We start from the raw sequence: 55,883 nt of genomic DNA, 5'->3' as shown, positions 1-55,883 counted from the left end.
TCCTTCCGCTGGCGGCGGATGTGGGCGTCGTAGTGGCCTTCGGCAAGAAACAGGGCCATCGCCCTTTGATCCTGTGCCGGAGGATGGCGGTACATCAGCCGCCGGAGCACCCGCATTTCCTCGATAATGGCTGAACTTGCCGCGACAAACCCCAGGCGAAGCCCCGGGAACAGCGGCTTCGACAGACTGCCGATATGGATCACCCGGTCCGACCGGTCGAAGCTCTTCAAGGCTGGCCGCTGTGCGCCGACGAAATTCAGCTCATGCTCATAGTCATCTTCAATGATGATGAAGTCATGTGTGTCCGCTGCTGCCAGCAGCGCCAGGCGCCGCTCCATGGACATGGTCACATTGGTCGGCGACTGGTGGCCGGGGGTGACATAGACCACCTCCGCTCCGGACAGGGCACCGGTGACCCGCATGCCGTTCGTGTCCACCCCGTGGGCCTTCAGGCTGGCGCCAAGGGACAGGAAGATGTTGCGGGCATCCACATAGCCCGGATCCTCGATGTCGACCCGTGACCCCGGCGAACAGAAGAGGCTCGCGGCAAGATAGACCGCATTCTGGGCGCCAATGGTCACGAGAATATTCTCGGGCGCGGCCCGGAAGCCGCGCTGCGGCAGGACCCGGCGGATGATCTGGTCGATCAGCATCGGATCGTCCCGGTCCACCAGATCGCTGATCCATGTGGGAGCATGCTGGGCGGTGCCTGCCAGGCGCACGCAATCGCGCCAGCGGGTAACCGAGGTCTTGTCCGCAAGGGTCTGGCCATAGACGAAGGGAAACTCGAAGCGGCGCCAGTCGTTCGGTTTGGTGATGTGGCTCTGGCCGGTGAACCGGTAGCGGAGCTTTGCCTCCAGATCGAGAGGGCGTGCTTCCGTCGGCAGGCTGTCCTTGAGCTTGGCATCCTGGCGGATGGTCAGCTGTTCGCGCAGGGCCCGCTCGTTGATGAAATAGCCCCTGCGGTTGACGGGCATCAGATAGCCGTCGGCAGCAAGGCGTTCATAGACCAGAGAAATCGTGTTTCGCGAGACCTTGAATCTGGCTGCGAAGACGCGGGTGGCGGGCAGCGGCTCATGCAGAGGCCAGACGCCAGCCAGGATCGCCTCGATCAAGCGTTCCTGAATCTGATGCTGCAGGCGGCGGTTGGGGTCGAACGGCTTTTCAAAAAAACTGGCAAGCATGATGTTCCCGGTGACCGGCTGTTGGGCGCTTTCAGGCCCTTGCAATCATCATCTGCCTATTTTTTAGAATTGCAAACCCAAAAGGCAATTCTGGCTCCATAGATTTCAAGCCCTGGCTCTAAGGTCGGTTTTTGCGCCGCAATAGTCTCGAATGAAAGCGGGAACCGGACCCGAGGAGCACATCAGCATCCACCATAAACGCGGCCGGTTCCGTTCCAGATTGCGAACAGCTTGGGGTCTCCAGGCGGAACAGGGGAATGTCATGACAGGTACACTCAAGGGCTTCGTGCCCAGCAGGCGTCAATTCTTGAAGACCTCCGCAGCTGCGGGTGCAGGCCTTGCCATGCCCGCAATCGTCAGCTCGAGCGTTCTGGCGTCTTCCGGTGAAATCAACATCATGATGTGGTCGGACTATCTGCCGGAAAGCTTCGTCAACGGCTTCACGGAAAAGACCGGCATCAAGATCAATTTCACCGGCATCGGCTCCAATGACGAGATCATCAACAAGCTCAAGGCCACCAATGGCGAGGGCTTCGATATCGTCTCGCCGACGGTGAACCGGAACCTTCTGTGGAAGGATCTGGGCCTGCTGCAGCCTTTCGACATGTCCAAGGTTCCGCTCGACAAGGTCAATCCGTCCATGGCTCTGGGGGAGACCCATTGGAATTTCGACGGCAAGGGCACCTTCTGGCTGCCGCATATCTGGGGCACGGAAGGCATCGCCTGGCGCACGGATGCCTTCACACCGGCAGGTGAGTTCCCGAGCTATTACGATGTCTGGGACGAAGCCAATGCGGGCAAGACCATGGGCCGCGCCCATTCCATGCTGCTCGGTCTCGGCCTCGGCCTTGAACGCCGGGGCGAAATGGAGGCCGGATCCATCTGGGCTGCCTATGAAACCCCGGAAAAGATGGACGAAGTCTGGTCCAAGCTGATCGAGGTCGCCCTCAAGAAGAAGCCGAACATCAAGCTTCTTTGGAACGACGCAGATACCCAGAAGAACGGTCTGCTCAATGAAGGTGTCGTGGTCGGCCAGACCTGGGACGGCCCGCCGCTGGCGCTCAAGACTGCCGGTGAACCGGTCATGTACCGGGCACCTGTGGAAGGGGCGATGGCCTGGGTGGACGGTATGGCCATGCCGACCGGCGCCAAGAACATCGACCAGATCTATGCCTTCATCGATGCAGCCTATGATGCCAAGCTTGCGGGCGAGGCCATCAAGACCCACGGCTACAACTCTCCGGTCATTGGGGCTGCCGAATTCGGCGGCGAGGTCTATGCGAAGAACTTCGCCGATGCCTATCCGGGGGAAGCTCTGGCCAATCTCAACGCCTGGCCTGCGGAAGCTCCCTGGTATTCCGAAAAGCGGACGGAATACGCCAACAAGTTCATGTCGGCCTGACGGCTGGACCTGATCTGACTGGAAACTCCCGGCCGGGCAGTCCGCTGCCCGGCCAAGGGAAACATGTGTCCGCAGTGCAGGATCGCGATCCCATTGACCGGGTGCAGGATTGCCTGCCGGCCGGAAACGGGTCGATGCAACGACCTTTCCTGCGGCCCGCGCCAAGGCCAGATGACGAGAGCTTCATGACCACAAAAGACATCGTGTTGGATCATGTATCCATCCGTTTCGGTTCCTATACGGCCGTCGACAATGCGCATCTGACCATTCGGGGTGGTGAGTTCTTTTCCTTTCTGGGGCCATCGGGCTGCGGCAAGACCACGCTTCTGCGCTGCGTTTCGGGGTTTTCCGAGCCGACCGAGGGCAGGGTGCTGATTGGCGGTTCGGACATGAAGGGCGTCGGGCCGAACAAGCGGCCGACGGCGCTGATCTTCCAGAACCTGGCGCTGTTTCCGCTGATGTCGGTTGCCGACAACATCGCCTTTCCGCTCGAGGTCCGGGGCATCTCCAAGAAGCAGCGGCGCAAACGCGCTGATGAGTTGCTCGACATGATCGCCCTGCCGGGTGTGGGCGACAAGAAGGTGCATGAATTGTCCGGCGGTCAGCGTCAGCGCGTGGCCATCGCCCGGGCGCTCGCGGTTGAGCCGGACATTCTGCTGCTCGATGAGCCGCTGTCGGCACTCGACCTGAAACTGCGTCATCACATGCGCACGGAGCTCAGGGCCATCCAGCAGCGCGTGGGACTGACCTTCATCTACATCACCCATGACCAGGGCGAGGCCCTGACCATGTCCGACCGGGTGGCGGTCATGAATTCTGGCGTCATTGAACAGATCGGTGATCCGGAGAGCATTTATAACCGCCCGAAGACGTCCTTTGTGGCCTCCTTCGTGGGCGAGACCAATGCCATAGAGGGCAAGGTGGTGCTGCAGGCCGGAGAGATCGTCACACTGGAGACACCGGTCGGACACTTGCAGGGAAAGGCGGCGGGGGGACGGCGCTACAAGAACGGCGATCCTTGCTATCTCTTCATCCGGCCGGAGCAGCTTGAGGTGAAAAGCGGCCTCGAAGCGCCAAATACGATTGCCGCTTCCGTGGTCAAGGAAGAGTTCGAGGGCAGCGCCAGGATCCTCTTCCTCAAAGCGAATGGCATCGACATGCGTATCACACGGGTCAACCGTGGCGCGAGTGATGCCCTGGCGAATGGCCAGGCACTGGTCTGCGCGTTTGATCCGGACCACGCGACTGTTCTGCCCCACGGCCCGCTGGCGGGAGCGTGACCCATGACGGCTCTGCGTTCCCTCTTTCAGCCGATGGCCGCAAAACATGGGCTCGGTGCGGCCTGTTTCATCGGTGTTGCCGTCTTTATCTGGGTGGTGTTCCTGATCGTTCTGCCGCAGATCTCAATGCTGGACTATTCGTTCCGGCTCAACCTGCCCAAGCCTGACATCGGTGGTCCGCTGGATGTCTACACGCTCGACAACTACGCCTATTTCTTTTCCGGCAATGACGGCCAGCTCAACACGCTGGATATCGGCATCCTGGTCAAGACCCTGGTCGCGGCTGTCTTCGTCACGCTGATCGATATCCTGATCTGCTATCCAATCGCCTATATCCTGGCGCATTCGGCGACCGGCGTTGCCGCAAGGCTGATGGTCATCGGCCTGATCGTGCCCTTCTGGGTCAACGAGATTCTGCGTGCCTTTGCCTTCCGCGTGCTGTTCGGAGCCACCGGCCTGATCAACTCGATTGGCATGGGCGCCGGGTTCTGGGATCAGCCGATCGACTTCATCCGGGCCGATGTGGCGCTCTATTCCGGCCTGACCTACGCCTATATCCTCCTGATGGTGTTTCCGATCTTCAACGCCGTCGAGGCGCTTGACCGGAACCAGATCGAGGCGGCCCGCGACATGGGCGCGAGCTGGTGGAGGGTGCATTGGCGGGTGGTGCTGCCCATCGCCAAGCCGGGCATTGCCTCCGGTGCGACAATGGTCTTCATGCTGACCGCAGGCGCGCTGGCTGCCCCGCAGATCCTCGGCGGTCCCTCCAATCTCTGGTTCACCCAGCTCATCTACCAGTGGTTCAATGAATCGGCCAATTGGCAGCGCGGGTCTGCCTATGCGGTGATCCTGCTCCTCGTCTGTATCGGCTTTGTCATGATGCTGATGCGGGTCTTCAAGGTATCCATCGGGGAGATCGGACGATGAACAAGGGCACTGGCGGCGGCGCCATCGCAGCGGGATATTCCCTGCTGTTCTTCGCCTTCCTCTTTGGTCCGCTGATCATCATGGTGATCACGGCCTTCAATTCCTCGTCCTTCCCGCGCATCACGCCCTGGGAGTGTTTCACCACTGAGTGGTTCGATGAACTCTTCGGCAATGAGCGGCTGATGGCTGGCCTCGTCAACAGCGTCATCATTGGCGTTGGCGTTGTGGCCATTTCGGTTCCGGTCGGATTGGCGGGTGCCCTGGCCTTGTCGGAAGTCGGCCCAAAGGTTCGTGCCGCGCTCTATACGGTCCTGATCACGCCGATCCTCATTCCGGGCGTCGTGCTCGGCATCTCAACCATCGTCTTCTGGGGCGGGCTTGGCCGCTCTGTCGGGGCGGACTACGGCTCGATCTTCTTTGATGGCATGTTCCTGACGCTGGCAGGTCAGGTCACCTTCATTGCCGCCTATGCTATGCTGGTGTTTCTGGCACGGCTGCAGCGCTTCGACCCGACCTTGACGGAAGCTGCTCTGGACCTTGGGGCAACGCCCGGTCAGGCCTTCCGTAAGATCCTTCTGCCGTTCCTGTCTCCCGCGATCGGATCAGCAGCCTTCCTGACGCTGCTGGCGTCCTTCGAGAACTACAACACGACAGTGTTCACGATCCTGTCCGGCAACACCTTCACCACCACTCTTGCCTCGAAGGTGCGCCACGGCACGGATCCCTCGTTGTCCGCGCTCGCCGTGATCATCATTGCGGTCACGCTGATCGGCGCGATGGTGCATGAAGCTCATACCCGCCGGGCGGAAGTCATGCGGACAGGGCAGGCGGCCCGGTCAAAGGTCTATGGCAATCCGGTGCTGAGCGTCCTGGCCCATCCGGTCATGGTGCTGGTGCTTCTGGTGGCAATGGGCGGGGGGCTTGCCTACAAGGCCAGCCAGCATGACGCCCGGGCCTGCAAGCAGCAGATCCTCGACGACAAGCGGGCGCTTCAGGAAAAGCTTCTGGAAGAACAGCGCGAGCGCATCAGGGCCCAGAAGGCGGCAACACCTGCTCCTGCCGCGCCATCCTCCGGCCCGGCGCCCTCCAGCTTTGGCGGTGCCTTCAATCCGGGAAGCCTTGCGCCCGGGTCTGCGCCAGCCCCTGCTGCACCTGCAACGCCCAAGACCCCCTCCGGCTTCGGCGGTGCCTTTGCGCCCGGCAGCTTGAAGCCGAACTGAGCCACGACCCATCACCTGGCGGGCTCAAGGCCTGCCAGGATGCTGTTCGATTGGATTTCAAGGATCTTGTGTCTAGTGGATCTCGACCGAACGGGGCGTATAGGTGCCGTCGGTGCTTTCCTCGAAGATCTCGAGGAGCTGGGGATGGCGGATCGGTTCGCCGGTCAGATCCGGAACGAGATTTTGCTCGCTCACATAGGCGACATATTCGGTTTCTTCGTTCTCGGCGAGAAGGTGATAGAAGGGCTGGTCGCGCAACGGCCGAACCTCTTCCGGAATGGCAGCCCACCATTCCTCGGTGTTGCTGAAGGTCGGATCCACGTCAAAGATCACCCCGCGGAACGGGTAGACCCGGTGCCGCACGACCTGACCAATTCTGAACTTCGCCGTACGCATTCGACTTACCTGTTCTGCCAGCCCGTCAGGCCATCGGTCTTGGCGGGCAGCACGCCCTTTCAGGGCACGTGAGGCAGTTCCTTCCTTTACCGACAAACTATTATACTGAATCCTTAAAGACCGTAAACCTGTGCAAGTTCCGGATCTTTGGAGGCGACGAGACGGGCGAGGTCGACAATCACCTTGGCCTGTTTCCAGGTGGCATCATCCTGCATCTTGCCGTCGATCATCACCGCGCCGGTGCCATCCGGCATGGCTTCAAGGATCTTCAGGGCAAAGGCCACTTCAGCCGGATCCGGGCTGAAGACCTTCTTGGCCAGTTCGATCTGGCTCGGATGCAGCGACCAGGCGCCCAGGCAGCCCATCAGGAAGGCATTGCGGAACTGGCTTTCGCAAGCGGCCGGATCGGAGAAGTCGCCGAAGGGGCCATAGAAGGGCTTCAAGCCGTAGGAGAGGCAGGCGTCGACCATCTTGGCAACTGTGTAGTGCCAGAGATCCTGCTGGTAGGCGGTGCGCGGTGCGGCTTCGCCCGCAGCATCCGCGAGGACGGAATAGTCCGGGTGACCACCGCCGACACGGGTCGTCTTCATGCCGCGGGAAGCGGCAAGGTCCGCCGGGCCAAGGCTCATGCCATGCATGCGGGGGCTGGCCGCAGCGATGGCCTCGACATTCTTCACCCCTTCTGCGGTTTCCAGAATGGCATGGATCAGGATCGGCTTGGTGATGCCGGAGCGGGCCTCAAGCTGGGCCAGCAGCTGGTCTAGGTAATGAATGTCCCAGGGGCCTTCGACCTTGGGCAGCATGATGACGTCGAGCTTGTTGCCGACGGCAGGCACAATCTCCATCAGATCATCGAGGAACCACGGGCTGTTCAGGCAATTGACGCGTGTCCAGAGCCCGGTCTTGCCGAAGTCGTTTTCCTCGGCCATGCGGATGAACCCACGCCGCGCATCGATCTTGGCGTCTGCCGGAATGGCGTCTTCCAGATTGCCGAGGATCACGTCGACCTTGGAAATCAGGTCCGGCACCTTTGCCCGCAGCTTTTCCAGATGCGGTGGCACGAAATGGATCATGCGCTCAAGGGCGACCGGCAGCTCGCGATACGGGGAGGGCGCGCCAATGGCGAGGGGCTGGTAAAAGGCACGGGGCGTCTTCATGGCACGGTCCTTCCTCTGGGAACTGGATCTTTCCCACTCTATAGCCGGATTGTTGCGGTGCAACTATCCGCCGAAAGGAGAAGCCTAAGGACCCGAAAAAATGACCGGCAGCGCAGCAAGGACGCCTTTCAGCTTCCCGCCCATTTGCGGTGGATCCACATCCACTGCTCTGGATATTCGCGAATCCAGCCTTCGAAAACCCGGTGAATTTCCTCAGTCGCTGCCTGAATGTCAGCCTGCCGGTCATCGGTCTGGGGCACGGTGATGCCGCGGCCCTCGATCTGGAAATTCACGCCGTCCTTGCGGATGACGCGGCCTGCGACGATCGGCACACCGCAGGAACGGGCAAGGCTGGCGGGAACCGGCGTCGCATATGCTTCGCGTCCAAAGAAGGGGACGCGGATGCCGCGCACTTCTCTCAGGTCGCTCATGATGGCCACGATGCCGCCGCCGCGCACGATGCTGACCAGCTTGCGGGCGGTCTGGTGCCCCTTGGAATAAAGCCCCGCCTTGTAGAGGTCCTTGCGCATGTCGCGCAGCAGCTCGTCGGCGTAAGGGTTCTTCAGCGCCTGATAGACCCCGGCGAGGGAAATCCCCGCCCGTGTCGGCGGCTGGACGCAAAGCTCCCAGTTTCCCGAATGCATGGAGACGAAAACGATCGGCTGCTCCCCGGCAATGACTTTTGCCGTCAGCTCATCGGCGACGAGCTCGAAGCGCTCGTCCTGTTTCAAGAGCTCCGGAATGTGGAAGGTTTCGGCGGCCACCCTTCCCAGATTGTCCCACATGCCAAGGACGATCCGCTCCCGTTCTTCCGCGCTCGTGTCCGGCAGGGCCAGCTCCAGATGCCTCAGGGCCCGCTTGTGACGCGGGTTGAGCGGCGCAAGCTTGCGCCACAGGAAACCCATCAGGCAAGAGGCAGTATCGACCGGGATCAGCCGGAACAGCCAGACGGCCGTCCGCAAGCCAATGGCTTCAACGTGATAACGAAAGTTCAAGAGACGTTTTGTCAGCTTCATAAGACAGTCAGTACCGAACGGACCGAAGCAGACCTTGTGAGTGCCCGGTGAACAGGGCTCAATCTCGTAAGACCTGCCGTTGACCCTCGAGGGTGAAACGGTTAGGCGTGATTATCCAAGCTGTCCGTCGTATGCAAGCCGCCCGTTGCGCCGGGAAAGCTTGTCTACTGCCGGTTCCCCGCGCTTCTGGCGCAAGACCCATCTGGAATTCTTCATGCAGGACGTCATCGCGCTGGCCTTTCCCTTCTTTGGGCTGATCTTCCTGGGCTTTGCCGCGGGCAAATTCCGGAAACTGCCGGAAGCGGGGCTGGCATGGATGAATTTCTTCATCGTTTATATCGCGCTTCCGGCGCTTTTTTTCAGGCTTCTGTCTGAAACTCCGATCGAGCAGCTGACGGATCTGTCCTTCGTGACGGCGACGACCTTCACGACCTACACGGTGTTTGCCATCGCCTTCTGCATCGGTGTGCTGGCGACCAGCGGCAATATTCCGGAATCAACCGTTCTTGGGATTGCGGGCGCCTATTCCAACATCGGCTATATGGGCCCGGGCCTGACGCTTGCCGTGCTGGGACCTGCTGCGACCGTGCCGACCGCGCTGATCCTGTGCTTCGACAACACGCTGCTCTTCATTCTTGCACCGTTGATGATGGCCGTTGGTGGCACCGACAAGGAGCCGATCACCAAGACGCTGCAGCGTATCGTCTGGCGCGTCTTCTCGCATCCCTTCATCCTGGCGACGATTGCAGGTGTCGGGGCGGCTGCCATCGGCTTCCGTCCGCCCACCGCCATTGACACCATGCTGAAATATCTCAGCGGCGCGGCCGCGCCTTGCGCGCTCTTTGCCATGGGGGTCAGCGTTGCCCTGCGCCCGGCCAACCGGATCCCGCTGGAGCTGCCCGCCGTTCTGGTGGTCAAGCTGCTGGTCCATCCGCTGCTGGTGTTCCTGCTTCTGTCCTGGATTGGCGGCTTTGACCCGATCTGGGTTGGAACGGCCATTCTCATGGCCTGCCTGCCTCCTGCGACCAATGTCTTCGTCATCGCCCAGCAATATAACGTCTATGTTCAGCGGGCCTCGAGCTTCGTGCTGATCGGCACGATTGCGTCGGTGGTCACTGTGACCGGCTTCATCTGGGCACTGACCCACAATCTGTTCCACCTCAATCTCTAGAAATATCCGGGAGGCTTTCTTGCAGCAGAGCGAAATCCAGCCGCTTGAGGGCCTGACCGTCCTGGACTTCACCACGCTTTTGCCCGGTCCTCTGGCGACCTTGATGCTGGCCGAAGCCGGTGCAAGGGTGATCAAGCTGGAGCGGCCTGGCGGCGAGGACATGCGCAGCTTTCCGCCCTTTGTTAAGGGAAAGCCGGTTCTCTTCGAGCAGCTCAACCGCGGCAAGGAGTGTCTGGAGCTGGATCTGAAGGACGAGGCTGCGCGCGGGCGCGTACTCGAACTCCTTCAGACCGCAGATATTCTTGTCGAACAATTCCGCCCCGGTGTCATGGACCGGCTCGGGCTTGGCTATGACACCCTCTCTGCCCGCTTTCCAGGGCTGATTTATTGCTCGATCACCGGCTTCGGACAGGAAGGCCCGAGAGCCTCCAGCGCCGGGCATGACCTCAACTACATGGCCTTGAGCGGTCTTCTGGCCCAATCCTGCGGCTCGGCCAAGCATCCGGTTCTGCCGCCCGCTCAGATTGCCGATATTGGCGGCGGCTCCTTTCCGGCGTTGACGAACATTCTTCTGGCCATCCTGAAGCGGACCAAGACCGGCAAGGGCTGCCACATCGACATTTCCATGACCGACAGCATGTTCACCTTCGGCATCTTCGCCCATGCATTTCATGCAGCGGGAAAGCCGGTGCCGGACTGGGGGCAGGGGCTGTTGTGCGGCGGCAGTCCGAGATACAGGCTCTATCCGGCGGGGGATGGCCGCCTGATCGCGGTTGCGGCGCTGGAAGAAAAGTTCTGGCAGGGGCTCTGTGATCTTCTGGAAATCGAGCCGGGTCTTCGCAATGACCGCGCCGATCCGGAGGCCAGTGCCGCCGCCATCGCAAGGGCTCTTGCCGCAAAACCGTCTTCAGACTGGAAGGACCTGTTGTCGGCCGCCGATTGCTGCGCCTGTGTCGTGGCAACTATGGAGGAGGCCCGGCAGGATCCTGCCATTGCCGCCAGAGACCTGTTTTCCCATCAATTGGACGTCGGCGGGGAGGCGATCGAGGCCTTGCCGCTGCCACTCGCTTCCCATTTCCGCAAGCAGCCGTGATCTTCAGCGCTGGCGCAAGCCTGGGTCAGGCTGCACCTTTCCTGAACGGCAGGGAAAGCTTCGGCTTCGGGAACTTGCCCGGTGCGATGCCTTCACGCATCAGCAGCCGGCGCAGCGGGCCGACGCGGCTTGCCAGATAAAGCCCGGCGCTGCGCATGGCCTGAACCGGCAGGAGATCGGTCAGAAGCGAGCGGTTGAGCGCGTCAACGGCGGTCGTCCGGCTGACGATATCCGTGCGCCGGTCGGCCTCATAGCGCGCCAAAAGGTCTTCCGACCCCGGATCGAGATCCTGTGCGCGGGCTTCCGCCAGCAGCTTGCCCAGGCTTTGAACGTCGCGAAGGCCGAGGTTCAAGCCTTGCGCGCCAATCGGCGGGAAGACATGGGCGGTTTCACCGATCAGGGCAAGACGCTGACCGGACACGCTTTTCGCGGTAAGTCCCGAGAGCGGGAAGCTTTGAACATCGCCGTCCACTGTCATCTTGCCGAGGATCGAATGGGCCCGCCGTTCCAGTTCGCGTTCCAGTTCAGGGCGAGGCATCGATCTGAGTCGCTCTGCTCCTTCCGGTGTCTCAACGCAGACCAGCGACGAATTGCGCCCCTGCAAGGGGACAAGGGTGAAAGGGCCGGTCGTCTGGTGGAATTCGGTTGATGTGTCTTGATGGGACTGGGTGTGGGCAAGGTTCATGACCACGGCCACCTGCGGATAGTCCCAGCGGTTCACGCCGATACCGGCAGCTTCCCGGGCGAGGGACTTGCGGCCATCGGCGGCAACACAAAGCCTTGCAGAAATCTGCTGGCCATCGGTTGTTGTGATCTGCGCGAACGTGTCGCCAAACACGAAGCCGGAAGCGGTGGCCTCGATGAAGGTGACATTCGGCTCTGCCCTTGCCGCCTCTTCCAGCACCCGGTTCAGGTCCCGGTTGCGCAGATTGTAGCCGAAGGCATCGAGGTCCAGTTCCGCGCTGTCGAAGGTGACTTCCGGCGCACGGATCAGGCGGCCGGTGGCATCCACCATGCGCATTCGGATCAGGGGAGCCGACAGGGGCAGCAGCTTTTCCCAGACGCCGATGCCGGACAGGAAGTCGGTGGAGGCCTGCAGAAGCGCCGTTGTGCGCCCATCAGTGAAATTCACGCCCGGCGCAACGAGTGCGGTCCGGTATCCGGCTTGTGCTGCGGTCAGGGCAGCGGTCAGTCCGGAAGGACCAGCACCGATCACCAGAATGTCGAAAGTCTGCTCAGCCGTTGCTGCTGACGTTCCGGTTCCGGTCATGGGGCACTCCGTCCTGTTTCCTGGCCGCGAGGGTGCGCGGCAAATCGCTTTCAAGAATGGGCAGTCCGGCAGGAATTGCAAGATTGCCCTGCCAGACCATGCGCCGCTCTTGCGCGGTTCAATGCCGCAGGTCAAGGTCATTTGTTCTGATGCAGATCAATGCGCCCAAGCTTATCATGGCCCCCTTATCAGGATCTTCGACAGAGGGGCGTTGTCAGCCATGGTGCTGCCCCCTTTGAGGCTCAGGGTCGCGGCGGATCAGCAATCGATGCTCAAGGACATGAATGTGGCAGAGGTTCAGCCGAAACAGACATTGGCGGATGCCCTGGAGACCAGTCCGCGCGGCTGGCCTCTGGTTCTCGTCTGTCTTGGGGGGCTGACGGTCACAGGCTGGCTCTATCTTGGGGCGATGATTGCCGACATGGTTCCGGCCATGGATATGAGCGAAGCCGGGCCGGGAATGGGCTTGCTCAACTATTTCAACAATCTGGCAGGACTTCCTGACGAAGTGCGTGCCGCGATTGCAGCGTTGTGTCTTCCCGAATCTGCCTCGACCTTCGGCATGCCCTCCGCCCGCTGGACCCTTGCTGACGGTCTCAAGGTCTTCACCATGTGGTTCATGATGGCCCTTGCGATGATGATCCCGACGGCCATCCCGATGCTCCGAGCCTTCATGCGGGAACAGGCTCCTCTCGTCGGTTCCGGACATCTGACCGGACAGACCCTTCTGGCGGCCGGTGGCTATCTCTTTGTCTGGACCGGTTATGCGGTGGCGGCGACGCTGGTGCAGTGGCTGCTGACCTTGCTCGGCGCCCTCGGTCCGATGATGGCCCCCGTGTCCCTGGCCCTGTCTGCCAGCGTTCTGGTCGCGGCCGGGATCTATCAGTTCACGCCTGCCAAGCAGTCCTGTCTGGTGCGCTGCTGGCACCCCCGCTTTGCCTTCTCCCGCAATGGAGCGTTTCGCGAGGGGATTACCCAGGGACTGTCGTGTCTTGGCTGCTGCTGGGCCGTCATGGCGGTGATGTTCGCCGTCGGTGTCATGAATGTGCTTTGGGTCGCCTTGCTCGGCGTCCTGATGGCCGTTGAAAAGAGCCTGCCGAGCCGCTGGATCTACCGCATCGCCGGTGCCGTGTTTCTGGTCTGGGGCACGGGGCTTGGCGCCTTGATCCTGATGGCGCAGGGCTGATCACACTTTGCCGCAGAGACCCGCCGCCAGTCATATGGCAGTATCGGGGCATCGTTCAGGCAGGTTTCCTTCGTTATTTTTCCGAAGTTTGCGCTGTCAAAACGTCATTTGCCGGGCAGGAATCGAAAAAGCCTGTTCAATCCGTCGTGAAATTGAAATAATAGCCTCCCAAGGCTTCCGTTCCGCCCCTTGCCGCCGGAACGTGTTGAAGCCCGATTTTCATCAGAACCCGATCTTCATCAGAACAAGAGACCAGCGCGCAGTGACCGATTTCCCATCTGACAAGGAAGCACCGGAGCCGGCGCTATTTCTCATCCATGTGCTGACAGCCTCGGGTGCTCCGATTGCCCTGGTCGCTCTTCTGGCCGGTGCTCGCGGCAATTGGGCCGAGATGTTTGCCTGGCTGGGTCTGGCTCTCGTGGTGGATGGGATTGATGGGCCGCTGGCCCGCCGGTTCAACATTGCCGAGCGCCTGCCGCGCTGGTCCGGCGCTTCGCTCGATTTTGTCATCGACTATGCGACTTACGTGTTCCTGCCGGCCTTCGCGCTCTCGGCCAGTTCCATGTTGTCCTCGCCGTGGAACTGGATCTGCGGCGGTCTGATCGTCTTCACCGGTGCGCTTTATTTTGCTGACAACGGCATGAAGACGCCGGAAGGGGCCTTCAAGGGCTTTCCGGCGGTGTGGAACATGGTGATCTTCGGACTGATGGCCCTGTCGCCGTCAGAGAGCTTCACGATTGTTTTCATTCTCTTCTGCTGCCTTCTGACCTTCGCGCCGATGAAGTTCATCCACCCGGTGCGCGTCAAGCGCTGGCGGGTGCTGACCCTGTCTGTCACCGCGATCTGGTTCGTCTCCGCGGGCTTTGCCGTTGTTGATGACATGGCGCCGACCGGCTGGGATGCCTGGGTTCTGACAGCTTCCAGCCTCTATCTCTTCGGCGTTTCCTTCGTTCATCAGCTGATCGACCGTCTTCGCTGAACTGCGATTACGGGATTTGAGGCGGACAATTGGCGGTCCGCGCTCCTTTGTGAGCGCGGGTTATTGCCGTTCCTTGCCCAGCGCCCATATGCTTGCTTCAGTGCATTGGTTCACCGAGGGGCGACATGGTTGAATTGCTGGCAAATCCGCAGGTCTGGGCAAGTCTCCTGACCTTGACGGTGATGGAAATCGTTCTTGGCATCGACAACATCGTTTTCATTTCCGTCATCGTCTCGCGGTTGCCTGCCCAAATGGCCGACCGGGCGCGCAAGATCGGCCTGGCGCTGGCGCTGATCTTCCGGATCATCCTTCTTGCCGCCCTCAGCTGGCTCGTCGGCCTGACGGCGCCGGTGTTTTCCGCCTTCAGCCACGACTTTTCCTGGCGCGACCTGATTCTGATCGGCGGAGGGCTGTTTCTTCTCTTCAAGGCGACCCACGAAATCCACAAGGGGATCGAGGGTGAGGAAGAGGAGCAGGAGGCCAATCCGGCTGCCGCCGCTGCCAAGGGATTTGCCGGTGTGATCGCCCAGATCATTGTGATCGATCTGGTTTTCTCGATCGATTCCATCATCACCGCCATCGGCATGGCCCAGCATATCGAGATCATGGTGGCGGCCGTCATTCTGGCAATGATGGTGATGTATGCCGCCTCCGGGCCGGTCTCCGGTTTCATCAAGCGCCACCCGACCACAAAGATGCTGGCTCTGTCCTTCCTGCTCCTGATCGGGGTGTCCCTGATTGCCGACGGATTGGGCTTCCATATCCCCAGAGGCTATATTTATTTTGCCATGGCCTTTTCTGCGGGCGTGGAACTGGTCAATGTGCTGGCCAAGTCGCGCAGGAAATCCGCGCGGCATTGATGCCGAAGACAAAAAGCCCTTAGGGGCGGGGAGTTGAAGACATGGTTCATGCCATCCGCGTACATCAGACCGGTGGACCCGAAGTTCTGACCTATGAGGAAATCAGCGTCGGTGAACCGGGGCCGGGCGAAGCCCGTGTGCGCCATACGGCAATCGGCCTGAACTATATCGACACCTATTTCCGCTCCGGTCTTTATCCGGCCCCCAACGGCATGCCCTTCATTCCCGGAAATGAAGGCGCCGGTGTTGTCGTAAGCGTTGGTGAGGGCGTGACCTCCGTGAAGCCGGGGGATCGTGTCGCTTATGCCGGTCCGCTCGGCTCTTACGCGCAGGAGCGCCTGATGCCGGCGGACCGTTTGGTGGTTCTGCCGGAAGGGATCGACGACCGCACGGCGGCCGGCATGATGCTGAAGGGCATGACCGCGCAATATCTCCTGCGCCAGACCTACAACGTCACCAAGGAAACGGTGCTGCTGTTCCACGCTGCCGCGGGTGGGGTCGGTCTGATTGCCGGTCAGTGGGCTGCACACCTCGGTGCGACCGTGATCGGCACGGCAGGGTCGGCGGAAAAGGTCGAGTTGGCCAAGGCCAATGGCTACACCCACGTGATCAACTACCGGGAAGAGAATTTCGTCGAACGGGTCAAGGACATCACAGGCGGCAAGGGCTGCGACGTGGTCTATGACAGCGTCGGCAAGGACACCTATCCCGGATCGCTCGACTGCCTGAAGCCGCGCGGGCTGTGGGCAAGCTTCGGTCAGTCCTCCGGCCCGATCGCCGATTTCAATCTCGGGCTTCTGGCCGCCAAGGGCTCGCTTTATGCCACCCGTCCGACCTTGTTCTCCTATATCGCCAGCCGGGCGGATCTGGAGAAGACCGCAGGCGATCTGATCGACGTGGTGTCCAGGGGCATCGTCAAGATCGAGGTGAACCAGCAATATCCGCTCGCCAAGGCGGTGGATGCGCACCGGGATCTGGAGGGCCGCAAGACCACTGGCACTACCGTGCTCATTCCGTGAGCCGGCCGTGAGCAGCGGCGAGACGCCGGAACAGAGCCAGCGCGCCAGTGCCCGACAGCAGGACAAGGCGCGGAATCTCTATGCTCCGGCCATGCGGTATTTTTCCATGGTGGCGGAAAGCGGCTCGATCAGGGCCGCTTCCCGCGAGCTGAATGTTGCCGCGTCGGCGGTCAACCGTCAGATCCTGTGGCTGGAAGAATCGCTCGGGCTGCAATTGTTCGAACGGGTCGGCCGCAGGCTGCGCCTATCACAGGCGGGGGAAACCCTGCTTGCCCATGTGAAGCGGACCTATTCGGATTTCGATGCCACCGTTGCCCAACTGGACGCTCTCAAGGGGCTGCGGCGCGGAACCGTGTCGATTGCCAGCGTTGAAAGCTTTTCCGAGACGCTTCTTCCGGATCTGGTGACGACGTTCCGCAACCGCTATCCCGGCATTCATGTCAGCGTGACGGTGACAAGCTCGCAGGAGGCTGCCCTGCTGGTGGAGGCTGCGGAAGCCGATGTGGGGTTTACCTTCGATCCGCCGGTCACCTCGTCGCTGACCGTTGCCTTTCATCAGGACTACCAAATCGGGGCCCTGATGGCGCCCGGGCATCCGCTGGCGGCTGAGGAGATGTTGAGCCTCTCCGAGTGCCTGCAATATCCGGTCGTGCTGCCTGCGCGGGGGCTTTCGATCCGCAGTCGCCTGGAAAGCGTCATGTCCCGCCTGTCGAGCACGCCGCGCACCTATGTGGAAGCCAACTCTTTGCGCTTTCTTCGGGCTCTCGCCAAAGGCGAGAATGTCATCGGCTTTCAGACACTGATCGGCATCGAGGAAGATCTGAAGGCCGGGCATCTGGTGTTCCGGCCTTTGAAGGATAGGCCCTTGCAGGAGGACCGCCTGTCCATTGTGACGAGTTCCCTCAGGGCTCTTGCTCTGGCTCCCGGTATGTTCTTCAATCATGCTGTGATGCTCTTGAATGATCATCATCGGAATGTTGTTGCCAAAAAGGCAACATGACAACCTGAAATGAGTGCTATTGATTTGCGCGCATTTCGGGCAAGCTCATGAAAAGTGCAGTTGGGGCTGGACGGTTGACGCGAAACGGGTTCAAGACAATCAAGGGTGGACGAGCCGGGTGGATTATTGGTCCGGCCGCTGATTCTTCACGTCATGGGAGACGGATGTCATGGGCCGTTTGACAACGCATGTTCTGGATACGGCGCTTGGGCGTCCGGCAGAGGGGCTTGCCATCGAACTCTGGGCGCTGGAAGGTGAGCCGCGGCTTGTCTCCCGCCATGTGACCAATGCGGATGGCCGTATTGATGGACCGATTCTGGCCGGCGATGCCTTTGTCTGCGGAACCTATGAATTGCGGTTTTCGGCCGGGGATTACCTGCGCCGGACCGGGCAGGCCCTGCCGGATCCGCTGTTTCTGGATCTCATTCCGATCCGTTTCGGCATGGCCGAACAGGAGGGCCACTATCACGTGCCCTTGTTGCTGTCGCCTTTTGGCTACTCCACATACAGGGGCAGCTGAGCGATGCGCGATACGATCCGGTTCCTCAAGAATGGTGAAGTGATCGAGCTGGCAAATGTCGGCCCGACAGACACGCTGCTCGACTATCTGCGTCTCGACCGACGCGAAACCGGCACCAAGGAAGGCTGCGGGGAAGGCGACTGCGGTGCCTGCACCGTTGCCATCGGTCGTCTGGTCGAAGGCCGTCTGAGCTATTCCCCGGTCAACAGCTGCATTCAGCTGCTTGCCATGATCGACGGCACGGAGCTGGTGACCGTCGAGGACCTTACTTCGGACGGCAAGCTGCATCCGGTGCAAAGGGCCATGGCAGAGCTCAATGGCTCTCAGTGCGGCTTTTGCACCCCCGGCTTCGTCATGAGCCTTTTCACGCTGTATCATGCGGAAGGCATGTCCCGCAGCCGCAAGGCGGTGACCGAATGGATCGCGGGCAATCTCTGCCGCTGCACCGGCTATCGCCCGATCATCGATGCGGCTCTCGAGAGCTGTTTTGACGCGGCCGACGATGCCTTTGCCTGGCGCGCGACAGAAACCCGCGACAAGCTGCGGCAACTGGCCGACAGCCGCGACATCTTCATTGGCGACAGCAGCCGGTTTCTGGCATCGCCCGCCAGCCTCGATGGTCTGGCCGCGCTTTATCAGCAGCATCCGGACGCCACCCTGGTGGCGGGGGCTACCGATGTGGGTCTGTGGATCACCAAGCACCTGAGAGACCTGCCGAAGGTCATCTGGCTCGGGCGGATCGAGGGCATGAACCGGATCGAGGACACTCCGGCCGGTCTCCTGATCGGTGCGACCGTGACCTACCAGAGTGCGGAAGGGGCCATCCAGCGCCTGTCGCCTGATCTGGGCGAATTGTGGAGCCGGATCGGATCGAAGCAGGTTCGCGCTTCCGGCACGATTGGCGGCAATATCGCCAATGGCTCTCCGATCGGCGACACGCCACCGGCCCTGATTGCCCTTGGAACCACGCTGGAGCTGCAGGACACGGTCAATTCCCGGGCACTGGCGCTGGAGGATTACTTCCTCGACTATGGCAAGCAGGATCGCCGTCCGGGTGAGTTCGTCACCGGCCTGTTCGTGCCGCGTCCCGACGCAAATCAGATCTTCCGCTGCTACAAGATTTCCAAGCGCTTTGATCAAGACATTTCCTCGGTGATGGGGGCGTTCCTGTTCACGGTCATCGGTGGCACCATCACCGAGGCGCGCATTGCCTATGGCGGCATGGCGGCAACCCCGCGCCGGGCCAAGGGGGCGGAAACCGCCCTGATCAATGCGCAACTTGAAGATCCCTCCACCTGGGGTGCCGCGATGAAGGCGCTGATGAGCGACTACACGCCTCTGTCCGACATGCGCGCCAGCGCGTCCTACCGGATGGAGACGGCGCGGGCACTGCTTGCGAAGGCCCTGATGGAGGCCAGTGGCTCCGATCCGTCCGGCCTGCGTCTGCGTCCGGCCTTTTCTGCGCCGGAGGAACCGGGCGCGCCTGACACGCTGGAGGCTGCAGAATGACCGCATCCGGCAATCCTTCCAGCGATGAGCTGCGTCTGGCGCCCGTCCAGACCCATCATGTGCGCAAGCCGCTCAACCATGACAGTGCGGTCAAGCATGTCAGTGGCACTGCTGCTTATATCGACGACATTCCGGAGCCCATTGGTACCCTGCATCTTGCTCCCGGCTGGGCGCGGGACGTGGTGCGCGGCCGCATCCGTTCCCTGGATCTGGAGCCGGTTCGAAAGGCTCCCGGTGTTGTGGCTGTTCTGACGGCCAATGACATTCCCGGCATCAACGACTGTTCTGCCGCCCTTGGGGACGACCCGGTCCTGGCGGAAACGGACATTCTCTTTTATGGCCAGGTGATCTTCCTGGTGATTGCCGAGACGCGGGATCAGGCCCGCCGCGCAGCGCGCCTTGCGCAGCTTGTCACCGACCCGCTGACGCCGATCATCACGGCGGAAGATGCGGTGGCGGCAGACATTACGGTTCTGCCGGACTACCAGTTCCGCCGTGGCTCTCCCGAGACCGGCATGACGGCTGCAGAGCACAAGCTTGCCGGTGTCTTTCACATTGGCGGGCAGGAGCATTTCTACCTGGAAGGCCAGATCGCCATGGCCATTCCGCAGGAAGATGGCGGGGTTTTCGTTCATTCCTCGACCCAGCATCCGACCGAGGTGCAGCACACGGTGGCCAAGGTTCTGGGCGTCCCGGATGCTGCAGTGACGACGGAAATCCGGCGCATGGGCGGCGGCTTCGGCGGCAAGGAAAGCCAGGCGAACCAGTGGGCGGCGCTTGCGGCTCTGGCCGCGACCAGAACCGGCCGGACCTGCAAGCTGCGGCTCGACCGGGACGACGACATGATCATGACCGGCAAGCGGCATGACTTCCGGGTCGAATGGCAGGCAGGCTATGACGGCGAAGGCCGGATCCGGGCCGTCGACATGCATTTCCTTGCCCGCTGCGGCTATTCCGCCGACTTGTCGCTCGGCGTCAACGACCGGACCATGTTCCACGCGGATTCCAGCTATTTCTATCCGGATGCGCTGATCCGCTCCCGCCGGCTGAGAACCGATACCTGCTCCAACACCGCTTTCCGCGGCTTTGGCGGGCCTCAGGGCATGCTGTCAGCGGAACGGATGATTGATGCGATCGCCATTCATCTCGGCAAGGATCCCCTGGAGATCCGCAAGCTTAATTTCTATGACGAGAGCCGCAACCTCACGCCCTATGGCATGCCGGTGGAGGAGCACGAGGTCCTGCATGACCTGACCGCTCAGCTGGAGGCCAGCTCGCACTATTGGGAGCGCCGCAAACAGGTCAAGGAATTCAACGCCGTAAGTCCGGTGCTTAAGAAGGGCCTTGCGCTGACGCCGGTCAAGTTCGGCATTTCCTTCACCCTAAAGCATCTCAACCAGGCAGGCGCTCTCGTCCATCTTTACACCGACGGATCGGTTCATTTGAACCATGGCGGCACGGAGATGGGGCAGGGCCTTTACCAGAAGGTTGCGCAGGTCGTGGCCGATGAGTTCGGCGTGACCCTCGACAAGGTGCGGATTACCGCCACCAATACGTCCAAGGTGCCGAACACCGGACCGACCGCGGCGTCTTCGGGCACGGATCTCAATGCCATGGCTGCGCGCAACGCTGCCCATGCAATCAAGGCGCGGCTCGTTGAGTATTTGAGCGAAGCCTACGGTTGTCCGACTGACCTGATCGGTTTTCACAACAACCAGGTCCGGATTGCGGATCGTGTTATCCCGCTGAAGCAGGCCGCCAAGGAAGCGCATCTGGCGCGTATTCAGCTCTCCCATGCCGGGTTCTATGCAACGCCCAAGATCACCTGGGACAGGGACAGCGCGACCGGACGGCCCTTCTATTATTTCGCCTATGGTGCCTCCTGCGCCGAAGTCACCGTCGATATCATGACCGGCGAGATGACAATCGACCGGGTGGATCTGCTGCATGATGTCGGCCATTCGATCAATCCGGCCATCGACATTGGCCAGATCGAGGGTGGCTTCGTTCAGGGCATGGGCTGGCTGACCACGGAAGAGCTGGTCTGGGATGACGCGGGACGTCTGCGCACTCATGCGCCTTCCACCTACAAGATCCCGGCTGCTGCGGATATTCCTGCCGATTTCCGGGTCAATCTCTACGAATCCAAGGGCAACCCGCAGGAGACCATCTACCGGTCCAAGGCCGTCGGAGAGCCCCCGGTCATGCTGGCCAACTCGGTCTTTTGCGCCATCACGGATGCCATCGCCAGCCTCAATCCGGGTGTCGTGCCGGATCTGAATGCCCCGGCCACGCCAGAAGCCATCATGAAGGCGGTTCAGGCGATCCGCGCCGGAAAGGGCGGGGCAGAATGAAGGTCTGGGCGCATATTGCAAAGCTTCTGGAAAGCGATGGTGCTTGCGCCCTGATCACCGTTGCGCGGGCCGATGGCTCGACACCGCGCGAGGCAGGGGCCCGCATGGTCGTGCGTGCAGATGGCGGCTTTTTCGGCACCATCGGTGGCGGCATGCTGGAGTTCCAATCGATTGCCTGGGCAAGGGAAGCCCTTGCCGCAAGCATTCCCGGCCTGACCCTGCGCCGGTTTTCGCTTGGGCCAGATCTCGGCCAATGCTGCGGTGGCAGAGCCGATCTCGGCGTTGAGGTCTTTTGCCGTGAGCAGCTGGCAGAAGCACGCGGATTTGCCGCGCTGGAGGCATCTGGTCTGGCGTTTCATACGCGTGCGCTCCCTGAGGACGGCAAGCCTCTTCGCCGCAAGCTTGTGGAATTGGCAGAAAGCCCGTTTGCCTTGAGCGGAAACGGTGAGTTGACCGAGACCTTTGGCGAGGCAGCCCGGCCTCTGGTCCTGTTCGGCGCTGGACATGTGGGTCGGGCGCTGGTGCTCTCTCTTGCCCAGCTTCCCTTCGCAGTGACCTGGGCTGACAGCCGCGCGGATGCCTTTCCTCTGGCGGTACCCGGCAATGTCACCAAGCAACTGTCCAGCGATCCGGCGGAGGTTCTGAGAGCTGCCCCGGACGGTGCTTTCGTTCTGGTGATGACCCATTCCCATGCCCTTGATGAGGACATTGTCGCAGCGGCCCTCGGGGCCCAGCGCTTTGCCTATGTCGGCGTGATCGGCAGCCTGACCAAACGGGCGCGGTTTGAAAAACGCCTTGCTGCCCGCGGGCTTTCCAAGTCCTTGATTTCAGATCTTGTATGTCCGATTGGTGCAGACGGGCCGAAATCCAAGCTGCCAGCCGCCATTGCCGCGGGGGTGACGGTGGAACTTTTGATAAGGCATGAACAAAATCAGGTAAGTACGGGGACTGTCGAAGGGGTTGCACAAGCATTGGCTCTTGGTCAATAACGCGGCAACATGAGCGCTGGAGCAGGGCGCAGCCATGGGGCTGCATGCATGCTCCGACACTTCAGTAACGATCAGCTTTGGGTATCCGTAGGGGGCTGCCCAAGCTCCGCTGATCCGGGGGGCGGATGAGAGTGGGTGAACAGGACAAGAGCAGCAAGGCCGCGCTTTCCGGCAGTCCGTTTGGACGCGAGGAGGGCGAGAGCCTTCTTGAAGCGCGGGGGCTGACCAAACGCTTTGGCGACATTCTTGCCAATGATCAGGTGAACCTGCGCATCAACAAGGGTGAAATCCACGCGCTGCTCGGTGAAAACGGGGCAGGCAAGTCCACGCTCGTCAAGATGTTCTATGGCTCGCTCGATCCCGATGGCGGGGAAATCCTCTGGCGGGGCAAGCCAGTGCGCATCTCCAGCCCTGGTGAGGCGCGGGCGCTGGGGATCGGCATGGTCTTCCAGCATTTCTCGCTGTTCGAGGCGCTGACCGTCGTCGAGAACATTGCCCTTGCCCTGCCCAATCCGGGCAATATGAAACTTCTGGCTCAGCGGATCAGTGATGTTTCCGCCGATTATGGCCTGCCGCTCAATCCCCAGGACGTCGTGGCCGATCTGCCGGTCGGGATCCGCCAGCGCATCGAGATTGTCCGCTGCCTGCTGCAGGAGCCGGACCTGATCATCATGGATGAGCCGACATCGGTTCTGACGCCGCAGGAAGCCGACCGCCTGTTCCTGACCCTGCAGCGGCTGGCCTCCGAAGGCTGCGCCGTTCTCTATATTTCCCACCGCCTGGAAGAGGTTAAGCGGATCTGCCACCACGCCACGATCCTGCGCCACGGCAAGGTGGTCAGCGAGTGTGATCCTTCTGTTGAAACCCCGTCCTCGCTTGCGCGGATGATGGTCGGGTCCGAGGTGATGGTGGTCTCCCAAGGGGCGCTTTCCCTGAAGCGCGGGGATGTGCGCCTGCGGCTCAAGAACCTGTCCTCGCCTGCGCTTACGCCTTTTGCGACAGCTTTGGCGAACATCGGCCTTGAGGTGCATGCGGGCGAAGTCGTCGCCATCGCAGGCGTTGCAGGCAATGGCCAGAGCGAACTGTTCGACGTGATTTCCGGCGAGGTTCCGGTCAATCCGGACATGCTGGAGATCGATGGCCAGGCAGCCGGCAAGCGCGACATCAACTGGCGCCGCAAGCAGAATGCCGCCTTCGTGCCCGAAGAGCGTCTTGGCCATGGGGCCGTGCCGGGAATGAAGCTGACGGGCAACATCGTTCTGACCCGTCATGCCACCAGGGACGGCCTGATTTCCAAGGGCTTTCTCAGCCGCACACGCTCCAGCACCCTGGAGAAGAAGGTCAAGACCAACTACGACGTGCGCATGTCTCATGACGATCCGGAAGCCCGGTCCCTGTCCGGTGGCAACCTGCAGAAATTTGTCGTCGGGCGCGAGCTTGACCGCAATCCGGGCATTCTGGTGGTGAACCAGCCGACCTGGGGCGTGGATGCGGGGGCCTCGGCCCTGATCCGTCAGGCCTTGATCGATCTGGCAAGGTCCGGATCGGCGGTTCTGGTCATCAGCCAGGACCTGGATGAAATCTTTGAAATTGCGGACCGGATTGCGGTCATTTCCCGAGGGCAGCTGTCTGCGCCGGAAAATGCCCAGACCATGACCCGCGAAAAGGTGGGCCTGCTGATGGCAGGCGGCGCCGAAGCCAAGGCGGAGGCGCTGTGATGCGGATTGAACTGATCAAGCGCAAGGAGCACAGCCAGTTGATGGCCATGCTCTCGCCCATTCTGGCGGTTGGTCTGACCCTCGTGGCAGCTGCAATCCTGTTTGTTCTGTCGGGCACGGATCCCTTGCTCGGCCTGTTCAAGTTCTTCATTGAGCCCTTGCTGGATGTGTGGTCGCTTCAGGAAGTGGTCGTCAAGGCAACGCCCCTGGTGCTGATCGCCTGCGGGCTGAGTGTTTGCTACCTCTCCAACAACTGGAACATCGGAGCCGAGGGCCAGTTCGTTGCCGGAGCCCTGTGCGGGTCTGCGCTGCCGATCCTCTATCCCGAGTTCGAGACGGCGGCGACGCTGCCCCTGATGCTGCTGTTCGGTGTGATCGGCGGGGCGCTCTGGGCCTTGATCCCGGCGATCCTGAAGACCCGGTTCAACACCAACGAGATCCTGACCAGCCTGATGCTGGTCTATGTGGCAAACCTGCTGCTGGACTATCTTGTCCGTGGCCCCTGGCGTGATCCGGATGGCTACAATTTTCCGGAATCGCGCATGTTCTCGGATGCGGCCACCTTGCCGGGCATTGGTGACGGTCGCATGAGCATTGCCGCTCCGATCACGCTTGCCGTGGTTGTCATCCTGGCGCTGGTTCTGAGCCGGACGATCAAAGGCTTCGAGATCCGCGTCATGGGCGAAAGCCCGAGGGCAGGGGCCTTCGCCGGGTTCTCCCGCAAGGGGCTGACGCTGTTTTCCTTCGCGCTGGCCGGAGGTCTTGCCGGTCTTGCCGGGACGATGGAAGTGTCCGGGTCTCTCAACCAGTTGCTGCCGACCATTTCCCCCGGTTACGGCTTCACGGCCATCATTGTTGCGTTCCTGGGCCGCCTCAATCCGATTGCCATTCTGGTCGCAGGTTTCGTCCTGGCTCTGTCCTATATCGGCGGCGAAGCGGTTCAGGCGTCCATGGGCGTCTCCGACAAGATCGCGAACGTCATTCAAGGGCTTCTGCTATTCTTCGTGCTCGGCTGCGACACTTTCATAAATTACAGACTGCGGGTGGTCACGTCCCGTTCGTCCGGCGAAAAGGCGGGAGCGTGAGCCATGTTTGAGGCTGTTCTTCTTACCGTCATCACCGCTGCCACTCCGCTTCTGATTGCGGCTGTCGGCGAACTTGTCGTCGAGCGCTCCGGGGTGCTCAATCTTGGCGTCGAGGGCATGATGATCATCGGCGCGGTCGTGGGCTTTGCCGTCGCCAATCAGACCGGTTCCGGAACACTTGGCGTTCTGGCGGCCATTCTGGCGGGCATGGCCATGTCCGCGCTCTTTGCCTTCCTGGTGCTCCGGCTCGTGACCAATCAGGTTGCCTCGGGGCTCGCGCTCACCATCCTGGGGCTTGGCCTGTCCGGAATGATCGGTGAGAGCTTCATCGGCATTCCGGGCCTGCGCTTGCCGGAACTCTACATTCCGGGCCTGAGCGACCTGCCGTTCATCGGGCCGGTGTTCTTCTCCCATGACGCAGTGGTCTATATTGGCTTCGCGCTGGTGGGCTTGGTCAGCTATGTGCTGTTCCGCACCCGCACCGGACTGATCCTGCGCGCTGTCGGCGACAACCACGTCTCGGCCCATGCGCTCGGCTATTCCGTGCTGAAGGTCCGCTTCCTTGCCATTCTCTTTGGCGGCGGCTGTGCGGGGCTTGCCGGCGCCTACATGTCACTGGCCTACACCCCGCAGTGGGTGGAAAATATGGTGTCCGGCCGCGGCTGGATCGCGCTGGCTCTGGTGGTCTTCGCCTCCTGGCTGCCCATGCGCATCATCGCCGGGGCCTATCTCTTCGGCGCGGTGACGGTTCTGACCTTCCATGCCCAGGCGCAGGGGATCGGCATTCCGTCGCAGTTCCTTTCCTGCCTGCCCTATCTTGCCACGATCGCGGTTCTTGTCGTCATATCGGCAAACCGCAGACTGACACTCGTGAATACGCCGGCCTGCCTCGGCAAGCCGTTCGTTCCGGACCGGTAAGCGCCCGCTTCCGGTCAATCAGAGCCAGAGCCCCCGCGATCGGGTTCCGGCTCCCTCCGCCGATCGCATGACACACGCTAATCCTGAGGGGGATTACACATGAAGAAGTTCCTGAAAGCGACAGTTGCAGCTGTTGCCTTTGCCGCCGCTTCCAGCGCAGCCTCTGCGGCTGACCTGAAGGCCTGTTTCATCTACATCGGCCCGGTCGGTGACTTCGGCTGGACCTACCAGCACGAGCAGGGCCGCAAGGCTGTCGTCGAGCATTTCGGTGAGAAGGTTGAAACCGCCTATCTGGAAAGCGTGCCGGAAGGCCCGGATTCCGAGCGCGCCATCGAGCGTTTTGCCCGTGAAGGCTGCGGCATCGTCTTCACCACGTCCTTCGGCTACATGAACCCGACCCTGAAGGTCGCGAAGAAGTATCCGGATGTGAAGTTCGAACATGCGACCGGCTACAAGACCGCCGATAATGTTGCGACCTATAACTCCAAGTTCCACGAAGGCCGTTACATCATTGGCCAGATCGCGGCCAAGCAGTCCAAGACCGGCACGGCAGGCTATATTGCCTCCTTCCCGATCCCGGAAGTCGTCTCCGGCATCAATGCCTTCCTTCTGGGCGCGCAGTCCGTCAACCCGGACTTCAAGCTGAAGATCGTTTGGGTGAACTCCTGGTTCGACCCGGGCAAGGAAGCTGATGCGGCCAAGGCCCTGATCGACCAGGGTGCAGACATCATCACCCAGCACACGGACTCTACCGCTCCCCTGCAGGTGGCAGCTGAGCGCGGCGTGCATGGTTTCGGTCAGGCTTCCGACATGATCGCCTTTGCTCCGCAGGCCCAGTACACCGCGATCGTCGACGATTGGGCGCCCTATTACATCGAGCGCATCCAGGAAGTGCTCGACGGCACCTGGAAGAGCACCCAGACCTGGGGCGGCCTGAAGGAAGGCCATGTTGTCATGGCGCCTTACACAAACCTGCCGGATGACGTTGTCGCCATGGCCAAGGAAACCCAGGCCAAGATCGAAGGCGGCTGGGAGCCCTTTACCGGTCCGCTCACCAAGCAGGATGGCACCGAGGCTGCTGCTGATGGCGTGCGTCTCGACGATGGCGCGATCCTCGGCATGAACTGGTACGTCAAGGGCGTCGACGACAAGCTGCCGCAGTAATCCTTGACCTGACATGAACAGGGGAATGCCCGCCCGCGGGCATTCCCGACCAGCGGCAGATGACCCGGCTCCACCCCGGAGACCGTGAGAGGCCTGCTGCCAAACTGACATGCCGGACGGGCAGGGACCCGGACGGTTTCCGGCCACGCACATCATGGACGCGCCCCGATGACCTTTGCCTTTGCAATGGACTGGATGAACCTTCTTTTCCGCTGGGCCCACCTGATCGTCGGTATCGGCTGGATCGGAACCTCTTTCTATTTCATCGCTCTCGACCTCTCCCTGCGCAAAAGGCCGGGGATGAAGGACGGGGTTGCCGGAACTGCCTGGGAAGTGCATGGCGGCGGCTTCTACCATGTCGAGAAATATCTGGTTGCGCCAAAGGAGCTGCCGGAAGACCTCATCTGGTACAAGTGGGAAGCCTATCTCACCTGGATGACCGGTTTCGCGCTTCTGGTCGTGCAATATTACGCCAATGCTTCGGCCTATCTGATCGACCCGTCGGTGCTGGAACTGACACCGGGCGAAGCCGTCCTCATTTCCATGCTCTCCCTTGGCGGAGGGTGGCTGGTCTATGACCGGCTGTGCAAGTCGCCGGTCGGCCGCAACACGCCGCTTCTGGCGGTCTGTCTCTTTGTCCTGATCGTCGGGGCCGCCTATCTCTTCACCCATGTGTTTTCCGGACGCGGCGCCCTGATCCATGTGGGGGCCTTTGTCGGCACGATCATGGCGGTGAATGTCTTCGGCATCATCATTCCGAACCAGAAGAAGATCGCCGCCAGTCTCATGGCGGGTGAGGCGCCAGACCCTCGGCTTGGCGCCATCGGCAAGCAGCGTTCCGTTCACAACAACTACCTGACACTGCCGGTTCTTCTGATGATGGTCTCCAACCATTATCCGATGCTGACCGGCCATCCTCAGTCTTGGCTGCTGGTGGCGCTGATCCTGGTCATCGGCGGCATGGTCCGGCATTTCCTGAACCGTCATGATGCGGGGGATGCCTTCGGCAAGTTCTGGTGGGCCTTGCCGCTGGCCGCCATCGGCTTGATCACGGCCATGATCATGACCGCGCCCAGGGACTTTAGTGGCGCAGGTCAGGTGTCCGATGCCACCGCAAAGGCGCTGATCACCACCCATTGCGCCATGTGCCATGCGGCAACGCCAACCCATGAGGGCTTTGAGGAGGCGCCCAAGGGCATTCATCTGGAGAGCGTTGCGGATCTGCGCCGCTATGCGGATCAGGTCATGGCCCAGGCCGTCCAGTCCGATGCCATGCCGCTCGGCAATGAAACCGGGATGAGCGATGAAGACCGGGCAACGCTCGGGGCCTGGATTTCCCAGCAGAAGAAGTGAACCGAACCGGCCAGAGGCGAGGCGGAGAACCAGACGTCCATGATCAGTCTTGATGACATCAACAAGATGGATGAGAGCACCTTTGCCGCCACATTCGGACATGTCGCCGAGCACAGTCCCTGGGTGGCGCGGGAGGCTCACAGCCTTGGCCCCTTTGCGGACCGGCAGGCGCTGATCAAGGCCTTCGAGGCCGGCATGCGCGGGGCGCCCCACGATGCTCAGCTTGCCCTGGTCCGGGCGCATCCGGATCTTGCGGGCAAGGCAGCACTTGCAGGCAAGCTGGAAGAAGCCTCCAGGACGGAACAGGCGGGTGCCGGTCTGGACAGGTTGACGGCGGAAGAACTGGCGCGCTTCACCCAGCTGAATGGCGCCTATCTGGAGCGGTTTGGCTTTCCTTTCATCTTCGCGGTGAAAGGAGCGGACAAGCACATGATTCTCTCCGCTTTCGAGGAGCGCCTTCAAAATTCGGTTGAAGCGGAGTTCGAGATTGCCCTCGTTCAGATTTCCAGAATATTCCGTTTTCGCCTCGAGGACATGGTTCCGTAAGGAGATGGAGCCTGCATGTATATGGGAATGTGAGGATTTTTATTTTCTTCACTTACCCTACGTTATCGTGAATTAAATCAGGGTCGGAAATTCACAGCGGCTATATGACTTTTGAATAATATGATAATTTAACGCTGGAAGGTTGATATTGATCAACATACAATTCTGCCAAATAGACTAGCGTTCCATTGATCAGAATGCGGTCGTGAAATCCATTTTTGCGAATGGCGTTTTTTAAGATTAGGTGGGCTCCGAATGCGGTTAACCGAAAGAACAGACATCGCGGTTCGGATACTTATTTTCCTGTCCTTGCTGAAAGGGCAGAAAGTATCGATCGACCAACTGTCTGAACAATATATCGGTCACCGTGCGCAGATTGTTGCTGCCGTTCAACAGCTCCGCAAAGCCGGCATGATCGGGTCAACGCCGGGCCGTAATGGCGGCATCTGGATCGAAAAGGATCCCTCCGAAATTTCCGTGGCCGAAATCGTCCGCATGTTCGAGACCGACTTCGCCATGACGACCTGCATGAACCACAATGACGATTGTGCCCTGATCGGCAGTTGCCGCTTGCCGAGGCTTCTCAACGAAGCGCTTCAGCGTTTCTTCGAGCCCCTTGAGGCCGCAACCATCGCCGATCTCATCGTCCCGAACGCCATGCGCATCATCCATGAGAACCGCGAAGGCGCTGAAAGACTGGAAGCTTTCAACCACGGCCAGAGCTGACTTTTTTGTCCTGAATTTTCAGGAGCGGCAGAGCTGATTGCTGACACCGTGCATGGCCACTTCGCTGCCAGTTTTTGGATTTGCGGCAAGATCAGATCACAAATTTCAACTTACCTGATGGATATCAGACCCTGGCATCCGGAATCGCGGACTGTTGAGAATTAGATCTTTGTGAGCGCCCAGCGGGTTGCCCGTCGCAAGCCGTCGATTGCCAGCAGCAGGCTGATCTGTACTCCGCTGAAGAAAATGGCCGTAAGAGGGATCATGCCCGCCGCAGAATCGCGGGTCATCTTGCGGCTATAGTAAAGGTAGGTTGCCTCCTGAGCCGGGGTCCGGCCGGTCATGGCTTCGAACATGTCGAAGCGCAGAGTGAAGATCTTGTAAGAGAACCGGACGCAGAACACGATCAGGATGTAGGAAATCAGAAACGCCAGGCTGTAGCGAAGCAATCCGAACTGGCAGCGCCTGCTATAGAACAGCACTGCAATTGCTCCCGCGAACCCCACGCCCAATGCTGCCAGAAAATACAGGCTCGCGATCTTCTGTTCCATGTCATGCCTTTAAAATAAAATTAGTATGGCTCACTCTGAAATGGGGGCGGTTCACCTCGGGAGTTTCAGTGCTGAAGCCTTGAATTTTAGAGTGCGAATTTTTATGCGGCGCTTAGGGTGAAATTGTGATTTGTGTAGATATAAATGAAAGATCAATTTTTCGTAGAGGGAATATACATGTCTATATTGGTAATTGTTGCGATTTTTCTAATTTTGTTGATCTACTATTCTTTTAAATTCGACAAATACTCAGGTAAAGTTGATTCAATAAGTGATGCTGTAAGTTCATTTCAAAAATATACTAATTGGTCACTTGGTTATTTGTTTGTTTTTGTTAAGGCTTCCCTGATTATTTCCTTGTGTCTGTCAATATATATGATTTACCTGCATATGGCTGGGGTCAGTTAAACGGTTGCGGCGCCTTAGGGGTAAACCAAGTCGGAAACAATGGAAATTGGTCCTTCTATGCCTCTCTGGGCAGGAAGGATTGCAAAGGCCGTGTCTTGCAGGGGAATTGAGTGGCGGATGGGGTGTCCGCCATAGAGTAAAATCCAGCCGTCACATTCATTGAAATTACTTGCTTTTTTGTTTTCGTGTGACCCAAAGTGTGACCCAAAGTGTGACCCAAAAAAGAGGGGCATTTCGGGCTTATGGTTGCGAAGTTTGCTGCAAAGCGCGCAGGGTGGTGGATCTATCGGCGGCGGGTGCCTGCCGAGTATGCTGACCTGGACCCGCGCCCATTTGTGAAGCTTTCGACAAAGGTGCGCGTGGGGGATGATCCTGCGTGTCTTGTTGCCGGTCCGATTGTTGACCGGCTCAACCGTGAGGCGGAGGCCTATTGGGCGGGATTGGCATCCGGCCGGGTGGATGCGGCGGCCGAGCGCTATCATGAAGCGGTGCGGCGCGCGCGGGCGCGTGGCTTTGCCTATCAGTCGGTTCGAGAGCTTGCTGATCCTTCCTCTGCCTGGCTGGGGGACGTGCTGACGCGTGTTGAAGCCGTTAGCCAGAGAAGTTCAACTGTTGCAGTGGCCGATGCGGACGCTTTTCTGGGCGGTCTGGAACCTCCGAAACTGCGTATCTCAGATCTTTTCGAGGAGTTCGAGAAGTCTCAGAAAGTATATTTGAGAGATCTTGCCGAGGATCAAAAGCGCAAGTGGCGGAACCCGAAACTGCGGGCGCTTGAGAACCTTTTGAAGGTGATCGATGACAAGCCGCTGCTGAACCTGACCCGTGAGGACGCAATCGAGTTTCGCGCCTGGTGGCAGGACCGCATTGTGTCGGAAGACATGAACGCGGATACGGCGAACAAGGATTTCGGTCACATCAACAAGATGCTGAAAACCCTGATCCTGGAGCGCCAACTGCTGATGGATACGCCTTTCCGGGAATTGCGTTTCCCGAAGGGAGCGCCACCTGACCGGCAGGCCTATGACCCGGCATATGTGCAGGACAGGCTTTTGCCGGGGCTCAGCGGGTTGAATGCAGAGGCGAGGGCGGTTGTCTGCGTGATTGCCGAGACGGGTGCGCGGCTATCCGAAGTGTGTAATGCCAGGTTCATCCTGGACCATGATGTGCCGCACCTGTCCATCCTGGCGGATGAGCGCAAGACCAAGACGTGGCAGTCTGTGCGCGAGATTCCTCTGGTCGGTGTTGGGCTGGCAGCGGCCAGGGCCTTTCCAAACGGATTTCCGCGCTACCGGCACAAGGCGGATGGCCTGTCCGGCCTGGTCAATCACTATCTTTCAGACAATGGATTGCGTCCCAGCTCGCAGCATACGCTTTACAGCCTGCGCCATACGTTCGAGGACCGGTTAACGGCGGCAGAGGCGCCGGACAAGATTGCGGCAGCCTTGATGGGGCACAAGTATCACCGGCCGCGCTATGGTACTGGTCCGACGCTTGAGCAGAAGCAGAAATGGCTTCAGGCCGTGGCCTATCAGGTGGATATGGTTTTCTGAGGCGGTGCAAGCTGGGGATTGGCTTGTGGGTTGTTCAGGGCGGCCAGACGCCGGACGCGGGACATGGTGTCCTGCTTGTCCTGCAGGGCGGCCAGCTCGTTTTCCAGCCGTTCGAATAGCGGGAGGAATTTCTCGCCCTCAGGCGTGCGCTCAATCAGCCAGGCAAGCTTGATCAGCGCGGCTGCAACGCGCTCGATCGTAATGGGCTTGCTGGACTGACGGCGGGACACTGGCTTTCCCCTCAGCCGCGCGTGACAGATGCAACGCCAATGGCGCTGAGACGGGCTTCTAGCTCGGTGCGGGCCTTGTCCGGGCCCCAGGCTTTCAGCACCTTCGGGAACGGCCCGGTGCGGACGATGAAGTCCTGCCGCTCGATGGCGCCTGCGGGCACCAGGTCGCGCATTTCCGTTGCCAGCAGTTTGCCGCCCAGCCAGGCAAGCTCGGCCTGTTCCTTGTTGAAGGCTTTCTGGTCTGCGGGTGGCTGGATGCCGGCTGCTTCAAAGATCGGGGCGGACAGTTCGTCCCGTGCCAGCTGGAACGTGTCGCGGAAGAGCTTGGCGCTGCCGGACATGTGGCCGAGATAGCTGACGGCCGGGCGGCTCAGCTCGCCCAGGTAGGCCTTCCAGAAATCATTCAGGAGGGCGAGGGGCTTCATCTTGGCTGAGGCGAAGTCATAGGCGTGGCAGCAATGCTGCGCCAGGCTGTAGGAAACAAAGCCCGTGGCACCATTGAAGCGCGGGATGCGCACAAGGGCGGCCACCAGATCCGGCCAATGGATGTCGGCTGCGGACAGGTTCATGAGATCCAGGCAGCGGCCGGAGGCTGTCAGATACATGATAGCGGGCTGGGCACGTTCCAGGGGGATCTGTGGTCTGATCATCCTCAGCGTCCTTGTTTGATGGCCGTTACAGCCGAGAGGGCTTCTGTGAAAACCGCGCTCGCGCGGGTTCTGAATTGACTGACCAGGCCAAGAATTTCGGCCCGGTCATGGGGTGTCAGGGCGACCAGCTGGTCGATGCGCCCGGCGATCTCATCCATTTCAGCCAGAAGGCTCCGCACTTCTGCGGTCATCCGGTCGGCGCGGTGGGCTGCTGGTGGCAGGGTGCGCTGAGCGTCTTGCTGCTCGATGGGCGAAGCCGGGCGCATCAAGCCGCCTCAGGCCGGGCCGTGCATGCCAAGCGCCTGAAGATAGAGGTCCAGGATCGCCTCTTCCTCTTCGCGCTCGTGCGGCTGCTTTTTGCGAAGGGAAACGACCTTGCGCAGGATTGTGGTGTCAAAGCCGTTGCCCTTGGCCTCGGCGTAGACATCCTTGATGTCGTCGCCGATGACCTTCTTTTCCTCTTCCAAGCGCTCGATGCGTTCGACAAAAGCCCGCAGCTGATCGCCTGCAACGGCTTCAGGCGAAATGGTAGTTTCAGTCATTTCGGGTCTCCGGAGTGTGATGGGGGAATGGGGAAGACCAATCAGTTCTGTTTCGGCCTGCGTTTCATGAGCTGCCCAAATCGCTTGTTTTGGTTTTGCGAAATGCGCCTCGCCAGCGCCCGCTCTATCGGCCGGATGAAGTCGTCCAGGTCGAAGGGCCTCTCGAACCTGCCCGCGAAAACCACTCCAAGGTTCGCCCCAAGCGCTGACAGGCTTGAAAGATTCAGAGCTTCTGGATCGATTGTTTTCGTGCTGCGGTCCAGCTCTTTTGCCTTAAGTCGCTCTAGCGAGGCCTCCAATATGGCCACGCGCTCGCAGAGGCCTGCGACGGTCTTGAAGAGCAGGGCAAATTCCGCGTCCCGTTTCTTGCTCATGGCTTCACCCCTTTCAAAAACCCTGCCGCCCTGCCGGAGGGAGGAGAGGTCACGGCAGGGCGGGCGCCGCGCGCCTTGCGGGGCGCTGCGGGGATCTGGAAGGGGTTTTCAGATGCAGACTGCTTTTGGCCCCACATCGCAGCCAGAACGGCGCAGATGATCAAGGTTGCCGATGGTGCGAATATCGCGAGGGCAAAGAGGAGCAGTGATTGGGATGTCATTGGCTTTCCTCGCTTTTCTCGAGCGGCATCAGACAATCAGGCGATACAATTAAAGATTAATAGTGTAGCTAATATTCTGCGTCAAATAAAAATTAGTGTTACTAATATTGAGAGGCGGCGCACTCTCCTCGGTAGTTGCGCAATCTTTGGTGGTTTACTTAGGATTGGTGCGGAACATGCCCATTGGAAAAGGAGGTGTTCCAGGGTGCCTGTGCGTGTGAAGCGGCTATCGATAGCCGTTGTGCGGCATATGGTCGTCGACGAGTAAAACTTACTCGCGAGGCCCTACCGATCAAAGAGATCGCATGCAGGACCCTTGGCGTGTCAATTATGTAGACCGTTTACTTGTGATTTGTTTTTAAGGCAGTTTCTTCCGGAAACGCAGCCCTTAGCATTTGTTCGATGCGCTTTAGTTCGTCGAGGCTTCTTTCTCTAAAGAAGCGGGCCATCCAGTCATCCGCAGCGGCGTGGTCTGGCGTGTGCATTATCAAGTCTGCCGGTGAGCAGAAGAGGGCCTTGGCGATCGCTTCAAGAGTTGGCTGTGTGTAGTTTATTTGGCCGCGCTCTAACTGAGAAATGCTGCCCTGCGTCACCCCAGCTGCTTCCGCGAGCTGCTCCATTGTCATTCCGCGATGCTTTCGCCATTCGCGAATGAAATGCCTTGGCTTATTGGGTTTTGGATTCGGGTGAACTTTCGCCATGCTTATATTTTCGCACCAAGCTGTCTTGGGGCCAGACAGTGGTGCTAATATTTTGGCTTGCGTGTTAATATCAGTATGGCTAATATTTTGAACCATGATTGATATCCAGACAGCCTTTCGCGGCAAGCGCGGTTTGATCAAGACGATAGCGGATGAGCTAGGCATAACCCATGGGGCTGTGTCCCAGTGGAAGATTGTTCCTGCGCTTCGTGTCCTTGATGTGGAGAGGATTACGGGTCTCCGGCGTTCAGAGCTGAGGCCGGACCTTTATCCTCCTGAACGATGCGAGATGTCATACTCGCAGGACTTGGACGGTCAGTCATCCCGCAACCTCGGCCAAAAATCCGGGGCTATCGTTGATCATCCAGAGGGCGCTTCCCATGACTGAGCGTGTTTCCACCCCCGAAGAGCGCCGGGCGCTGAAGCTTTCCACCCAGCGGTTGATCCGTCAGTGCGGCGGGCAGGAGTTCTCTGCCAGCCTGACGCGAGTATCTCACCAGACCCTTTCAGACTGCGGTAACACGACAGGCGAAAAGCACGTCAACACCTTCCTGGCGCTGGATGTCGCCCTGGACTTGATCCTGGATCGCACCCAGCACGGCGAGGTTCCGGCTTTGCTGCGGGATCTATGCCGCCTTGCGGGCGGTGTGTTTGTGCCCTTGCCGGATCCGGATGCGCGGGGTGCATTCGCCAGGGAGACAGCAGCGGCGGTGAAGGAAAGCGGGGAGGCGGTTTCCGCGCTCGTTCAGGCACTTGCTGATGATGGCGAGGTGACCCCGGATGAGATCCGTGCCGGTCACATGATCCCCCAACTGCGCGAAACCGTCGAAGCTTTCACCTGTCTTTTGGCTCATTGCGAGGACGCCTTGAAAGCCGACGCGGAAAAGACTGGCGTTGCGGCGATTTCAGGAAGGGGGAGGCAATGAGTGCTGCGCTCTATTTACCTGCCTCACCCGCCCTGACCGATGGCGTGTTTGACCTCTACCGGACCCGTCCCGGGCTTGTGGCTTCCGGGTACCGCATGGCCCCTGCTGCTGAGGGTGGCGGAGTGGTCTGGGTGCTAATGCCGGTGCGCCCCTTGCGGGGGAAGGCCCTGGAGCCGCTGCGCAAGGTTGCTGAAAAAGGTTTCAATGATCTGCCGTTGATGATCGGCATGGGGCGCCATCATTTCAAAAAGCTCTTCGGCTCTTGCTGCCTCTTCCTCGCTCAGGTGATGGGTCGAGATCCGGCGCAGGTCAATGAGTTTCGAAAGCGCCTGGGCCTTGACTTGGTTGAGGTAGGCGGTGGGCCCCTCGGGCGCATTTACAACGTTGGCGGTGAGCTGATCGGCGAGGATGGACAAAAGTATGTCCAGTGGGCCGGGCGCGTTTGTCATGGGGATCCATCCGCCTGTGTTCTCGTTGTCACTGGTCTTGACTTCTCCTTTTCTGAAAATGGCCTGGCCGGGGAGGGCGGCGAATGAGCGCCTTTGCCGCCACTGCCTCTTCAGGTTTCTCCGTTTCTTCAGGCGATTGGCATGCCGGTCAGTTCGACAGCCAGATTGTTGATCAGCTCGACTTCGCGCTCATCTCTCTTGCCGTCCGCATCCATGACGGCGATGGCGCCGATCAGGAGGTTTGTGACCTCTGCAGGGCCGCGGGAATAGATATCGTCCAGGGCGGCGGCGATGGCCGCGCGGTCCGGCTCCAGCCTTCGGATGAATGCGGAGATCATCTTGGCTTCCTGTCTCGTCGGTTCCAGGAGCGCTGCTTCGAGGGTGTGTGCGCAGCTGTTCAGGATTTCGGTTGTTTCGCTCCGGCGACGGTTGTCGTCGCTCGCAGACAAGGCGGCCAGAAGAACGGCGTGCGGCTGGATGACCTGGCGCATCTTGTTCCACCGCTTGCGGTGGTCCGGCGTCCGGTCATCGGGTGCCGACTTGAAAAATCTTTCCGCACCAAACAGTTCGACCAGGAAGCTGTTCACGTCGCTGAAAACTTCGCCGTCATAGTCAATACAGCTGACGATCCGATCCGCCCGGAAATTCCTCATCGCCTTGCGTTCATGGCATTTCGCGTAGAGGGCGGGGCTGCCATCTGCGGCGGACCTGATGGAAATTACCGTTATGCGGCGCGTGGATGCCTGCCCTGCTGCGTCCTTATATTCGATGATGAAGCTTTGACCTTCGGCGGGGCCGAGGGCTGGGCCGATGTAGCTGTCCTCTTCGTCTTTTTCCGGCAGCAGGATGGCGATCGGGCTGGCCTGTGGCGGCCTGCCTTCGGATATGGCGGCCATTTCATCGATCAGCGCATTCAGCGCGGCAGTTGCTGCAATTCCCATGAGTTTATCAGCCTCCCAAGTGCAGCGGATATTTCTGCACGCCTCACTGCGTTTCGGCAACCCTTAGTGGAAGGATTGCGGCATGAACTGCATGACCCCGTTCCCTGACTTCGTTGCGGCTTGTGCTGCGCATCTGGCGGCGCTGCAAGTTGCGCATCCGGATGGACCGCCTGCGGATGTGCGGGAGGTGGATGTCCCTTCCGGGGTGTTGACCCCGCAGGAACTGCAGTTGTTGCAGGTCTGCGTCTATGGCCGTGCCTTTGCCGAGGGGATTGTGGACCCTCAAGGGCGGGTTCTGCCGGAGGCGCTCGCCGGGGCGTGTAGTGCGCGGGCTGATCAGGTATCAGCGCTGTTTGCCGGGCGCTCGCCCGGTGCGTCTGGCGCCCGTCACTTTCTTGCCTGGGCTGGTTTGACCTGGTCCGAGCTGCAGCGCTGCGGCCTGCGCCTGGCGCTTGTTCAGCAGGCTGCCGATGCCGGGGTTTTCGATGATGACCCGGAAGATGAGGTCCGCGCGGATTTGAAAGCGCGGACGGAAGCTATCCGTCTTGGGGCGACCTGTATGGGAGGTGACCAGTGAAACGGCTTGATCGTATCCGCCTGGGCAATGCCCTGGCCAAGGCCCGTCAGGAAATGGGCTTTAGCATCCGCACGGCTGCCATGGAAAGCGGCGTTTCCGCCCCCACCATCAGCCGCGCCGAACGGGCGCATCCGGACAGCGTGCAGAACGCGGAGAACGTTCTGGTTCTCTGTGACTTCTACGGCCTGAACCCGCTGAGCTTTTTGGCCCAAACCGGGCCGGATCTTGAAGGCCGGTTTCACGGGAATACACCCGTGAAACACTTTGAAGGGGCAGGGGCATGACTGCTCTGGCGCGGGTCGCATTGCGGGCGCGTGGTGATGTCGCGCTGGCAGGGGCAAGAAACCTCGGCCTGCCGGTGATCTTGCCGGGGCATAGGAGAAAACCACGCTCCGGTGCGTTACGGCATTCGCAATCACATCCGTGTTGTTCGGTGGGTAGAGGCAAGGGGGCAACGCCGTTGAGCCCGTTTGGGTCTATTCCGAACCGGGGGATTGGCTGTTCATGCTCTTCGTGGCGAGATCGGGAAGATTTCCATCAAAGTCGCAAGGTCTTCTTCCAGATATACCCAGTCCAAAAGCTCCAGTGCCGTTCTGAAATATTCTTCTGCATCACTTGCGGTGCCGCTGAAATTTGGGGGGAGTACAATCGGAGAGTTCTGGTTTTTGATGTTTGGGTCGTCGGTTTTCTCACCGGTAATTGGATCAATCCTTGCTATGCGCAGTTGCTCGGAAGGGATTCCCAAGAATCTGGGTGGATTGTCTGGGTCGAAATAACATTGGAGCATACTCCATCGTGGAGATGTCATTATGAAAGCTCCAGAGATGTCGCATCCGGGCCCAATCCTTCCGGATCCGTAAAAATTGAAGTAAGTATCCGTCAAATTGCAATTCATAATACTGAATCTATCATGCCAAGATTCTGTGAATATCAAGTCGCTAAGATTTGCGTTTGTAATTACATTTCTGGAAATACACGTGCCGGAGAGGTTGTATTTAATTTCTTTAATGTTTTTGTCGGAATCTCTCAGTCTGAAAATTGCATTCAATGCAAAAATTACATCCGAGGATGTTGCAGTTCCAGATTTCCTATTTCTAATTTTTTCTTCAAAATCTTCTCCGCTTGTGAAATATGCTTTGGATATTTCATTCGTATTTTCAATTACAAAATCCATGAAACAATAAGGGACCTGTTCGCCCAGAAGCTCTGGGTCCTCATTGGCCAAGGTTTCCAGAATTCGCAGACCCGCCAGCTTGGTTTGAATGGGCTTTGCTGCATCGATCATTTCGAGGGCTTTCTGGAAGCGGTCGATTTGCATGTTGCTGCGCGAGATCTTGGTTTGCTCGACGGCGTTCTTGGCCTGGCGGTTTGCTGTTTCCGCGTTCCGGTTGGCTACCTCCGCTTGCCGGTTGGCGATCTCGGCTTGCCGGTTGGCTGTTTCCGTTTGCTTGTGGGTTTGGTGTGTGCGCCATCCGGCAAAGCCGAGTGTGATGATTGCGCCAACGCCGATCACGATCGCCTGAACCATCTGGAAGCGGGTTTGGCCATTTTCGGCCACGGGCGCACCCCAGTAGATGGCATCAACGCCAATCGTGAAGATACCGCCTGCGAAGCCTCCGACGACGAGGCACATGCAGCCGACAATCGCGTAGCTGAAATAGATGGAATAGGGCTGTTTCATCTTTCTACACGTTCTTCTTTATTCAATCTTTTGGAATTTTTTGTCGGAAATGGGTGGAAAGCTTTTCAAGTATGTCTCCCAATTTGCATCAGGCCACTCCTTGATCGCTCTATTGACGAAATCGCCCCAAGGTTCGGATCTATGTCGCAGCGGTATAGCCTTGCGCAGCTCCTCCGGAACATCTTGAGGCAAATTGTCTTCATACGCCCAAACCTTGAATGTAGTGTGCGCGCTCATAGTTACGTCTTTAAGATTAGCTCCAGAAATGTCCGTGGCTATCACAGTTGCGCCCCAAAAACTCGCGTTTACAAGGCGACAATTCGAAAAATCCGCACACAAAATGAAAGCTTTATCGAATATGGATCCGGCAAATACGCCGTTGGTCAAATTTTTATACGACAAATTTATGTGTCTAAGGTTAGAGTTGATGATCCTCAAACTCCACTGCGCTTCTCTTTCTATCAAGATTGCATCAGAAACTTTGTTTCTAATGTGCGAGACCGCATCAATTGCTTCCTGAAGATCTGGCGCAAATCGTGCTTTCGGTGGCGCCTTTGGTGTCGCATCAGAAAGAATGCCATCTTCCCTAATAATGTCCTTCTGGGTTCGTTCGCGAACAAAGCCAGTAAGCACATCGAGAACCAAAATATAGGTTTCGTCTGGGTCGCTCAGAGCCAGATCCCGAAGAGCATAGACGCCAGCCAGTCGGACAGTGAGTTCCTCACTTTCCAGCATCAAGGCGCCTTTCTGATACCTATCAATAATCAGACCACGCTCGGCGGTAGCTGCTTGGCGGAGACCGGTGCGCGTTTGGAGGTAGGACAGCCAAGAGCGCCATATGGCAAGACCAAGGCCAACAACAGCAAGAAAGCCGAGGAAGAAATTTCTGCTGATCGCCGAGCGGTCGAACCTCGTTGCGGTTATGCCGTCCTGGTTGACCGTGTGCTCGCCCCAGTATTGCCAGGTCCATTCCACATTCTGATTGGCGACAATCAGAGCCATGAGACCAAGGCCAATACAGCCAAGAAAAATCCCTGCGACCAGAGCATCCCGTGCGGAAAAATCGCTGTCGGGCTTCCCCGTCAGTGTCTTATCTCGTGCCCTATCCGGGGAAGGCGCGTCTCGCATAAAGGTCTGGTCCAGCTCGAGTTTAGAGAAGCAAGATTAAAACCAAAGGCTGTGCCGCTTCACAAGGGGAGAGTTGCGGCATGAGCAGCCTTGTCTTGACCCTTTCCGCAAATCAGAGCATGTTTTGGGCGTCCGGGCGAAAAAGGTCCGGATCGGGGATGAGAGCCCGACTGTCCGAAGACGCTCAGCGCGTCATGCACCTTTGCGGGCGCGTTTTTTCGTGCGCGTTCCCATATAGATTGCGTGCGCATCCTATGGCTGGGCGTGCTGGGGAACCTTCGGGTTCGCTGGTTCCTTCGGGCCAGTCTCTCAACCCGGCACGTCCGGCCACCAGGGTGAGAGCTGTTGGCCAGACCTTATCGGTTAACCGAAGGAAACCGGCCATGGCATTGAGCGTCAAAGCGGCTTGTGAGCCCGCGTGTCTAATCAAGCTCCAAAACCAAATCCATGATTTACGGGATCTCTCCTATGCGCTGTCGGCGGTTCTGGAGACGATTTCCGGCTGTCCGCAAAAGGCGGATAGCGCTGGCCTGACCGCTGCCAGCTTTCTTGCGCTGCAAATGCGCAAGCGGCATGAACGGCTGGCGGATTGTGCGGACAGGCTGTCCCTGGAAAGGGGGCGGGCATGAAGCGCTTTTCTGATGCTGAGTTGCAGCGGGTGAAGGACCGCCATCCGATCTCGTCTATCATCGGCCCGCATGTGACCTGGGACCGGGCCAAGACCCAGCCGGGCAAAGGCGACTTCTGGGCTTGCTGCCCCTTCCACGGGGAGAAGAGCCCCAGCTTCCACTGTGAAGACCCGAAGCAGCGCTACCATTGCTTTGGCTGCGGGGCGGCGGGCGATCAGATCCGCTTCCTGCAGGACTTCAAGGGAATGAGCTTTGCCGAGGCTGTCGAGGCCTTGGGCGGGGACGCTGAGGCGGAACCCTTGAGCGCCGAAGAGGTTGCCCGGCAGGCGGCTGAAACGGCCAGGCGCCGGGAGCAGGCGGAGGCAGAAGCCGAGCGGCGGCGGCGGGAAGAAATCGCCCGCGCCCTGAAGATCTGGAACCTTGGTGGCCGCGTCTCCGGTACGGAAGGCGCCGGCTATGTGCGCGGGCGGGGTTTGCTGCCGTGTCCTGTGTCCCTGCCGATCCGGTTTGTTCCGCATCTCAAATATTGGCATCAGCGCAAGGTGCCGGGGCAGAAAAAGCCGGAGCTGTTCGTGCTGTTCTCTGGGCCTGCGCTGCTGCTGCCTGCCACTTTCGCGGACGGCTCCTTTGCCGGTGTTCACATGACCTGGATCGATCCGGCCCGGCCGGGGAAGAAGATCCAGATTGAGGACCCTGAGGCAGAACCGAATGCAGACGGCACGCGCCCGCTGGTTGCCCCGCGCAAGTATCGCGGCAGCCAGCGCGGGGCGACCCTGAAGCTGTGGACGCCTGAGCGGTTTGACCGGTTGGTGATGGGTGAGGGATGGGAGACGACTGCCTCGCCTCTCGTTGCCGAGTTTGGCATGCCTGTCTTTGAGCGCACCGCTTATTGGGTTGCGATCAGCCTGCAGAACCTGGGCGGCAAGGCGGTGGCATCCGTCGATCATCCGGAGCTTTTGAACACGGCCGGACGGCCGCTGAAAGTGCCTGGTCCTGTGCCGGATCTGAGCGATCCTCGTGCTATCGCGATTCCGGATTGCGTGCGTGAGTTTCTGCCGCTTGGCGATGGGGACAGCGACCGCTTTACCGTCTGCCAGGTGCTGGAACGGGCGAAGGCCCGCTATCAGACCCCTGACCGGGTGGTTAGCCCGAAACTGGCGCCGGATGGGATGGACTTCAACGACCTCCTGCAAGAGGGGGCGAGCGCATGAGCGGGACAATGCAGACAGGCACGGAGGCTGGCGGCAAGGCCGCCGTTGCCGACATGACCGCAAAGCTGCGGGCTGAGCTTGCCTCCGGACAATTGGAGCGGGAGGGAGAGCAGGGGCAAAAGGGGAAGCGGGATGGCCGCGCCCGCGTGCGCGAGCTGATGGAGCAATCCATCCAGCCGGGCCTTGCTGATGAAGACGGCATTGCCGCGCCGGAAGCGCCGGAGACTGAGAACTACACGGGCGGAAACGCGCCGGTGCCGCAGGACTGGGGCTATTCTCTTGAAGAGATCAACCGCGCCTGGGCGCTGGTTCTGATCGGCAGCAAGGTGGCGATGGTGCGCGAACAGCCGGGGGCGAAGGTGGAAGACAGGATCCGCGTGGTCCAGGTCGACAGTTTTCGGCATATGTTTTCGAACAAATACACCCAGGTGCGCGGCGCTGACGGGAAGATAAAGACCATCACCTGGGCCAAGCGCTGGGAAGGCGAGCGGCACCGGCGCCAATATGATGGCATCGAGTTCCATCCTGATCCGGAAAACGGGCAGGGGACGCCGGGGTATCTGAATCTTTGGCGCGGCTTCGCCTGCGCACCTGATGCGCGGGCCGGGTCTTATGCGATCTTCCGCGACCACATGCTGACCAACATCTGCGGCGGGGATGAGGGCCTGTTTCTTTGGGTGTTCGCCTGGTTCGCCCATTTGATGCAGAAACCACGGGAGCGGCCGGGAACGGCGCTTGTGGTGCGCGGGCTGATGGGCACCGGCAAGTCCGTCATGGGGGAAGTGTTCGGCGCGCTGATCGGCTCGCACTATTTCATGGTGGATGAGCCACGCTATGTGACCGGGCAGTTCAACGCGCATATGTCCGCCTGTCTGCTGCTTCAGGCGGAAGAGGCGGTGTGGGCCGGTGACAAGGTGGCGGAAGGGCGGCTGAAAGGGCTGATCACTTCCAAGACGCAGATGATTGAATCCAAGGGCGTCGACCCTTATCGCCTGGACAATTATGTGCGCGTGATGATGACCTCCAATGAGGATTGGGTGGTGCCAGCGGGCAAGGATGAGCGGCGCTATTGCGTGCTGGATTGCGCGGGGCACGCGAAGGAAAACCACGGTTATTTCGCGCAGATGTTCGAGGAACTGGAAGCGGGGGGCTATCAGGCCTTGCTTGCGGATCTTCTGTCCTTTGACCTTTCAAAGGTGAACCTGCGCCATGTGCCGCGCACCGGGGCGCTGTTGCAGCAGAAGCTGCGGACACTGGATAGCGTCGATGCCTATCTGTTCGAGCGGCTGAGCGAAGGGGCTTTGCTGCGGGCGGATGACACGTGGTGCCCGGATCCGCATGTGGTGAAGCAGGTTCTATTCGATGAGTATCTGACCTGGGCAGACAAGGTGGGCATCAAGCGGCGGAACAACCTGAATGAGTTCGGCCGGGCGCTGATGAAGCTGATCCCTGACATTCAGGACACGCGGCCGCGCAGCGGGCAAAGGAAGCGGGCTTATGTGTTTCCGCCCCTGAAGGATTGCCGGGCAAGCTTTGAAGCTGCCGTGGGGCAGGCTGTTGATTGGCCGGATGAGCCGCAGGACTTGCCGTCTGGCGCCGAAAACTCAGGCCATGGAGAGACAGGATGGTAGGGGGAGAAGGACGCTCAGCGGCTCTCGGTCCACACAAGTTATGGACCGGTGGCCCGCCTATGGACCGAAATTCATTAATGAAATCAACGACCGGTCCACATGGTCCATATGGTCCATACAGATTTGCGCCCCGCGTGCGTGCGCGTGCGCGTGAGGGCTTGTCCCCCTTTGGCCCTGCTCTCTCGGAGCTGAAAGTTATGGACCGTCTGGACCGCTTGTCTAACGCTTTGAAATGGCACGGAAATACTGGTCCATACTGTTTTTATTTTGACTGGACCAGTATGGACCATATGGACCGGGGGTTCTGATGAAGCTGATTGATATCGAGAAGCTGCTGCGGTGGGCTTATTGCGAGGAACTCATCAAGGACAAGCCGCAGCGCACTGGTCCGGCGCCGGTCAAGAGCGCCTGGGCTTCGGTTGGAAGCTTCGCGGAACTGCTGACGCGGGTGGATGACAACCGGTATGGCGTGTTGCCGGATCTGGACAGCGAAGGTGAGCCGCATCCAGATGCGGTCTGCGTTCATCATGCGGTGGCGCGGCTCGATGGCCGGGGCATTGTCCTGTCCCGCAAGTGGAACCCGATGCCGGAGCTGATGAAGTTTGAAAGCTATGCCGATCAGGCGCTGGATCAGGCGCGGTCGGTTCTGGTCCGGACGGGGGCAAATGGCGTGCCGGTGTTGCGGCAATCGTTGTCTGTCCTGGTCCGCAAGGTCGCGGTGCTTGGGCATGCGCCTGATGGGGCAGGGGAATGCCCGGAACTGAAGGCGCTGACCGGTGCGAATGGGGCGCCGATTGGGTTCCGGGAAGTGGTTGAGCACTCGGTTGGTCCGTTCGGCGAAGTGCGGGAGTTTGCCTATGAGGTCGACGATGGGTGGGATGCGCGGCGGAAGGGGCTGAAGCCGGGCGCTTATTTCAAGTTCCAGCTCTCACCGGACCCGATTCCGGTTCTGGTTGAGCGTGGGGAGTTTGCGCTCTACCGGATGGCGCTCGATGAACTGGCGGAAAATCTGCGGGGCAAGCTTTCCGAGTTCGAACCGGTGGCAACGCGCCGGTCCTGGCGCCCTTGGGATGGGGGCATGGGCGCTGATTGGTCTGGTGGCGTTTTCGGGAGAATTCTAAAAGGTGTGAATAGTGCAGAAGTTACCTAAAGGGGGCAGCCTGTATTGCCGTTGCATCCTCCAGGAAACGCGAAAGTGGGCGTTTTTGTTCTCAGAAGGTTTGGCGCTAATTGCCAAGTAGCTTAATCTTCGATCACGGGTGAGACTCAAAACATTGACCTCATCGTTCTGATATAGTTTTAGATTCAGTTATAGATAGGTATTTGACTTATTTTTACTTAAGCTCAAAAATTGAATTACCTATTCCAACATATAATTGTGATGTGAGGTGTATTTAATGGCGAAAAAGCCAAAAACACGCGTCTTAGCTATAATGAACGGTGCGAGAATAACTCTATTCACAGTCAAAGAGGTTAAAAGCGGTGATCTAATTATTTCAATCAACAAGGCATTTGCTTCATTGCATACGCTTGGCAGCAATAGGCCGTACAAAGAAGGTCACTTCACTGTACATAAGTCGAACGAAGGTAACGACACCTGCCTAAGTCATGAAACAATATACGGGAACGGTGATATAGAGAAAACCGTATCACTCATAAAGAATACTAAGGATTTTCTTCTGTTTCCGGTCTTCTTTCGTGTGGAGGGTGGGCCGCCTCGTCAGGAGCCCTTTAATATTCGAGATAAGGATAAGAATGTATATGTTGGTAATTACTTCAATCTGACGACGTCGATATGTTACAGCGTATTCGTGACGAATTTAAAGGAGGATCTTGGAATCAAATGTGATGATTTTAATTTTTATGATCTTAAATTCGGCTATTTCAGGTTGCTGATATTTGTAAGTTATTGCGACATTACATCTACGGTTCCGTTTATGGTTACCTATCGCGGTAGTTCTGTTCGTTTGAACAACGAGCCAGTTAATTTTGATGAAAGAAAGGTTCTGTCTTCAATTCGCGGCATGGAAATGCTCAGACTACACTATAAGCATAGTCAAGAAATGCTTTGTGAATCATATAAAATAATTTCCTCTGATAAGGACATGATGTCACTTGATAGGGAATTTATTTCGCGTGTGGTGAAAGATAGACTACTTGTAAAGGAGTCTAGATTTTATGTGTCGGATAGAAAAAAACGTTAGATTTGAGTGTGATTATTTAGATCATTGTGTGATCTGAGAATTAATATTATTTTTCAATATGTTGACATCGTTTTGCGCTCGTTTGATTTTCACTTTGAAAAAAGGCTTGATCTACAATCGTAGTTTGACATACCTTCGTCGTACTGAAAAAGGTTCAAGACCCCGGAGCGGAAACGCGGCCGGGGTTTTTGTTTGGCCGAAGCCCGGCCCGACCGCCAGCCCCCCTTGGCTTTCCCGGTCACGGGTCCTTCCGGGGGACCTCATCATATGCGGGCGGACTGAGGGCACAGGTTTTTCGGATAGATCAGATTTTGGCAGGGTTGACGGGGTTGACCCGGTTGACGGTTACAGGGTGACGGGTTGACGGCAATGGTTGACGCTGATCAGTCCGGAACCTGGGTCACGATTGCCGAGCTTGGCCGCTTGCACGGTGTCTCCAAGCAGGCGGTCTCGAAACGGGTCCGGCGTCTTGAGGCGGATGGTAAAATTCAGGTCCGGCAAGAGGGGCAAAGCCGCCTGGTCAATGCGGCGCAATTTGCGCGGCTGGTCGCGGACACGACAGATCCGGCTCAGAGCCTGCGCAATTGTTCGGCACCGGTCCTCTATGATCAAAGTGCCCCGGACCTTCTGACCGATATTCCGCCTGATGCCTCGGCCTCGGCCTCGGCAAGCGGCGGCGGGCAGCGGATCTCCTACAATGATGCGAAGGCCCGGCGAGCGGCGATTGATGCCGAGATCGCGGACCTGAACCTGAAGGAACGGCAAGGCGAGCTGGTCTCAAAGCGCGAAGCCGAAGACCGGACCTTTGAACTGCTGCGGCGGGTCCGGGACCGGATCATGAGCCTGCCGCGCACGATCTCTGACCGGATCGCTGCGGCGCCGGATGCCCGCGCTGTCCGCATCATCCTTGATGATGAACTGCGGTCAGCCTTTGAAAGCGCTGCCGACGAATTTGAGAAGGAAATGGAGGAAGATGCAGCGTCAGGCGAGTGACTATGCATCGGCTCCGGTTCTCCGGGCGAACCTCAATTCCCTGAACCGGTCTGCTGCGGAAGGCATTCGCCCTGACAAGCGCATGCTGGTGTCCGAGTGGTCCGAGCAGTTCCGCAAACTGCCGGAGGGCAGTGCGCTCCCAGGCAAGTGGAAGAATTCCACCGCGCCCTATCTGGTCGAGCCGATGGACCGGCTTTCGCCGGATGATCCTGTTCCCGAGGTGGTCATCAAAAAGGCCGCTCAGTCTGGCGGCTCCGCAATCGCGGAAAGCTGGATCGGGTTCATCATGCACCTGACCCCGGCGCCGATCATGTACATCCAGGCCACGGTGAAGGCGGCCAAAGATTGGAAGGTTGAAAAGCTAGACGAGACGATTGCTGCAACGGATGTTCTCAATCCCGAAAAAGGCGGGGTTGTGAAGCCGGTCAAGGCAAAGGGCGGTGAAGGATCCACCGCTGAGCGTATTCGCTTCAAGGGCGGGTTTCTGTTGCTTGCCGGGGCAAACTCGGCGGCCACGCTCCGGCAGCACTCGATCCGCTTCATGGTCCGGGATGACACCTCGGCCTGGACGGACAGCGCAGATGGGGAAGGCGATCCGGACAAATTGTCCGAGCAGCGCCTGAAAACCTACAAGGCCTTTGGTCTCTCAAAGACGCTGGACGTGTCCACTCCTGCGGAAAAGGGGGAGGACATTGACGCGAAGTATGAGAGCAGCGATCAGCGCCGCTATTACTTCGCATGCAAGGTCTGCAATGCCCTGAATGATTGGGACTGGGAGGACGTCAAGCGGAATGAGGTTCCGCCATACCGGTGCCATGTCGTCTGCGGGGCCTGCGGCGAGGCCCATTTCGAGGCGGACAAGAAAGTCTTTGAGGCCCGCGAGCGCGGTGCCTGCTGGGTGCCAACGATCCCGGACGAGAACGGGGAAGTGCCGCTCAAGTGCATCAGCCTGGATGAGGCTCAGCGCTGGCGGAACCGGCACCTGCCGGTCTATCGGGCAGGCTATGACATCACCGGTTTCATGTCGGTGTTCGAGCTTTGGGATGAACTGGCCCGGCAAGAGGATGAAGCTGGCGACGATCCGGAGCTGATCAAGCCGTTCATGAACACCGCGCTCGGGAAGGCCTATGAAGCCAAAGGGGACGCGCCACCCTGGGAAACTCTGTCGGCGCGGCGCGAAGGGGCATGGCAGCGCGGAACCGCTCCGGCCGGGGTGCTTTACGTCACGCTGGCCGTCGATGTGCAGGCCACCGGCCTTTATTGGGAACGGGTTGGCTGGGGGCCGAACAAGCAAAGCTGGACCATCGACTACGGCTTTCTGGCCGGGGATACGGCGGTTGAACTGGACGGGGCATGGCCGAAGCTGGACCAGGTCGCAGACCAAGGCTTCAAGCATGCCTGCGGTGCCTGGCTTCAGGATGATCTGATCGGGGTCGATTCCGCTTATCATTCGGACGCGGTCTATGCCTGGACCCGCCGTCGCCCGAATGCCTTGAACGTGCGTGGCATTGACGGCTGGTCGAAACCGGCCATCAGCGGCGCGGAAAATACGGAAGTGCGCAAGAGCGGCGTTTCTGCCGGTCGGGCAAAACGGTTCGGCGCCAAGGTCTGGCTGATCGGAACCTACGGGATCAAGTCAGCGCAGATGGTTTATTTCGGGCGCGGGCCGAAAGAGGGCGAGAGTGATTTCCCGCTTGGGTATTGCCACTTCCCGGCCGACGCGGAAGACGACTATTTCAAGATGCTCGTCTCCGAATATGTGGTTCTCGAGAAGAACAAGCACGGGCCGAGCCGGGTCTGGAAGGCTCGTGGCGCGAACCACTGGCTGGACTGCCGGGTCTACAACTACGCCATGACCCACTTTGCCAACCTTTGGCATTGGGGGGATGAGGAGTGGGCAAGGCGAGCCGCGCACTACTCCGAGCTTGCGGCAAAGCCGGGTGACCTCTTCGGTCACACCCCGACCGTGGTTCTGGCTGCGGCTCCGGTAAAGCCGCAACAGGCAGAGCCTGCGCGGGCGAAGCCTCAGGAAGACGATGACCCGCATGGGCTCAAGGCGCTTTCGAGGCTCAACACATAAGCGAGCAAACAATGAACCGAGAAGAGATTGAACAGGCCATCACGGCGCTGGAGCAGCGGAAGCTTGCGCTCTTGACCGGCAAAGGGCGGCTCAAGGTCAGCGGTGCCGATGGTGGCAGCGTGGACTTCCAGCAGGTGTCGATCTCCGAGATTGATCAGGAAATCACCCGCCTGAAAGTTGCGCTCGGCAAACTGACGGGAACCAGGTCCGGCGTTGGGCCGGTCATTGCCGTGATCGGGGGGCGGACTTGAACACTGTTACGATCAAGCCGGTTGTCCGGGTCAAGAGCGGGGATGCGACGGGCGCAAGCGCCCGCATGATGTCTGCCTTTGGAGGCCCTGCCTATTCGGCGGCGGACACTCGAATGCAGGGCCTCATGAATTGGGCTCCAAATCTCAATTCTGCGGATGCGGATTGGCTTCCCGACCGTGACCTTGCGGTTTCCAGGACGCGCGATCTTGAGCGCAATGAGGGGGCGGTTTCTTCCGGTGTTGACCGTCAGGTTGACATGCTGGTTGGCGGAACCTTCCGTCTGAACAGCAAGCCTTCCGCCCGGCTGCTTGGTATCAGCCAAAGCGAGGCGGATGAACTTGGCCAGTCGATCCAGACGGAATGGCAGGCCTATGCAGAGGATCCGATTTTCCGGTGTGATGCGGAACGCCAGTTGAACTTTGTCGGTCTCATGGGGCTGATGGCTCGCGAATTTGTTGCGGGCGGGGAGGCTTTCGGCGTTCTGCGCTGGCTCGAAAAACCGGGCCGCGACTATGCGACCGCGATGCACGTCATCGACACTGACCGGCTCTGCAATCCGAATGGCACTATGGATACCGCAACGCTTCGGGGCGGTGTTGAGACGGATGAGGATGGGGCGCCAATTGCCTATCACGTCCGCAAGGCGCATCCCTCAGATGTTTTTAGTTATGGCGCGGAAAGCTGGATCTGGCAGCGGTTCGAGCGCTGGGACGAGGTGGGGGACTGGCAGCGGCCGAAGGTCATCCACTGCTACGACAAGCGGCGGCCGGGGCAAAGCCGTGGCGTTTCCCGGCTCGTTACTGCCCTGAGCCGCATGAAGATGCTGGCCAGCTATTCCAAGGCGGAACTGAACACAGCGGCGCTGAATGCCTCCATCGTCGGTGCGATCTACACTCAGCTCGGGGCCGATTATGCAGCCGAAACCCTCGGTGGGGCGAACTTCGGTCAGGGCACAGACTGGAAGGGGTTTAACCAGTCCAGGAGCGAGTTCTACCAGGGCGGCAATTCAATGGATCAGGCCCGGTTCCTGACCCTGTTCCCGACCGACCGCCTGGACCTAAACAGTCAGCCGCGACAGACAAGCGGCTTTGCGTCCTTCCAGCAATCTTTCCTGCGGTCCCTGGCTGCGTCTCTGGGTGTCTCCTATGAGCAGCTTTCGATGGACTGGAGCCAGACCAACTATTCCTCAGCCCGCGCGGCATTGAATGAGGTCTGGCGCGGTATTCACCGGCTGCGCGGCTTGCTCGTCTCCGGGATTGCAAATCTCTGGTTCGCAGCCTGGCTGGAAGAGGCGTTGGACCGGGGCAAAGTGGATGTGCCTGCCGGTGCGAAGAGCTTCTATGAGGCTCCTGCCGGCTATCTGCGCGGTGACTGGATTGGCCCTGCGCGTGGCTACATCGATCCGGTGAAGGAGGCTCAGGCGGCGATCATGCGCATGGGTGCCCGGATGACGACACTGGAGCGCGAAACAGCCGAGCAGGGCGGGGATTGGGAAGTTAATATCGAGCAGTTGGCACGGGAGGCCGAGCATCTGGCTCGCAACAATCTGACACCTGTGGCTGCGGCATCGGTTCCGGCAAAACCGGGGCTGGATGATGAAGAGACCACTCAGCAATCGGAAGAAGGCCGGTCATGATCGAATTAATCAGTCCTTGTCAGGTGGCCCTGGCCGAAGAGCACGGGATGGCTTTCGCCCATGCGATGCAGAAGGCGGCATCCGTCCAGGATCAGGCGGCTGGGTTTACCTGGCTCGAAGACTGCCGGACACATGACCTCTACGAGGTGATTGACGGTGTGGGGGTCATTGTCGTGTCCGGGATCCTCGTGGACGAGTTGCCCTTTCATGGCGCGTCCTGGATCACCGGTTACAACGGTATCCGGGCGGCCGTTGCCTGTGCCCTGGGGGATGCGTCAGTGAAGGTCGTTGCCCTTCTGATCAACAGCCCTGGCGGGATGGTGCGCGGCTGTTTCGAGTTGACCGAATATCTGCGCTCTGCGGGTGAGGAAAAGCCTCTGATGGCTATCGTCAAGGGCATGGCGACCTCGGCAGCCTATGCGGTCGCGGCCTGTGCCGAAGTCATTTCCGTGCCGCAGACCGGAACGGTTGGGTCAATTGGTGTCTATCGGATGCATGTTGACTGTTCAGAGCAGCTCAAGGCGAGCGGTCTGAAGGTCACCTTTGCCAAGGCTGGCGGGCAGAAGACGGATGGCAATCCTTATGAGCCGCTTTCCGATGACGTCAAACAGCGCTGGGACGAGGTGGTTGAAGCCGAGCGGGATCTCTTTGCCCAGGATGTTGCCCTCGGCCGGGGCATCACCAAAGAGGCCGTGCTTGCGACCGAAGCGGCCTTGTTTGAAGGACCGGTGAACCTGATCAAGGCCAGGGATCTCGGGCTGATTGATCTGATCTTGCCGCCAGCGGCGGCATTCTCACGACTGCGGGAAGCCGCAGCGAAACTGAACTGACCCCAAGCAAAGAACTGGAGACCCTCATGGGTGTGACGAAAAGCAGCCTGCTTGCCCTTCTTGGCAAGCCGGATCCCTCTCGCGCGTCTTCCTCTGCGGAGGAAACCGAGGCCGAGGATGAAGAGGCCGAAACGGAGGAAGAGACCTCCGAGGCGGAAACGGAAGATCAGACTGACGAGGCCGCTGAAGAAGAAACGGCAGAAGACGAGGACGAGGAAGACGGCGCTGGCGAAGGCGATCAGGCTTCCCGCTTTGAGCAAGCGCTCAACCTGATGAGCAGTGGCCTGGCTGAAGGGCGCGGCAAGCTTGCCAAGGAACTCGCCTCCGATGTTGCCACGGGCCGCATGTCGGCAGAGCGGGCTCAGAGCCTTCTGAAAGCCGCGCCGAAAACTTCGAGCCTTTCTGCGCATATGTCCGGCAAGGACAAGGGGCCTGGACAGGACAAACCGTCCAACCAGGCAAGCGATCTGTCCAAGGCAGAGCAGAGCCTGCTTGCCACCGCGCAAGGCATGAAGACCTCCCGCCGTCCCCGCTGACGTGCTGTCAGCCGATCAGGGCTGACGAAACGATGCCGGGTCATTTCGCCCGGTCCATTCAACTCTCTGAAATCATGGAGGGCCACATGGCCACTGCAACCTACCAGCCCGGTGGGCTGATCGCTGGCACCTATCCCGTTGGCAAGCGCACCGTGACGATCACGGGCGGGGCCTTTGAGGAAGGTACCGTTTTGGGCCGGATCACGGCTTCCGACAAATACACGCTCAGTCTCACGGCCTCGGCCGATGGCTCGGAAGTTCCGGCTGTCATTCTGCCGGTCGCTGTTGACGCCAGCGGCGGCGATGTGACTGGCCCGGTCAATGACAGCGGCGAATTCGATGCTTCGAAGCTGGTCTACGGCGCGGGTCATGACGCCGACACCGTGGAAGCCTCGTTCCGCCAGACCGGGAAGCCGATCTACCTGCGCAAGCTGGCTTAATCCCTCTTCTCAATCCCTTTCGCCAAGCAATTGGCCATCATAAGGAAACTCAATCATGGACCGTCTGTTTTCGACCGCGGCGCTTCTGGGTGTCTATCCGACCCTTGACCGCCCGGTCCCCTGGCTGAAGACCATGTTCTTCGGCGATACTCTGACGTTCACGACGCCTGAGATTGCTTTCGACAAGCTCAAGGCCCGGCGCAAGCTCGCGCCCTTCGTCAGTCCGAAGGTTCCCGGCAAAATCCGGGGCAAGCGTGGCCGCTCAGTCGAGACGTTTGAACCCGCCTACGTCAAGCCGAAGAATGCCATTGAACCCGACCAGAACTTTGTGCGTCTGACGGGGGAGGCGATCAACGGCGAGCTTGCGCCTGAACAGCGCTATAATCAGGCGGTGATCCAGGAGCTTGACGATCAGGACGCGGAGATCACCCGCCGCGAGGAATGGATGTGTGCGCAGGTGCTGCAGACGGGTTCTGTCATCGTCGAGGGCGAGGACTATCCGGCTCAGAACCTGAATTTTAACCGGGATGCCGCGCTGACAAAGCAGCTCGCAGGTGCCGCCCGCTGGGGCGAGGCAGGTATTTCGCCTCGCGACAACATTCGGGCCTGGGCTACGGAAGTGGCGCTCAAGTCTGGCGGCTCCGTCACGGATGTCGTCTTCGGTGCCGAGGCTTCGGAACTCTTCGTGAAGGATGACGAGGTCAAAAGCATTCTGGACAATCGCCGTCAGGCCGATGGCCAGATGCAGCTCGGGCCGGTGGCAACTGGCAGCCAGGACATGGTTGCAGCCTATCTTGGGTCCATTGGCCAGTTTAACTTCTGGCAATACACCCAGATCTTCGAGGATGAAGACGGCAACATCACCGACTTCTTCCCGTCCCTCGGCTGTCTGGTTGCCGCGCGTCCCACCTTCAATGGGGCCTTCTGCTATGGCGCGATCCGTGACAACCGGGCTCTGCGTCCGATGGCCCGCTTCCCGAAAATGTGGTCCGAGGAGGACCCGTCTGTGGACTTCCTGATGACGCAGTCGGCTCCGCTTCCCGCGCCTCGGGAAGTGGACGCAACCAGTTTCATCATGGTGCGCTAACCGCCCTTTGCTCCGGTGGTCGTAACCTCCGGAGCCTCCCTTCCTGAAAATTGAGGAGCCTGAGATGGCCGAGAAGATGAAGACGGTGCACTTGAATGTGACCGTTGTTACGGGTGATGGCGAGTTCAAGCCGGGCTCTCCGGTGAAGATCCCGGAAAAGGACGCAGCGGACTACCTGAAGCGTCATGGTGAGGTGGTCGCTTCGAAAGGGGCAGCGGAGAAGTCTGCCCCCAAGAAGCCGACCGGTGACGCCTTGGCCAAGGCGATCCTTGCCGCGATGTCCGACCTGGACAAGGACAACGAGGATCATTTCACCGCAAGCGGCAAGCCGGTGGTTTCTGCCCTTGAAAAGCTGCTCGGCTATGACATTACCGCAGCCGAGCGCGATGCCGCTCTCGCGACGGTTTCGAGCGATCAGAAGCCTCTGGTCTGATCATGCGCAAGGATCTTTCCGCTGAAGTCGTCAACGCCGAGTTTGAAGAGCTTGGCAGCGAAGCCCTCTATGGTCCGCAGGCCTGTCTTGTGCTTTGGGCGCGAGACGAAGATGAGGGCATCGACTTTGGCGGGGCCTCCCGGCCAGTCGGTCGGTCCAGCCTCCTGAAGGTCCGGGTTTCGGAGGTCACACCAATACAGGGCGGAACCTTCGAGGTGGATGGGCAGAGCCATAAGGTGATTGCCAAGCCGCTGATCAAGGATCGCGCCCGGCTGGTCTGGACCTGTCAGGTGCAGCCGGTCTGAAAGGGGCAACATGGTCAGCGATATCAAGCTCGCCCTTGTCGGCAACCTGAAGACGGAACTGGAAGGTCAACGGAAGGACGTCGTTTCCGGTGTCTGGGAAGGCACCGACGATGCAGCCGAGTTCGTCAAAGGGCGGTTGCGGGGCCAGGTGACACGTTCCGGTCTTGGCGACCGACTTGCCAAGACCTGGCGGCACAAGACCTATCCGCGCAAGGGGACTGACACGCTGGAACCCGCTGCTGTTATCAGCAGCAAGGCGCCGAAGATCATTCATGCCTTCAGCTCGGGCGAAACCATCCGGTCGAAAGATGCCGGGGGCTTTCTGGTCATTGCGACAGACTTTGCACCTGTGAGCCTAAGCCGAACCGGCCGCAAGAAGCGCATGTCGATGGCGGACTTTCTGGCCACCTTCGGGATGGACAGCTTGCGGTTCTTTCCCAAGCCAGGCAGCCGGAACAGGGTAGTTTACGCGATTGCAGATAAGGGCTTCCGGCGAGGGCGCGGAAAGCGGGGCGGGTCAAGGCAAGTCACCGAGCGAGGCAGGATAAAAGCCGAGCCCGTGCTGATGTATGTGCTGGTGAAGCAGGTCCGCCTTGGTCAGCGGTTCAATATCGATCTTGTGGTCCGGGCTGCAGAGAAGGCTTT

At 59.5% G+C, this 55,883-nt stretch carries 60 protein-coding genes (1 of these 60 running past the window's edge); 43 read left to right on the top strand and 17 right to left on the bottom strand.

Translation table 11 applies throughout. From position 1 onward, the window contains the following. Window positions 1-1,184, bottom strand: partial view of an aminotransferase-like domain-containing protein gene (locus BUA94_RS22690; protein ID WP_073015732.1) — the 5' portion only. Its footprint begins 349 nt before the window's first position; only the first 1,184 of its 1,533 coding nucleotides appear in the window; it begins with the start codon at window positions 1,182-1,184; the stop codon falls past the left edge of the window. Window positions 1,185-1,446: 262 nt separating this feature from the next. On the opposite strand from BUA94_RS22690, the gene BUA94_RS22685 reads away from it, so the two are divergent. From BUA94_RS22685 to BUA94_RS22670, 4 genes are all read left to right on the top strand, one after another. Next, window positions 1,447-2,586, top strand: coding sequence for an ABC transporter substrate-binding protein (locus BUA94_RS22685; RefSeq protein ID WP_073015694.1), 1,140 nt, complete (start codon window positions 1,447-1,449; stop codon window positions 2,584-2,586). Between the two features lie 185 nt (window positions 2,587-2,771). Continuing rightward, on the top strand, window positions 2,772-3,866 hold the full coding sequence (locus BUA94_RS22680; RefSeq protein WP_073015693.1) for an ABC transporter ATP-binding protein: 1,095 nt from the start codon (window positions 2,772-2,774) through the stop codon (window positions 3,864-3,866). 3 nt (window positions 3,867-3,869) lie between these two features. Beyond that, a complete protein-coding gene (locus BUA94_RS22675) occupies window positions 3,870-4,793 on the top strand; it encodes an ABC transporter permease (protein ID WP_084082207.1) in 924 nt (307 codons plus the stop codon). Further along, on the top strand, window positions 4,790-6,013 hold the full coding sequence (locus BUA94_RS22670; protein WP_073015691.1) for an ABC transporter permease: 1,224 nt from the start codon (window positions 4,790-4,792) through the stop codon (window positions 6,011-6,013). Before BUA94_RS22675 ends, BUA94_RS22670 begins: the two co-directional genes overlap by 4 nt. A gap of 72 nt (window positions 6,014-6,085) precedes the next feature. Here the strand turns inward: BUA94_RS22670 and hspQ are convergent, their stop codons facing one another. The 3 genes from hspQ to BUA94_RS22655 form a co-directional block, all read right to left on the bottom strand. Continuing rightward, a complete protein-coding gene (gene hspQ, locus BUA94_RS22665; protein ID WP_073015689.1) occupies window positions 6,086-6,409 on the bottom strand; it encodes a heat shock protein HspQ in 324 nt (107 codons plus the stop codon). A gap of 113 nt (window positions 6,410-6,522) precedes the next feature. Further along, window positions 6,523-7,566: an HpcH/HpaI aldolase/citrate lyase family protein gene (locus BUA94_RS22660; RefSeq protein WP_073015687.1), complete on the bottom strand. Its 1,044-nt coding sequence runs from the start codon at window positions 7,564-7,566 to the stop codon at window positions 6,523-6,525. Between the two features lie 128 nt (window positions 7,567-7,694). Continuing rightward, window positions 7,695-8,561 (bottom strand): lysophospholipid acyltransferase family protein, encoded by an 867-nt coding sequence (locus BUA94_RS22655; RefSeq protein WP_208980211.1) that lies wholly within the window; start codon window positions 8,559-8,561, stop codon window positions 7,695-7,697. A gap of 235 nt (window positions 8,562-8,796) precedes the next feature. Here BUA94_RS22655 and BUA94_RS22650 point away from each other — a divergent pair, with 235 nt between their 5' ends. Then, window positions 8,797-9,753: an AEC family transporter gene (locus BUA94_RS22650; protein WP_073015728.1), complete on the top strand. Its 957-nt coding sequence runs from the start codon at window positions 8,797-8,799 to the stop codon at window positions 9,751-9,753. A gap of 19 nt (window positions 9,754-9,772) precedes the next feature. After that, a complete protein-coding gene (locus tag BUA94_RS22645) occupies window positions 9,773-10,846 on the top strand; it encodes a CaiB/BaiF CoA transferase family protein (RefSeq protein WP_175558114.1) in 1,074 nt (357 codons plus the stop codon). Window positions 10,847-10,871: 25 nt separating this feature from the next. Here BUA94_RS22645 and BUA94_RS22640 read toward each other — a convergent pair whose 3' ends face one another. Next, window positions 10,872-12,116, bottom strand: a complete 1,245-nt coding sequence (locus BUA94_RS22640) for a UbiH/UbiF family hydroxylase (RefSeq protein ID WP_073015683.1) — start codon at window positions 12,114-12,116, stop codon at window positions 10,872-10,874. Between the two features lie 220 nt (window positions 12,117-12,336). Here BUA94_RS22640 and BUA94_RS22635 point away from each other — a divergent pair, with 220 nt between their 5' ends. The 16 genes from BUA94_RS22635 to BUA94_RS22560 all read left to right on the top strand — a co-directional run bounded on the left by BUA94_RS22635 (window position 12,337) and on the right by BUA94_RS22560 (window position 30,042). Further along, window positions 12,337-13,302: a DUF2182 domain-containing protein gene (locus tag BUA94_RS22635; protein WP_208980210.1), complete on the top strand. Its 966-nt coding sequence runs from the start codon at window positions 12,337-12,339 to the stop codon at window positions 13,300-13,302. A gap of 262 nt (window positions 13,303-13,564) precedes the next feature. After that, the gene (locus BUA94_RS22630; RefSeq protein ID WP_073015723.1) at window positions 13,565-14,281 is read left to right on the top strand and encodes a CDP-alcohol phosphatidyltransferase family protein; all 717 of its coding nucleotides are present in this window, start codon (window positions 13,565-13,567) and stop codon (window positions 14,279-14,281) included. A 125-nt stretch (window positions 14,282-14,406) separates the two neighbouring features. After that, window positions 14,407-15,141 carry a TerC family protein gene (locus BUA94_RS22625; RefSeq protein ID WP_073015681.1) on the top strand — a complete coding sequence of 245 codons (735 nt, stop codon included), beginning with the start codon at window positions 14,407-14,409 and terminating at the stop codon, window positions 15,139-15,141. A gap of 41 nt (window positions 15,142-15,182) precedes the next feature. Continuing rightward, entirely contained in the window at window positions 15,183-16,160 is a 978-nt protein-coding gene (locus tag BUA94_RS22620) for a quinone oxidoreductase family protein (RefSeq protein WP_073015679.1), read from the top strand. 7 nt (window positions 16,161-16,167) lie between these two features. Next, window positions 16,168-17,160, top strand: a complete 993-nt coding sequence (locus BUA94_RS22615) for a LysR family transcriptional regulator (protein WP_208980209.1) — start codon at window positions 16,168-16,170, stop codon at window positions 17,158-17,160. 169 nt (window positions 17,161-17,329) lie between these two features. Beyond that, window positions 17,330-17,680, top strand: a complete 351-nt coding sequence (uraH, locus tag BUA94_RS22610; protein WP_073015677.1) for a hydroxyisourate hydrolase — start codon at window positions 17,330-17,332, stop codon at window positions 17,678-17,680. 3 nt (window positions 17,681-17,683) lie between these two features. Continuing rightward, window positions 17,684-19,189 carry a xanthine dehydrogenase small subunit gene (gene xdhA / locus BUA94_RS22605; protein ID WP_073015675.1) on the top strand — a complete coding sequence of 502 codons (1,506 nt, stop codon included), beginning with the start codon at window positions 17,684-17,686 and terminating at the stop codon, window positions 19,187-19,189. After that, complete coding sequence (gene xdhB / locus BUA94_RS22600) at window positions 19,186-21,543, top strand: xanthine dehydrogenase molybdopterin binding subunit (protein WP_073015673.1); 2,358 nt, start codon at window positions 19,186-19,188, stop codon at window positions 21,541-21,543. The genes xdhA and xdhB overlap by 4 nt, the downstream gene beginning before the upstream one ends. After that, a complete protein-coding gene (xdhC, locus tag BUA94_RS22595) occupies window positions 21,540-22,532 on the top strand; it encodes a xanthine dehydrogenase accessory protein XdhC (protein WP_073015671.1) in 993 nt (330 codons plus the stop codon). Before xdhB ends, xdhC begins: the two co-directional genes overlap by 4 nt. A gap of 131 nt (window positions 22,533-22,663) precedes the next feature. Further along, the gene (locus BUA94_RS22590) at window positions 22,664-24,250 is read left to right on the top strand and encodes an ABC transporter ATP-binding protein (protein WP_408011982.1); all 1,587 of its coding nucleotides are present in this window, start codon (window positions 22,664-22,666) and stop codon (window positions 24,248-24,250) included. Beyond that, window positions 24,247-25,335, top strand: a complete 1,089-nt coding sequence (locus BUA94_RS22585; RefSeq protein ID WP_175558113.1) for an ABC transporter permease — start codon at window positions 24,247-24,249, stop codon at window positions 25,333-25,335. The genes BUA94_RS22590 and BUA94_RS22585 overlap by 4 nt, the downstream gene beginning before the upstream one ends. A 3-nt stretch (window positions 25,336-25,338) precedes the next feature. Next, window positions 25,339-26,253: an ABC transporter permease gene (locus BUA94_RS22580; RefSeq protein WP_073015667.1), complete on the top strand. Its 915-nt coding sequence runs from the start codon at window positions 25,339-25,341 to the stop codon at window positions 26,251-26,253. A gap of 99 nt (window positions 26,254-26,352) precedes the next feature. Beyond that, window positions 26,353-27,417 carry a BMP family ABC transporter substrate-binding protein gene (locus tag BUA94_RS22575; protein WP_073015665.1) on the top strand — a complete coding sequence of 355 codons (1,065 nt, stop codon included), beginning with the start codon at window positions 26,353-26,355 and terminating at the stop codon, window positions 27,415-27,417. Window positions 27,418-27,585: 168 nt separating this feature from the next. Beyond that, window positions 27,586-28,770 carry a urate hydroxylase PuuD gene (locus BUA94_RS22570; RefSeq protein WP_073015663.1) on the top strand — a complete coding sequence of 395 codons (1,185 nt, stop codon included), beginning with the start codon at window positions 27,586-27,588 and terminating at the stop codon, window positions 28,768-28,770. A 39-nt stretch (window positions 28,771-28,809) separates the two neighbouring features. Beyond that, entirely contained in the window at window positions 28,810-29,316 is a 507-nt protein-coding gene (gene uraD / locus BUA94_RS22565) for a 2-oxo-4-hydroxy-4-carboxy-5-ureidoimidazoline decarboxylase (protein WP_073015661.1), read from the top strand. 255 nt (window positions 29,317-29,571) lie between these two features. Further along, window positions 29,572-30,042, top strand: a complete 471-nt coding sequence (locus BUA94_RS22560) for an RrF2 family transcriptional regulator (protein WP_073015659.1) — start codon at window positions 29,572-29,574, stop codon at window positions 30,040-30,042. Between the two features lie 161 nt (window positions 30,043-30,203). On the opposite strand, the gene BUA94_RS22555 is transcribed toward BUA94_RS22560, so the two are convergent. Continuing rightward, window positions 30,204-30,593 carry a hypothetical protein gene (locus tag BUA94_RS22555; protein WP_073015657.1) on the bottom strand — a complete coding sequence of 130 codons (390 nt, stop codon included), beginning with the start codon at window positions 30,591-30,593 and terminating at the stop codon, window positions 30,204-30,206. A 743-nt stretch (window positions 30,594-31,336) separates the two neighbouring features. Between BUA94_RS22555 and BUA94_RS22550 the strand changes: the two genes are divergently transcribed. After that, window positions 31,337-32,551, top strand: a complete 1,215-nt coding sequence (locus tag BUA94_RS22550) for a site-specific integrase (RefSeq protein ID WP_235860678.1) — start codon at window positions 31,337-31,339, stop codon at window positions 32,549-32,551. Here BUA94_RS22550 and BUA94_RS22545 read toward each other — a convergent pair. The 7 genes from BUA94_RS22545 to BUA94_RS22520 form a co-directional block, all read right to left on the bottom strand. After that, complete coding sequence (locus BUA94_RS22545) at window positions 32,530-32,781, bottom strand: hypothetical protein (RefSeq protein WP_073015653.1); 252 nt, start codon at window positions 32,779-32,781, stop codon at window positions 32,530-32,532. The two genes, BUA94_RS22550 and BUA94_RS22545, sit on opposite strands and share 22 nt — an antisense overlap. An 11-nt stretch (window positions 32,782-32,792) precedes the next feature. Then, on the bottom strand, window positions 32,793-33,431 hold the full coding sequence (locus BUA94_RS22540; RefSeq protein ID WP_073015651.1) for a hypothetical protein: 639 nt from the start codon (window positions 33,429-33,431) through the stop codon (window positions 32,793-32,795). Between the two features lie 2 nt (window positions 33,432-33,433). Beyond that, window positions 33,434-33,697, bottom strand: a complete 264-nt coding sequence (locus tag BUA94_RS22535; RefSeq protein ID WP_073015649.1) for a hypothetical protein — start codon at window positions 33,695-33,697, stop codon at window positions 33,434-33,436. Between the two features lie 9 nt (window positions 33,698-33,706). Next, complete coding sequence (locus BUA94_RS22530) at window positions 33,707-33,973, bottom strand: DUF2312 domain-containing protein (protein WP_073015648.1); 267 nt, start codon at window positions 33,971-33,973, stop codon at window positions 33,707-33,709. A 41-nt stretch (window positions 33,974-34,014) separates the two neighbouring features. Further along, complete coding sequence (locus BUA94_RS22525) at window positions 34,015-34,347, bottom strand: hypothetical protein (protein WP_073015646.1); 333 nt, start codon at window positions 34,345-34,347, stop codon at window positions 34,015-34,017. Further along, on the bottom strand, window positions 34,344-34,568 hold the full coding sequence (locus BUA94_RS23470) for a hypothetical protein (protein WP_139251262.1): 225 nt from the start codon (window positions 34,566-34,568) through the stop codon (window positions 34,344-34,346). The genes BUA94_RS22525 and BUA94_RS23470 overlap by 4 nt, the downstream gene beginning before the upstream one ends. A 341-nt stretch (window positions 34,569-34,909) precedes the next feature. Further along, window positions 34,910-35,365, bottom strand: coding sequence for a helix-turn-helix domain-containing protein (locus tag BUA94_RS22520; RefSeq protein WP_175558112.1), 456 nt, complete (start codon window positions 35,363-35,365; stop codon window positions 34,910-34,912). On the opposite strand from BUA94_RS22520, the gene BUA94_RS22515 reads away from it, so the two are divergent. Then, window positions 35,364-35,657 (top strand): Cro/CI family transcriptional regulator, encoded by a 294-nt coding sequence (locus BUA94_RS22515; protein WP_073015642.1) that lies wholly within the window; start codon window positions 35,364-35,366, stop codon window positions 35,655-35,657. The genes BUA94_RS22520 and BUA94_RS22515 overlap by 2 nt on opposite strands. Next, a complete protein-coding gene (locus tag BUA94_RS22510) occupies window positions 35,650-36,195 on the top strand; it encodes a phage regulatory CII family protein (protein ID WP_073015640.1) in 546 nt (181 codons plus the stop codon). Before BUA94_RS22515 ends, BUA94_RS22510 begins: the two co-directional genes overlap by 8 nt. Before the next feature lie 134 nt (window positions 36,196-36,329). On the opposite strand, the gene BUA94_RS23465 is transcribed toward BUA94_RS22510, so the two are convergent. Both BUA94_RS23465 and BUA94_RS22500 read right to left on the bottom strand, forming a co-directional pair. After that, window positions 36,330-36,644, bottom strand: coding sequence for a hypothetical protein (locus BUA94_RS23465; RefSeq protein WP_139251261.1), 315 nt, complete (start codon window positions 36,642-36,644; stop codon window positions 36,330-36,332). A 128-nt stretch (window positions 36,645-36,772) separates the two neighbouring features. Continuing rightward, a complete protein-coding gene (locus BUA94_RS22500) occupies window positions 36,773-37,585 on the bottom strand; it encodes a WYL domain-containing protein (RefSeq protein ID WP_073015637.1) in 813 nt (270 codons plus the stop codon). 82 nt (window positions 37,586-37,667) lie between these two features. Between BUA94_RS22500 and BUA94_RS22495 the strand changes: the two genes are divergently transcribed. Both BUA94_RS22495 and BUA94_RS22490 read left to right on the top strand, forming a co-directional pair. Further along, entirely contained in the window at window positions 37,668-38,162 is a 495-nt protein-coding gene (locus BUA94_RS22495; RefSeq protein WP_073015635.1) for a hypothetical protein, read from the top strand. After that, entirely contained in the window at window positions 38,159-38,446 is a 288-nt protein-coding gene (locus BUA94_RS22490; RefSeq protein ID WP_073015633.1) for a helix-turn-helix domain-containing protein, read from the top strand. The genes BUA94_RS22495 and BUA94_RS22490 overlap by 4 nt, the downstream gene beginning before the upstream one ends. Before the next feature lie 218 nt (window positions 38,447-38,664). Here BUA94_RS22490 and BUA94_RS22485 read toward each other — a convergent pair whose 3' ends face one another. Then, window positions 38,665-39,843 (bottom strand): hypothetical protein, encoded by a 1,179-nt coding sequence (locus BUA94_RS22485; protein WP_073015631.1) that lies wholly within the window; start codon window positions 39,841-39,843, stop codon window positions 38,665-38,667. 18 nt (window positions 39,844-39,861) lie between these two features. After that, window positions 39,862-40,845: a pentapeptide repeat-containing protein gene (locus BUA94_RS22480; protein WP_208980208.1), complete on the bottom strand. Its 984-nt coding sequence runs from the start codon at window positions 40,843-40,845 to the stop codon at window positions 39,862-39,864. A gap of 509 nt (window positions 40,846-41,354) precedes the next feature. On the opposite strand from BUA94_RS22480, the gene BUA94_RS22475 reads away from it, so the two are divergent. The 16 genes from BUA94_RS22475 to BUA94_RS22400 form a co-directional block, all read left to right on the top strand. Further along, window positions 41,355-41,600 (top strand): hypothetical protein, encoded by a 246-nt coding sequence (locus BUA94_RS22475; RefSeq protein ID WP_073015627.1) that lies wholly within the window; start codon window positions 41,355-41,357, stop codon window positions 41,598-41,600. After that, the gene (locus tag BUA94_RS22470) at window positions 41,597-42,811 is read left to right on the top strand and encodes a CHC2 zinc finger domain-containing protein (protein ID WP_073015625.1); all 1,215 of its coding nucleotides are present in this window, start codon (window positions 41,597-41,599) and stop codon (window positions 42,809-42,811) included. The genes BUA94_RS22475 and BUA94_RS22470 overlap by 4 nt, the downstream gene beginning before the upstream one ends. Next, complete coding sequence (locus BUA94_RS22465) at window positions 42,808-44,442, top strand: DUF5906 domain-containing protein (RefSeq protein WP_175558111.1); 1,635 nt, start codon at window positions 42,808-42,810, stop codon at window positions 44,440-44,442. Before BUA94_RS22470 ends, BUA94_RS22465 begins: the two co-directional genes overlap by 4 nt. Window positions 44,443-44,749: 307 nt before the next feature. Further along, complete coding sequence (locus BUA94_RS22460) at window positions 44,750-45,592, top strand: hypothetical protein (protein WP_073015624.1); 843 nt, start codon at window positions 44,750-44,752, stop codon at window positions 45,590-45,592. Between the two features lie 247 nt (window positions 45,593-45,839). Continuing rightward, complete coding sequence (locus BUA94_RS22455) at window positions 45,840-46,646, top strand: hypothetical protein (RefSeq protein ID WP_073015622.1); 807 nt, start codon at window positions 45,840-45,842, stop codon at window positions 46,644-46,646. Between the two features lie 369 nt (window positions 46,647-47,015). Next, entirely contained in the window at window positions 47,016-47,639 is a 624-nt protein-coding gene (locus tag BUA94_RS22450) for a winged helix-turn-helix domain-containing protein (protein ID WP_073015620.1), read from the top strand. Then, window positions 47,620-49,719 carry a phage terminase large subunit family protein gene (locus BUA94_RS22445; protein ID WP_073015619.1) on the top strand — a complete coding sequence of 700 codons (2,100 nt, stop codon included), beginning with the start codon at window positions 47,620-47,622 and terminating at the stop codon, window positions 49,717-49,719. The genes BUA94_RS22450 and BUA94_RS22445 overlap by 20 nt, the downstream gene beginning before the upstream one ends. A gap of 11 nt (window positions 49,720-49,730) precedes the next feature. After that, a complete protein-coding gene (locus tag BUA94_RS22440; RefSeq protein ID WP_073015618.1) occupies window positions 49,731-49,970 on the top strand; it encodes a hypothetical protein in 240 nt (79 codons plus the stop codon). Continuing rightward, window positions 49,967-51,607 (top strand): phage portal protein, encoded by a 1,641-nt coding sequence (locus tag BUA94_RS22435; RefSeq protein ID WP_073015617.1) that lies wholly within the window; start codon window positions 49,967-49,969, stop codon window positions 51,605-51,607. The genes BUA94_RS22440 and BUA94_RS22435 overlap by 4 nt, the downstream gene beginning before the upstream one ends. Further along, window positions 51,604-52,437 (top strand): S49 family peptidase, encoded by an 834-nt coding sequence (locus BUA94_RS22430; RefSeq protein ID WP_084082202.1) that lies wholly within the window; start codon window positions 51,604-51,606, stop codon window positions 52,435-52,437. The genes BUA94_RS22435 and BUA94_RS22430 overlap by 4 nt, the downstream gene beginning before the upstream one ends. 26 nt (window positions 52,438-52,463) lie before the next feature. Beyond that, window positions 52,464-52,973, top strand: a complete 510-nt coding sequence (locus BUA94_RS22425) for a hypothetical protein (RefSeq protein WP_073015616.1) — start codon at window positions 52,464-52,466, stop codon at window positions 52,971-52,973. A gap of 86 nt (window positions 52,974-53,059) precedes the next feature. Then, entirely contained in the window at window positions 53,060-53,413 is a 354-nt protein-coding gene (locus BUA94_RS22420; RefSeq protein WP_073015714.1) for a head decoration protein, read from the top strand. A gap of 55 nt (window positions 53,414-53,468) precedes the next feature. Then, window positions 53,469-54,500 (top strand): major capsid protein, encoded by a 1,032-nt coding sequence (locus BUA94_RS22415; protein ID WP_084082201.1) that lies wholly within the window; start codon window positions 53,469-53,471, stop codon window positions 54,498-54,500. Window positions 54,501-54,564: 64 nt separating this feature from the next. Next, entirely contained in the window at window positions 54,565-54,933 is a 369-nt protein-coding gene (locus tag BUA94_RS22410) for a hypothetical protein (protein ID WP_073015614.1), read from the top strand. A gap of 2 nt (window positions 54,934-54,935) precedes the next feature. Then, a complete protein-coding gene (locus BUA94_RS22405; RefSeq protein ID WP_073015613.1) occupies window positions 54,936-55,238 on the top strand; it encodes a head-tail joining protein in 303 nt (100 codons plus the stop codon). Window positions 55,239-55,248: 10 nt separating this feature from the next. Continuing rightward, window positions 55,249-55,883 (top strand): DUF6441 family protein (locus BUA94_RS22400; protein WP_073015612.1); only part of this gene is annotated, 635 nt, incomplete at its 3' end.

The sequence above is a fragment of the Roseibium suaedae genome, from assembly GCF_900142725.1.
GTDB lineage: Bacteria > Pseudomonadota > Alphaproteobacteria > Rhizobiales > Stappiaceae > Roseibium > Roseibium suaedae.
The sequence above is the reverse complement of the archived record's forward strand: the minus strand, read 5'-3'. Positions and strand labels throughout refer to the sequence as shown.

Bases quoted from the DNA above. Each gene is read 5' to 3' on its own strand.
- BUA94_RS22685 (WP_073015694.1), top strand. From the start codon at position 1,447: ATGACAGGTACACTCAAGGGCTTCGTGCCCAGCAGGCGTCAATTCTTG.
- BUA94_RS22680 (WP_073015693.1), top strand. From the start codon at position 2,772: ATGACCACAAAAGACATCGTGTTGGATCATGTATCCATCCGTTTCGGT.
- BUA94_RS22675 (WP_084082207.1), top strand. From the start codon at position 3,870: ATGACGGCTCTGCGTTCCCTCTTTCAGCCGATGGCCGCAAAACATGGG.
- BUA94_RS22670 (WP_073015691.1), top strand. From the start codon at position 4,790: ATGAACAAGGGCACTGGCGGCGGCGCCATCGCAGCGGGATATTCCCTG.
- hspQ (WP_073015689.1), bottom strand. From the start codon at position 6,409: ATGCGTACGGCGAAGTTCAGAATTGGTCAGGTCGTGCGGCACCGGGTC.
- BUA94_RS22660 (WP_073015687.1), bottom strand. From the start codon at position 7,566: ATGAAGACGCCCCGTGCCTTTTACCAGCCCCTCGCCATTGGCGCGCCC.
- BUA94_RS22650 (WP_073015728.1), top strand. From the start codon at position 8,797: ATGCAGGACGTCATCGCGCTGGCCTTTCCCTTCTTTGGGCTGATCTTC.
- BUA94_RS22640 (WP_073015683.1), bottom strand. From the start codon at position 12,116: ATGACCGGAACCGGAACGTCAGCAGCAACGGCTGAGCAGACTTTCGAC.
- BUA94_RS22635 (WP_208980210.1), top strand. From the start codon at position 12,337: ATGGTGCTGCCCCCTTTGAGGCTCAGGGTCGCGGCGGATCAGCAATCG.
- BUA94_RS22625 (WP_073015681.1), top strand. From the start codon at position 14,407: ATGGTTGAATTGCTGGCAAATCCGCAGGTCTGGGCAAGTCTCCTGACC.
- BUA94_RS22620 (WP_073015679.1), top strand. From the start codon at position 15,183: ATGGTTCATGCCATCCGCGTACATCAGACCGGTGGACCCGAAGTTCTG.
- uraH (WP_073015677.1), top strand. From the start codon at position 17,330: ATGGGCCGTTTGACAACGCATGTTCTGGATACGGCGCTTGGGCGTCCG.
- xdhA (WP_073015675.1), top strand. From the start codon at position 17,684: ATGCGCGATACGATCCGGTTCCTCAAGAATGGTGAAGTGATCGAGCTG.
- xdhB (WP_073015673.1), top strand. From the start codon at position 19,186: ATGACCGCATCCGGCAATCCTTCCAGCGATGAGCTGCGTCTGGCGCCC.
- xdhC (WP_073015671.1), top strand. From the start codon at position 21,540: ATGAAGGTCTGGGCGCATATTGCAAAGCTTCTGGAAAGCGATGGTGCT.
- BUA94_RS22580 (WP_073015667.1), top strand. From the start codon at position 25,339: ATGTTTGAGGCTGTTCTTCTTACCGTCATCACCGCTGCCACTCCGCTT.
- BUA94_RS22575 (WP_073015665.1), top strand. From the start codon at position 26,353: ATGAAGAAGTTCCTGAAAGCGACAGTTGCAGCTGTTGCCTTTGCCGCC.
- BUA94_RS22570 (WP_073015663.1), top strand. From the start codon at position 27,586: ATGACCTTTGCCTTTGCAATGGACTGGATGAACCTTCTTTTCCGCTGG.
- uraD (WP_073015661.1), top strand. From the start codon at position 28,810: ATGATCAGTCTTGATGACATCAACAAGATGGATGAGAGCACCTTTGCC.
- BUA94_RS22560 (WP_073015659.1), top strand. From the start codon at position 29,572: ATGCGGTTAACCGAAAGAACAGACATCGCGGTTCGGATACTTATTTTC.
- BUA94_RS22555 (WP_073015657.1), bottom strand. From the start codon at position 30,593: ATGGAACAGAAGATCGCGAGCCTGTATTTTCTGGCAGCATTGGGCGTG.
- BUA94_RS22540 (WP_073015651.1), bottom strand. From the start codon at position 33,431: ATGATCAGACCACAGATCCCCCTGGAACGTGCCCAGCCCGCTATCATG.
- BUA94_RS22535 (WP_073015649.1), bottom strand. From the start codon at position 33,697: ATGCGCCCGGCTTCGCCCATCGAGCAGCAAGACGCTCAGCGCACCCTG.
- BUA94_RS22530 (WP_073015648.1), bottom strand. From the start codon at position 33,973: ATGACTGAAACTACCATTTCGCCTGAAGCCGTTGCAGGCGATCAGCTG.
- BUA94_RS22525 (WP_073015646.1), bottom strand. From the start codon at position 34,347: ATGAGCAAGAAACGGGACGCGGAATTTGCCCTGCTCTTCAAGACCGTC.
- BUA94_RS23470 (WP_139251262.1), bottom strand. From the start codon at position 34,568: ATGACATCCCAATCACTGCTCCTCTTTGCCCTCGCGATATTCGCACCA.
- BUA94_RS22515 (WP_073015642.1), top strand. From the start codon at position 35,364: ATGATTGATATCCAGACAGCCTTTCGCGGCAAGCGCGGTTTGATCAAG.
- BUA94_RS22520 (WP_175558112.1), bottom strand. From the start codon at position 35,365: ATGGTTCAAAATATTAGCCATACTGATATTAACACGCAAGCCAAAATA.
- BUA94_RS22510 (WP_073015640.1), top strand. From the start codon at position 35,650: ATGACTGAGCGTGTTTCCACCCCCGAAGAGCGCCGGGCGCTGAAGCTT.
- BUA94_RS23465 (WP_139251261.1), bottom strand. From the start codon at position 36,644: ATGACAAACGCGCCCGGCCCACTGGACATACTTTTGTCCATCCTCGCC.
- BUA94_RS22500 (WP_073015637.1), bottom strand. From the start codon at position 37,585: ATGGGAATTGCAGCAACTGCCGCGCTGAATGCGCTGATCGATGAAATG.
- BUA94_RS22495 (WP_073015635.1), top strand. From the start codon at position 37,668: ATGAACTGCATGACCCCGTTCCCTGACTTCGTTGCGGCTTGTGCTGCG.
- BUA94_RS22485 (WP_073015631.1), bottom strand. From the start codon at position 39,843: ATGAAACAGCCCTATTCCATCTATTTCAGCTACGCGATTGTCGGCTGC.
- BUA94_RS22480 (WP_208980208.1), bottom strand. From the start codon at position 40,845: ATGGCTCTGATTGTCGCCAATCAGAATGTGGAATGGACCTGGCAATAC.
- BUA94_RS22475 (WP_073015627.1), top strand. From the start codon at position 41,355: ATGGCATTGAGCGTCAAAGCGGCTTGTGAGCCCGCGTGTCTAATCAAG.
- BUA94_RS22470 (WP_073015625.1), top strand. From the start codon at position 41,597: ATGAAGCGCTTTTCTGATGCTGAGTTGCAGCGGGTGAAGGACCGCCAT.
- BUA94_RS22465 (WP_175558111.1), top strand. From the start codon at position 42,808: ATGAGCGGGACAATGCAGACAGGCACGGAGGCTGGCGGCAAGGCCGCC.
- BUA94_RS22460 (WP_073015624.1), top strand. From the start codon at position 44,750: ATGAAGCTGATTGATATCGAGAAGCTGCTGCGGTGGGCTTATTGCGAG.
- BUA94_RS22455 (WP_073015622.1), top strand. From the start codon at position 45,840: ATGGCGAAAAAGCCAAAAACACGCGTCTTAGCTATAATGAACGGTGCG.
- BUA94_RS22450 (WP_073015620.1), top strand. From the start codon at position 47,016: ATGGTTGACGCTGATCAGTCCGGAACCTGGGTCACGATTGCCGAGCTT.
- BUA94_RS22445 (WP_073015619.1), top strand. From the start codon at position 47,620: ATGCAGCGTCAGGCGAGTGACTATGCATCGGCTCCGGTTCTCCGGGCG.
- BUA94_RS22440 (WP_073015618.1), top strand. From the start codon at position 49,731: ATGAACCGAGAAGAGATTGAACAGGCCATCACGGCGCTGGAGCAGCGG.
- BUA94_RS22430 (WP_084082202.1), top strand. From the start codon at position 51,604: ATGATCGAATTAATCAGTCCTTGTCAGGTGGCCCTGGCCGAAGAGCAC.
- BUA94_RS22425 (WP_073015616.1), top strand. From the start codon at position 52,464: ATGGGTGTGACGAAAAGCAGCCTGCTTGCCCTTCTTGGCAAGCCGGAT.
- BUA94_RS22420 (WP_073015714.1), top strand. From the start codon at position 53,060: ATGGCCACTGCAACCTACCAGCCCGGTGGGCTGATCGCTGGCACCTAT.
- BUA94_RS22415 (WP_084082201.1), top strand. From the start codon at position 53,469: ATGGACCGTCTGTTTTCGACCGCGGCGCTTCTGGGTGTCTATCCGACC.
- BUA94_RS22410 (WP_073015614.1), top strand. From the start codon at position 54,565: ATGGCCGAGAAGATGAAGACGGTGCACTTGAATGTGACCGTTGTTACG.
- BUA94_RS22405 (WP_073015613.1), top strand. From the start codon at position 54,936: ATGCGCAAGGATCTTTCCGCTGAAGTCGTCAACGCCGAGTTTGAAGAG.